Origin of the sequence: Arthrobacter sp. SDTb3-6 (assembly GCF_013376095.1) — a bacterium.
GTDB lineage: Bacteria > Actinomycetota > Actinomycetes > Actinomycetales > Micrococcaceae > Specibacter.
This window is the reverse complement of the sequence record NZ_JAAMFN010000005.1, coordinates 114,055-167,665: the sequence shown is the minus strand read 5'-3', so window position 1 is coordinate 167,665 and position 53,611 is coordinate 114,055. Positions and strand designations below refer to the sequence as shown.

Genomic DNA, 53,611 nt, shown 5'->3' with positions numbered 1-53,611 from the left:
GGTGGGGTCATGGCGATCCCCGGCAGCACACCGTGTCCCGCAGTGCCCCTTCCCGCAGCCGGCGGGCTGTCCTTCCGCCCGCTGGCCGCAACGGACCTCGACGCCTGGCTGGCCCTGACCCTGCGGATCGCCGCGGCCGAGGATGCCCCCTGGCATGACACGCGCTCCGAGCTGGCCACCTGCTTTGAGGACACCGACAACCCCGCCGAAGGGAACACGGCCGGGGGCTTTGACGCCCCGGGAGTGCTGCGGGCCTTTGGCCGGGTCACCAAGCACCCGGGCGGCGCGGCCGGGTACGCGTTTGGCGGGGTCGACCCGCGGTGGCAGCGCCGGGGCATCGGTGCGGCCGTGCTCGCGTGGCAGGAGGACCTCCTGCGGGCCCGCTTTGCCGCGGAGGGGCAGCCGCCGGGCACGGTGCGCGTGTACACGCCGGAGGCCAACCCGGCGCACACGTCCCTGCTGTCCGGGGCCGGGTACTCCACCGTCCGGTACTTTTCCGAAATGCTCCGGACCCTGGCCGGCGCCCCCGCGGTGCCGGTGCCCGCGGGGATCCGCATCGTGGCGTTCGCACCGGGGCTTTCCGAGGCCGTGCGGCTGGCCCACAACGAGGCCTTTGCCGACCACTGGGGGTCCGAGCCCCGCAGCATCCAGCGCTGGGGTTTCCTGCTCGCCAACGAGGATTTCCGGCCCGACTGGTCCGCCGTGGCCTTGGATGCGGCAAGCGGCGAGGTGGCCGGCTACCAGCTTTCCATGTATGACCCCGAACGTTTTCCGAAGGAGGGCCGCGAGGAAGGCTACACGGAGGTGTTGGGCGTGCGGCGGCCCTGGCGGCACCGCGGCATTGCCCAGGCATTGCTGTCCGACGCCATGGCACGGTACAAGGCCGCAGGCATGGACCATGCCTGCCTGGACGTCGACACCGAAAATCCCACCGGCGCCCTGGGGCTCTACGAAAAGATGGGCTACCGGCCCCTGCGGCGTACGCTGGCGTGGGACAAGGCCCTCTAGCCCGGGCGGCGCCGGCCCGGGCAATGTGCCGGCGACGCGGCCGGCCTAGGCGTTGACGTCGTGCAGGTGGTGGATGAGGTCGTGCATGAAGTAGCCGGACAGGGTCAGGACCGTGAATTCCGAGCCGTTGCTGCGCAGCCCGCGGCGGTTCCACTGGCCGGGTGCCACCGCCGCAAACGCCGCTGCGGCATCCTCGCCATTTTGGACCAGCTCGCGCGCCACGTCGTCGGGGTCCAGGGACGCGTAGTTCCCGTCCAGCGCCGCCCGGTCCTGGTCCCAGTTGGGAAAGGTGGGGTCGTCGTTGGCGAGCATCAGCTCCAGGCGGCCGGTGAAGACGTCGAACACGTCCCGCACATGGGCGGCGTATTCCAGCACCGACCAGGTGGAATCGTCCGGACGGACGTCAACCCCGGCGCGCCGCAGGGCCTGCTGCCAGCGGGGCAGCAGCGCCGGAATGGTGGTGGCAGCCGTGGCGGGCGTGACGCTCGCGGCGTTGAATCCGCACTCGGGGCACGGCCGGGACAGCACCCACGTCCAGTCCTTGTCGTCAGGAATGATTGGCATGGGGCCAGTCTATGCCGCCGCCCTCAGTCCGTGGGCAGTTCGAACGCCTCCTGGGTGGACTCCGGGATGGGGGAGGCGTCCCGCGCCGGCGCAGGCAAGGACTCCGGCGCCGGACCTCCCGCGGCGGAATCCTGCATCCCGGGCCCGCCCGCCCCTCCGGATCCGCCGCCGGCCACGCCGTGGGTCCCGTCCAGGCTGGGGCCCACCAGCTCGATGGCGGCCGAAAGCGCCACGCCGGAGCCGTCGCGGTGGCCGTGTTCCACCGGCAGCGCACGCACCACGCCGGAGACGGTGGAGGCCTTGGCAGGCCCGTGCCCGGCCCATGAAACCGTCAGCCGGTCCTCGCCCTTGAGGAAGCGGTGTGCACGGACGCCGCCGGTGGCCCGCCCCTTGGCCGGGTATTCGGACAGTGCCGTGACCTTGGCGCTGCCCGACGCGGTGCCCGGCAGTGCGTCCTGCCCGCCCGCCACGGTGACCACCACGGCGTCGGGATCGGCGGGGGAGGCCACGGAGAAGCTGAGCACGGCGTCGCCGGCACCGAGCTTGATGCCCGCCATGCCGCCGGCTGTGCGGCCCTGCGGGCGGACGTTGGCGGCACTGTACCGAAGCAGCTGGGCGCCCTGCGTGATGAAGACGAGGTCGTCGTCGTCCGTGGCCACGGCGGCCCCGACCACGAAGTCCTTGGGCTTGAGCGAGATGTACTCCCACTCGTCCCGGTTCAGGGGGTAGTCGGGGGTGACGCGCTTGACCACGCCCTGGGCGGTCCCCAGGGCGAAGGTGCCGTTGAGCGGCACAAAGCCCACCAGGACCTCACCCTTGGTCAGCGTGATGAACTCCTTGGCGGCCACGCCGCCGGCCAGGTTGGGCAGTGCGTTGGTGGGCGGCAGGACCGGCATGTCCACCACCTGCAGCCGCAGCATCCGGCCCAGCGAGGTCAGCGCGCCGATTTCGGCACGTGCGGTGGTTTTCAGCACGGAGGTGAAGACGTCGTGCCGGCCCCGTGCACCGGTGTCGGCCAGGGGATCGGCGTTGGAGGTGCGTGCAATCTGCCCCGACGCGCTGAGCAGCACCCAGCAGGGGTCGTCGGCAATTTCCAGGGCCAGCGGGGACGGCTTGCCCTTGCCCGCGGCCCCGGCGGCCAGCGCCTTCGCCACCGAGGGGGCCATGGCCTCGGATTCCAACAACACGGTGCGGCGCGGCGTGGCGTACTTGGCCGCCACCTCGCCAAGTTCGTCGGAAACCAGCTGGTGCAGCAGTTCCCTGGACGCCAGGATCGCCTCGAGGGCCTCGATCTCACGGCGCAGCCCGTCGCGCTCGGCTTCCAGCTCCACCACGGAAAACTTGGTCAGGCGGCGCAGCTGCAGGTCCAGGATGTAGTTGGCCTGGATTTCGGAGAGGTCGTAGATGGCCATGAGGCGTTCGCGGGCCGCCGCCACCTCGTCCGAGCTGCGGATGACCTGGATGACCTCGTCGATGTCCACGATGGCCAGCAGCATGCCCTCCACCAGGTGCAGGCGGTCCTGCTTTTTGCCCAGGCGGAACGTGGTGCGCCGGCGCACCACGTCGATGCGGTGGGCCAGGAACACGCGCAGCAGCTCCACCAGGCCCAGGGTCTGCGGCTGCCCCTCCACGAGGCAGACGTTGTTGATGCCGAAGGAGTCCTCCATGGGCGTGTAGCGGTACAGCTGGGCCATGACGGCGGCCGGGTTGAAGCCGTTCTTGATCTCGATGACCAGCCGCAGCCCGTGCTTGCGGTCGGTGAGGTCCACCAGGTCGGAGATGCCCACCAGCTTTTTGGCGTTGATGGCATCCTTGATCTTTTCAATGACCTTTTCCGGACCCACCAGGTAGGGCAGTTCCGTGACCACCAGGCCCACCCTGCGCGGGGAGAGCTGTTCGACGGCGATCTTGGCGCGCGTCTTGAAGGAGCCCCTGCCCGTGGCGTAGGCGTCGCGGATGCCGGCCAGGCCCACAATGCGCCCGCCCGAGGGCAGGTCGGGGCCGGGCACGTACGCCATCAGGTCCTCCAGCGTGGCGTCCGGGTTGGCGACCAGGTGCCGGGTGGCGGCGATGACCTCGCCCAGGTTGTGCGGGGCCATGTTGGTGGCCATGCCCACCGCAATCCCGCTGGCCCCGTTGACCAAAAGGTTCGGGAAGGCGGCCGGCAGCACCGAGGGCTGCATCATCTCGTTGTCGTAGCTGGGCACAAAGTCCACCACGTCTTCGCCCAGGTTGCCCGTCAGCTCCAGGGCCGGGGCCGCCATCCGGGCCTCCGTGTAGCGCGGGGCGGCGGGGCCGTCGTCGAGCGAGCCGAAGTTGCCGTGCCCGTCAATGAGCGGCAGGCGCAGGGAGAAGTCCTGGGCCATGCGCACCATGGTGTCGTAGATGGCGGTGTCGCCGTGCGGGTGGAGCTTGCCCATGACCTCGCCCACGACGCGGGCGCTCTTGACATGGCCCTTCTCGGGGCGCAGCCCCATCTCGCTCATCATGTACAGGATGCGCCGCTGCACCGGTTTCAGCCCGTCCCGGGCGTCCGGCAGGGCGCGCGAGTAAATCACCGAATAGGCGTACTCCAAGAAGGAGCCTTCCATTTCACTGGAAACGTCTATTTCAACAATGTTCTCGGTGAAGTCAGTGAAGTCATCGGCTGCGGGAGGTTGGCGCTTGGCCATGGTGGCGGGGGTTCCTATCAGTGTGGCGGGTGTTGCAGTCCGGCGGGGCCCTGCGAAGGCAAACGAGTCGGTACAGTGATTCTATGGTGAACCCAGGACAGGCACCCGTTTATCCGGCACATTGGGAGGCCGATGTCGTACTGCGCGACGGGGCCACGGGGCATTTGCGGCCCATGACCGCGGCCGATGCCGACGCCGTCCAGGCCTTCCACATGGCGCAGTCGCAGAACTCCGTCTACCTGCGCTTCTTTACCTACAAGTCCAGGCTGACGCCCAAGGAGCTGCGCCGCTTTACCGAACTGGACTACCGGGACCGTGTGGCGTTCGTCATCACGCACCGGGACCGCATCATCGGCATTGGCCGCTTCGACCGCCTCGACAACCCCGCCGAGGCCGAGGTGGCGTTCAACGTCTCCGACTCCCAGCAGGGCCGGGGCCTGGGGTCGATCCTGTTGGAGCACCTGGCCGCCGCCGCCCGCGAAAACGGGATCGACAAGTTCACGGCGGAGGTCCTGCCGGAAAACCGCAAGATGCTCCAGGTGTTCGCCGACGCCGGCTACGAGGTGCACCGCCGCTTTGACGACGGCGTGGTGTCCCTGGCGTTCGACATTGACCCCACCGAGAAGTCCCGCGCCGTCATGGCCGCACGCGAACACCGCGCCGACGCCCGCAGCGTCGCGGGGCTTGTGGCACCGCGCTCCGTGGCCGTCGTCGGGGCCGGCCGGGCGTGGGGGGGCCTGGGGCGGGTGCTGCTGGAAAATATTGTGGAAGGCGGGTACCGCGGCGGGGTCCACGCGGTCAATCCGGAGGCGCTGGAGGTGTCCGGCATGATGCCGTACGCCACCATCGCCGAGGTGCCCGGCCCCGTGGACCTGGCCGTCATTGCCGTGCCCCAGGGTCAGGTCCCCGCCGTCGTGGACCAGTGCGGGGCCGCCGGCGTCAAGGGCCTGGTCATCGCCACCTCGGGATACGCCGACGACGGCGCGGCCGGCCTCGCGCGCCAGCGCGCCCTGGTGCGCCAGGCCCGGGCGAACGGCATGCGGCTGGTGGGCCCGGCCTCGCTGGGCCTGGCCAACACCGACCCGGCCGTTTCACTCAACGCCTCCCTGGCACCGTCCCTGCCCCTGCGCGGGGGGCTGGGCGTCTTCAGCCAGTCCGCCGCCTTGGGGGCGTCCCTGTACGCGTCGCTGAGCCGGCGGGAGGTGGGCCTGTCCACGGTGCTGTCCGCCGGGAACCGGGCGGACATCTCCGGCAACGACCTCATGCAGTTCTGGGAGGACGACCCCCACACCACCGCCTGCGCGCTGTACCTGGAATCCATTGGCAACCCCCGCAAGTTTTCCCGCATCTCCCGCCGCCTGGCGCGCACCAAGCCGGTGATTGTGGCCAAGTCGGACACCATGGGGCTGCGCCTGCCCCCGGGCCACGCCGTGCGCACCACGCAGGCGCCCACGGGCGCGCTGGACGCCATGCTGCGCCAGTCCGGCGTCATCCGTGTCAACACCATCGAGGAACTGGCCGACGTGGCACAAATCGTCACCGGCCAGGCCCTGCCCGCCGGCCCCGGGCTGGCCATCTTCAGCAATTCCCTGGCGATGGGGTCGGTGGTGGCGGATTCCGCGGAGCAGCACGGCCTGACCGTGGCGGAGGTCTCGGCGGACCTGGTGCTGGACACCGGGCAGTCCAGGGCCCTGCCCCTGCTGCGGCGGGCGGTCGGCGAGGCGCTGGCCCGGCCCGGCACGGACTCGGCCATCGTGACGCTGCTGCCGGTGCCGGGGCTGACGGTGGAGCACATTGCCGCCACACTCCAGGAGTGCGCCGAGGCGGCAGGCAAGCCCGTGGTGGCGGCGTTCACCGGGATTGTCGACACCCGCATCCTGGTGGACCGCCAGCTGGCCGGCGGGCTGCCGTGCTACTCCAGCCCCGGCGCCGCGGTGGCCGCCCTGGCCGCCGTGACGCAGTACGCGCAGTGGCTGACCCTCGATGCCCCCGCCTTCGACCCGCCGTCCGGCGTGGACACCGAAGCGGCGGCGGAACTGCTGGAGGAATGGCTCGACGGCGTCACCGGCGACGGCCTGCTGACCCTGGACGCCGCCCGGACACGCCAACTGCTGGGCCATTACGGCATCCGCGTCCTGGAGTCCGCCGCGTTCAGCACCGACGACGACGCCGTGGCGGCCGCCGACCGGCTCGGCTGGCCCGTGGCCATCAAGACCCTGGACCCGGCTCTGCGGCACCGCCTGGACCTGGGCGGGGTGCGGATCAACATTGAAAACGCCGCGTCACTGCGCCGCAACCTGGGCCAAATGCGCAAGCTGCTTGAACCGTACGGGGCAGGCGGCCTGGAGGTGCAGAGCATGGCCGAGGTGGGCCAGTCCTGCACCCTGCGCGCCATCGAGGACCCGCTGCTGGGCCCTGTGGTCTCCTTCGGCCTCTCCGGCGACGCCGTGAACCTGCTGGGCGACTGGGCGCACCGCGTGCCCCCGCTGTCCGCCCGGGACGCGGCGGAACTAGTCAGGTCCCCCCGCGCCGCCGTGAAGCTGTTTGGCTACGCAGGCCTGCCCGCCGGCAACGTGGCCGCGCTGGAGGACCTGGTGGCCCGGGTGGGCCTGATGAAGGATGAACACCCGGAGATCGCCTGGGTGGAATTCAACCCCGTGCTGGTGGGGCCCACCGAGGTGACGGTGCTCGCCGTCGAGCTGCGGATCGGCAACGCGGCCCAGCGCACCGACAGTGCGCGGCGGGCCATGAACTCCTAGCCGGTTCGCGTTCGGCCGCGCGCGGGTGCGAAAATGGGTCCATGAACACCTTCGGCGCCGGTGCCCCGGCGAACACCACCGGCCGCGACCTTGAATCCGCACTCCAACGGGCCGGCTTTTACCCGCGCCTGGTCCAGGACGTTGTCAACGACGCGCTGGACGGGCAGGAGAGCCTGTCCCACCTGGTCCACCTGGAAACGCATTTTGACCGCACCGAGGTACACCGCCACATCACCGTGCTGGTCCTGACGGAGGAGATGCTGGTCATCACCCACGTGGACGACCAGCAGCTGGATGAAGCCGGCGAACAGGTCGTGGCGCAGGTCTCCACCGAGTCCGTGCCCGTGGCGCAGATCCGCTCCGTGGTGCTCAGCTACACCTACGCCCAGCCGCAGGACTACAAGCCCTCCGACCCCGCCCGCGAGCTCACGGTGGCCATCGCCTGGTCCGGCGGGCAGCGCGTGGACCTGGGCCCGGCGTCGTGCGGGGACCCGAACTGCGACGCCGACCACGGCTACACCGGAACCATCGCCCAGGAAGATATCGCCCTGCGCATCAGCGCCGAGGCCGAGGGGCTGCAGGCCGTGGCCGACGCGAAGTCCTTTGCCCGGGCCCTGCGGGCTGTCAGCACCGCGGCAGCCACCCCCGCCCACGCGCCGGCGCAAGGCCCGAAATTCCCGGTGCTGGGCCAGCGCCTGGGCCGCAACCACTACCGGCGCTGACCGGCGTGGAGCAGACCTCGGAGACTGCGGCGCCCCCGGCCCGGCAGGCCCGCCAGGAGCCGCTGCCCGCGGCACCCGCCTACGGCAGCAACACCATTGCCGACGTTCTCACCAGCGCCGCCGCCGCCATGGGCGACGGGCGGTTCACCAACGCGTTGCGGCTGCCGGCTGCCCGCCGGGTCGTGGTGGTGCTGGTGGACGGCCTGGGAAAGGCGCTGCTGAAGCAAAAGTCCGGGCACGCACCCTTCCTGCGCGGCGTCATGGCCGCGGACAGCGGGGGAGAGCACCCGCACACCCTCCACGCAGCCTTCCCCAGCACCACGGCGACCTCCCTGTCCAGCCTGGGCACCGGCGTCGTGCCCGGGCAGCACGGCATGCTCGGCTACGACGTCCTGGACCCGGACCAGGACAAGGTGGTGAACCTGCTGGGCAACTGGGACCCCGGCGTTGACCCGAGGCGGTGGCAGCCGTTCCCCACGGTGTTTGAACAGCTGGCGGGGCACCACCCGACGGCCACCGTCAGCCTGCCCAAGTTCGAACAGTCGCCCATGACGCTGGCGGCCCTGCGCGGCAGCACGTTCCTGGGGGCCACCTCCCCGCAGGCCCGCGTGGAACTGGCCGCAGGGGCCCTGGCGGCGCACCCGTCCATGCTCCTGTACCTGTACTGGGGCGAACTGGACAAGGCCGGGCACAGGTACGGGGCGGACTCGGCCCAGTGGGAGCACCAGCTGGAGGAGCTCGACGCCGGCATGAAGCGCCTGGCCGCCACCGTCCCCGCGGACACGCTGATCCTTTTGACGGCCGACCACGGCATGGTGGACGTGCCGCGTGCGGCCCGCATCGACTACTCCCGGTACCCGGAACTCGTGGCCGGGGTCCGCCATACGGCGGGGGAGCCGCGCATGGTCCACCTTTACCTGGAGCGCGGCGCCGGCACCGAGGTCCGCGATGCCTTGGTGGCCGCATGGCTGGAGCGCTTCGGGACAAAGGCGTGGGTGCTCACCCGCGACGAAGCCGTGGCGGCGGGGCTTTTTGGCGAGGTGCGTGCCGAAGCAGCCGGGCGGATTGGCGACGTCCTGGTGGCGGCCCGCGAAAGCATCGCGTTTTACGACCTCCGGCGCGTGCGCCCGCAGGCCGTCGAGGTGGTGGGCCAGCATGGCTCCCTCACGAAGGCCGAACGCGAGGTCCCGCTGCTGCGCATTCCCGTGACGCCGCGTGCGCCGAAGGGCAAGCGCCGCCGCTGAGTTCGGTCCGGTCCGGGAATTCGGTGGTGCAGCTTCCGTGGACTGGGAGCGTCCCGGCCCGCATTATCTGCACCGCCGAATGGGCCGGTTTCCGGGGCAGACTCAGGGACAGCCCTCGGTATTCAGGGGGCACGACGGAGCGGTTTTAGTCGCCCTTGGTGCCGAACACGATCTCGTCCCAGCTGGGGACGCTGGAGCGCTTGGGCTTGCCTGCCGCCTTGCGTTCCAGCCTGGCGGCCACCTCACTGTCAGAGGGCCCGTCTTCGGCGTCAGCCGGCTGCCGGGCAGATTCCGGGGCGGGTGCTGCCTGCGCGGCCCCGTCCTGGCCTGAGCCGGTGTCAATGGCGTTGTCGGCGGCGCTGCGGCGCAGGGAAGGCGCCCCCGAAAGCGTGATTTCACGCGTATCGGTGCTGACCTCGCCCACGCCGACGGCGTGATGGTGGTCCTCGTCGCCGTGGAGCCTGGGGGCCAGGGAGAGGAACGGGATGGCACGGAGGCGCTTCTTGCCGTGGCCGCCGGCAGGATGCCCATCCCCGGCCTGCCCGCCGTCCGAACCGGCGCCGGCCAGGCCTGTGTTGTCTAAATCAGGGGCCTCAGTGTCTGTGCCCGCGCCGGCCGCCGGGGCCTCCACGTCCGCAGGGTTGTCCATGGTGTCCGGGGTGTCCGCGCCGTCGGCTGCGGGCGCGGTGGCGGCCTGGTCCTCATGCCCGTCGCGGGGGTGCGCGGCCGGCACGTGGGTGCCCAACATGGCAGCCAGTTCATCGTCGCCGTCCTCGTCGAGGCCCAGGCGCTGGCCGCGGCGGGAACGGAGCATGTCGAGCAGGCCGGAGCCGGCGTCGTCCTCACTGCCCGTGTCCTGGCCCTCGGCCCCGCCCGGACCGGCCGCCGTCAGCGTGTCCGCCGTACCGTCGTCGGGCGCGTCGGTTTCAAAATCAAAGGGGCGGTCCGCAACCGCGCTCAGCCGGCGCTCGGGCACGGGACCGTCCAGCGGTTCCATTTCGCTCAGCTGCTGCGCCCACCGGTTGGCGTTGTTCAGGGACTTGCGGCCGGGATGGAAGGTCCACCGGGCGGGTGCCGGCTCGCCGATGCTCGCTGCAGCCCACTCGCTGCCGGGCTCAAAGTCTGCCGTGACCGTCCAGGCGCCGTCGCGGACGCGCCAGGCATCCCAGCGCACCGTGCGGGGGTCGATGCCAAAGGCGGAGACGCGGTGCATGACCATCTCATCCAGCGTTGCCGGGTTGTCGCCGAAGGCGGAACGGTAGCTGTCATTGCCGGCCGCCGGGCCGGAAACCTCCACCTTGCGCGCCAGCCGGGCCACGTGTTCGCGCTCGGCCAGCACCGGGCCTTCATAGCGGCGGACCTGCTCCAGGGACATGCCGGAGTGTTCGGCCACATCGGCGGCCGTGGCGCCTGCACGGATCTGCGCCTGGATTTCCCGTGGCGACATCTTGGCCGGGCCGGCGTTGCCGGACGGGGCCTTGCGCGGTGCCCGCGTGGTAGCCATGCGCAATGCTTCATCAATGGGCAGCAGGAATATTTCGCCGCCGGTTCCACTGAGTAGCAGGTGCTTGCCATCGTCATGCACACCCACCAAACGTAGATCCGCCATGCTGCCCTCCAAAGTCGACTGCTTTCACTTCGAAACTTTGCCACCCAACGCCGTATTTTCCTACTACCACGGCAGGCGTGGCGTGAATGGTTCACAAAATCACGTGCCTATTTTCAGCTGCGGACGGGCCCCTGCGGTCCGTGGGTGTCCCACCGCTACGCCCACCGCGAACGCGGGCATTTTTGTCGCCGGCTGCAACGTTCCAGTTCTAAGGTGATTGGCAGGATTTGCCGCAGGGAATCCCCTACGGGCCCTGCCGATGCCGGTGCTGTGGCAAGAGATACAAGGAAAATGGTGAAGTAGGCAATGGCAACGGATTATGACGCGCCGCGCAAGAACGACGACGAACGGGACGGCAACGTCCTGGCATCCCTTGCGGTCCGCCCCTCCGGAGCGTCCGGGGCGGTCATCGACCTGGACGAGGCCGATCTGGCCGACAGCTACGAGCTGCCCGGCGGCGACCTGTCGGGGGAGGAGCTGGCGGTGGAGGTCCTCCCGGCCCAGGCGGACGAATTCACCTGTTCATCCTGCTTCCTGGTGCGGCACCGCTCCCAGCTGGCCCGGGAAAAGGACGGGCTGATGTACTGCAAGGACTGCGAAGGCTAGCCGGATCCGGCTGGACAGCGCAGGACACAGGCGCGCAGGAAACAGCAGCACAGGAAACAGCAGCGCAGGCGTCAGCCGCGGCCCTGTCCGAGGGCCGCGGCCAGGCGCTCGGGGTTGCGGGTGGACGTGAGCCAGTACGGCGTTTTGTCATGCGGGTCGGTGATTTCCACCTTGACCACGGGCTTGATCCAGCCGCGGATGCACAGGTAGGCCAGCCCGTTGAGCCGGGTGCCGCGCTGGGCCGTGGCGTCGTCGGCCAGGTAATAGGTGACGTCGCCGATGTATTCACGCTCGATCACGGCCCGGCCCACCTGCAGCGTCCCCGCCGTGACCTCGATCTTGGGCGTCGAGAAGACCAGGACCAGTGTCTGCAGGACCAGCAGCCCCACAAAGGCCAGGTACCCGGCGAGCGGGCTGATGGGGATCAGGATCAGGATGCCGGCCGCGGACAGGCCCAGCACAACCACCCACACACCCAGGCCGGGCCACAGTTTTTCGGTGTACGTGGCTGTTGACAGGGGGGCGGCGCTGGCGGCCGGCACGGAAGACGAAGACATGGGAACAGTTTTTCATCTTTTGTCCGGTAAATCATCTTTGCCCCCGGCCCGGGCAGCCCGCGGCGGTGGGGGGTCGCCGCCGCGGTTCGGGATAGAGTGGGCTGCTGTGACCAACCAGACTTTCAATGTCCCAGCAGATGGCGCGTTCCCGCTGACGGTGCAGCTGCAAATGCTCGACGACGGCATCGCCGCGCCCTCCTACGCCCACCCCGGCGACGCCGGTGCCGACCTCCGTGCCAGGATCGACGTCGTGCTGGCGCCGGGCGAGCGCGCCCTGGTCCCCACCGGCGTGGCCATCGCGCTCCCGTTCGGCTACGTGGCCCTGGTGCACCCGCGCTCGGGCCTGGCCACCAAGCACGGCCTGACGATCGTCAACAGCCCCGGCACCGTGGACGCCGGGTACCGCGGGGAAATCTCCGTCACCCTGCTCAACACCGATGCGCACCACTCCATTGCCCTGTCCCGGGGCGATAGAATTGCACAAATGGTCATCCAGCGCGTCGAGCATGCCGCCTTCGAGGTGGTGGAGCAGCTGCCGGACTCCGCACGCGGCACCGGCGGCTTCGGTTCCACGGGCGGCTTTGGACCGGCCGGCGCCGGTACCGCCGGACACTGACAGACGTTCGGTTCCAACATTTACAAGGAGTTTGCGCCCCATGGCTTTTGGGTTTGGCAAGAAAAAGAAGAATGACGCCGACGGCGCGGTTGCGCCAGAGGGCACTTCCCGGGAGGCCGCCACGGACGGCGGATCCCAAGGCGGGAACGGCCTGCTGGCCCTGCCGCCGGACCCCGCAGACACCGCCTACGACCGTTCCGTCCACGGGCCGCTGGACGCCGACGAAATCGCCAATGCGGACGGCTATGTGGATCTGGGCGCCCTGCTGATCACCCCGCGCGAGGGCCTGGCGCTGCGCCTGGAAGTGGAGGAAAGCACCAACCGGGTCATCGCCGTCACCCTGGACCTCAACGGCTCCAGCCTGCAGCTGCAGGCGTTCGCCGCCCCCCGCTCCGAAGAACTCTGGCGCGACATCCGCGAGCAGATCGGCCTGTCCGTCGGTTCGCAGGGCGGCGAGATTGAGATTCTCGACGGAACGTTCGGCAAGGAAGTGCTGGCCAAGGTGCCCGCCCAGGCCACTGACGGCAGCAGCGGCTTCCGCGTGGCCCGCTTCATCGGCGTCGACGGCCCCCGCTGGTTCCTGCGCGGCGTGCTGGGCGGCGAGGCGGCCGTGAACCCCGACGCAGCCCAGGAACTGGAAGACCTGTTCAGGGGCGTGGTGGTGGTCCGCGGGGAAACCCCGCTTCCGCCCCGCGACCTGCTGGTGCTGCGCCTGCCCCGCGATGCCGCAGCCAGCCCGGACGGCTCGGTCCCCGCCGACCACGCCGCCCCCGCCCAGGGAGGGGAACCGTTCCGCCGCGGCCCGGAAATCACGGCGATCGGCTGACCCCGTGCCTACCAACCAGGGTGACTGGCCCGCGCCGGTCCCCATCGACGCGCTGCCCCTGCGCGGGCGTGCGGTCAGTGCCGGGGTCATCGACGCCGTGACCATCCTGCCGGCGTCGTCCGCCCAGGAGTTCAGCGCCATTGTCACGGACCGGGAATTCCTCCGCGTGCCCACCGACGGCGGCAGCCACCGGCTCCGCCTCGTGTGGCTGGGCAGGCGCCGCGTCCCCGGGATCGAGGTTGGCACGCGGCTGCGCGTTGAGGGCATGGTCTCCCGCCGGGACGGACTGCCCACCATCTTCAACCCACGCTACGAGATCATAGGAATCCAGGAGGGCTAGTTGGCCAGGACCACACCCGAAGACGACGGCGCCCGCCCCGCGGACGCGCTGGCCGGCCTGGAACAGGCGATGGCGGCGCGTTCGGCGCTGGTGCGCAAGGACAACGGCGAGCTCGACCTGCTGGCGGCCGCGGGAGGCGTCCGCGGCATCGCCGAAAGCGTCCTGCCCGGGCTGGTCTTCCTGGTGGTCTTCACCCTGACCGGGAACCTCACCTGGTCGCTGGGCGGCTCCGTGGTCGTTGCGGCCGCCTTCCTGGCCGCCCGGCTCGTGCAGCGTTCCCCGCTCACCATGACCCTTGCCGGGATTGCCGGCGTGGCCCTTTCGACCTTTCTGGCGCTGAAGACGGGCAAGGCGGAGAACTATTATGCCGTCGGGTTCTTCACCAACGCCGGCTACATCGCAGCCATGGTGGTCTCCATTGCCGTGCGCTGGCCGGTGCTGGGCCTGCTGTTTGGCTACGCCCGCAACGAGGGCGTGCAGTGGCGCAAAAAACCGGCCCGCCTGCGTGCCTACCGGGCGGCCACCTGGATCATCGTGGGTGTCATGGCCGCCCGGCTGGCCGTCCAGCTGCCCCTCTACTACGCCGGAGCCATCGACGCCCTGGGCGCCATGCGCCTGCTCATGGGCGTGCCGCTGTACGCCTTCGGCCTCTGGATTGCCTGGCTCGTGAGCCGGCCCGTGAAGGCCGGCTAGCTTTCACCCTCCGGCCGGTCCCCGTCAGCCCCGGCGTCGTTGGACAGCAGCTTCCGCAGCCCGTCCTCGGCGGCGATCGTGGAGATGAAGAACAGCTCGTCGCCGGCTTCAAGGACGTCGTCGTTGCTGGGCGTGATGGGCGCCTCGTCACGCAGGATCGCCACGAGCGTCGCGTCCTGCGGCCAGTCGACGGCCCCCACCATCAGGCCGATGATGTGCGATTGTCCCGGCACGGTGAACTCCACGAGCGACGCCACGCCGGTCTGAAGCGTCAGCAGGCGCACCAGGTCGCCGATTTCCACCGCTTCCTCCACGAGCGCCGTCATGAGCCGCGGGGTGTTGACGGCGACGTCCACGCCCCAGGAATCGTCGAACATCCAATCGTTCTTGGGGTTGTTCACCCGGCCCACGGTGCGGCCCACGCCGAATTCGGTCTTGGCCAGCAGCGAGACGACCAGGTTGACCTTGTCGTCGCCCGTGGCGGACACGACGACGTCGGCCTCCTCCAGCTTCGCCTCCCGCAGGGTGCTGATCTCGCAGGCGTCGCCCACGAGCCAGCGGGCGCCGCGCAGCCCGCTCTTGCCAATCACCTCCGGCTTGGGGTCGATCAGCAGCAGTTCATGGCCGTGGGAGAGCAGTTCGCGGGCAATCGAGCAGCCGACGCTGCCGGCCCCGACGATGACAACAAGCACCTTAGATCTCCTTTTCCGGCGCGGCGGACAGGATGCGGGCCACCTCGGCCGAGTCCGTGCCCTGCACCATCGCATGGACGGTGTCGCCCTGCTGGTAACTGGTGTCCGGCCGCGGCAGCATGCCTTCGCCAAAGCGGGTCAGGTAGGCCACCCGCAGCGGCGCGGCGGCCTCAAGGTCCACCACGTGGTGTCCGATCCAGCCCGGGTTCAGGGCCAGTTCGGTTAGGATGAGCCGGCCGGAAGGCTCCCGGAAGTCGCCCTTGATGGCGGTTTCGGGCAGGATGCGCCGCAGCACCTGGTCGGCGCTCCAGCGCACGGCGGCCACCGTGGGGATGCCCAGGCGCTGGTAGATTTCGGCCCGGCCGGGGTCGTAGATGCGCGCCACGACGTGTTCCACATGGAAGGTTTCGCGCGCCACGCGCGTGGCGAGGATGTTGGAGTTGTCGCCGCTGGAGACGGCCGCAAAGGCGTAGGCGTTTTCAATGTCGGCCTGGCGCAGGGTGTCCTGGTCGAAGCCGATGCCGGTGACCTTGCGGCCCCCGAAGCCGGTCCTCAGCCGCCGGAAGGCGCGCTCGTCCTGGTCAATGATGGCGACGGAATGGCCGGAGTCCTCCAGCGTGTGCGCCAGGGTGGCGCCCACGCGGCCGCAGCCCATGATCACAAAATGTGCCATCGTTGCTCCTCTTGGTGATGACCGGCACTGCAACACAGTGCGGGTACCAATCTGGCCTGTCGGGCGCCCGCCGGTCAAGTCGGCAGGGTTCGCCGGCGCCGGCCGGATACTTGGCACCGCGTGGGCGGAGTCTGCCACGGCCGCGTCCCGTCATGACTTTAGCCCCGCGAGCGACTAGCGTTACCCGCGTGCTGAACTTCTTCAACGCGTTCAAGCGGGTCCTTGTCGGGCGGCCCTTCCGCAACGACAAACTCGCCCACACGCTGCTGCCCAAACGCATCGCGCTGCCGATTTTCGCCTCGGATGCGCTGTCCTCGGTGGCCTACGCGCCGGATGAAATCCTGCTCACCCTGGCCCTGGCCGGTGTTGCCTCCGTGGCCCTTGCCCCCTGGGTGGGCCTGGCCGTCATGGTGGTGTTGCTCACGGTGGTGGCCTCCTACCGGCAAAACGTGCACGCCTACCCGTCCGGCGGCGGCGACTATGAAATTGCCAACGTCAACCTGGGCAAGACCGCAGGGCTGACGGTGGCGTCGGCACTCATGGTTGACTACGTGCTCACAGTGGCCGTGTCCATGTCCTCGGCAGCAAACTACCTGGCCACCGCCGTGCCCGGCTGGCACGGCACCCAGGCCGTCGTCGCTGTCATCGGTGTCATTGTCCTGGCCCTGGTGAACCTGCGCGGCATCCGCGAGGCCGGCAGCGTCTTTGCCGTGCCCACCTACATCTTCATGTTCTGCATCTTCGCCATGACGGCCGTTGGCCTCTTTCAGGCGGCAACAGGCACGCTGGGCCGGGCGCCGTCGGCCGGCTTTGAGATCATCCCCGAAGCCGCCTTCAGCCAGGGGCTGACCGGCCTGGCCGGCGGTTTCCTGCTGCTGCGGGCGTTCTCTTCCGGTGCCGCGGCCCTGACCGGCGTGGAGGCCATCAGCAACGGCGTGCCCAACTTCCGCAAGCCCAAGAGCAAGAACGCGGCCACCACCTTGCTGCTGCTCGGCGCCGTTGCCGCCGGCATGATGGCTGGAATCCTGTTCCTGGCCAACGCCACCGGGGTGCACATTGTGGCGGACCCGGCCACCGAGTTCCTGCAAAACGGGCATCTGCTGCCCGCCGGCTACGTGCAGAACCCCTCGATCAGCCAGATTGCCGGCACCATCTTCGGTGCCGGGTCCATCCCGTTCTTCATCGTCGTCGCAGCCACCGGCGTGATCCTGGTCTTTGCCTCCAACACGGCCTTCAACGGCTTCCCGGTGCTCGCCTCGATCCTGGCCCGGGACGGCTACCTGCCCCGCCAGCTGCGCACCCGCGGGGACCGGCTGGCCTTCAGCAACGGCGTGATCCTGCTGGCCGTTGGCGCGTTGGTGCTGATCATCTCCTTCGACGCGGACGTCACCAAGTTGATCCAGCTCTACATTGTGGGCGTGTTCATCTCCTTCACGGCCAGCCAGCTGGGCATGGTGCGGCACTGGACCCGCGAACTGCGCGTGGTGAAGGACAAGCGCATCCGATTCCGCATGGTGCGCTCCCGGACCATCAACTCGCTGGGTTTCCTGATGACATTGACGGTGCTGCTGATTGTGCTGGTGACCAAGTTTGAACAGGGTGCCTGGATTGCGCTGCTGGCCATGGGTGTTCTGTTTGCCATCATGTGGAGCATCCGCGCCCACTACGACAACGTGGCCAAGGAGCTTGCCGTGGAGACGGACTCGGCCACCCGCGCCCTGCCGGCCCGCATCCACGCGGTGATCCTGGTCTCCCACGTACGCAAGCCGGTCATGCGCGCGGTCGCGTTTGCCCGCGCGTCGCGCCCGTCCTCGCTGGAAGCCATCACGGTGGACCTGGACGCCGCGGAGACCGAACAGACGATCGCCGATTGGGACCGGCTGGACATCCCGGTACCGTTGACCGTGTTGGCAAGTCCCTACCGGGAGACGCTGACGCCGCTGATCAACCACATCAAGACCATGCGCCGGGATTCCCCGCGCGACCTGATTGTGGTGTACATCCCGGAATACGTGGTGGGCAAGTGGTGGGAGCAGCTGGTGCACAACCAGACGGCCCTGCGCATCAAGACGCGGCTGCACTTTGAACCCGGCGTGGTGGTGGCCAGCGTGCCGTGGCAGCTGAAATCCTCCACCGAAGCCCAGAAGTACCAAGACTGATGTACCAAGACTAGGAACCACACGCCCATGAGTGAGCCCCGCACCATCCCGTCCCCGTCCGGCGACGCCGCCCGGTTGACCGTCACCGTGGGGCCGGTGGCGCACGGCGGCCACTGCGTTGCCCGGCACGAGGGCCGTGTGATCTTTGTCCGCCACGCCATTCCCGGGGAGGTCGTGGAGATTGCCCTGACCGGGCACGACGACGGAGCCAGGTTTTGGCGCGCGGATGTCACCCGGGTGCTCGAGGCGTCCCCCGACAGGGTGCCCCACTTTTGGCCCGAGGCCGACGCCCTGAAGGCTGCCGGGCGCGGCACGGCCCCGCTGGGCGGGGCCGAGTTTGGCCACGTGTCCCGCACCCGCCAGCTGGCGCTGAAGACGGATGTTGTCCGCGAACAGCTCGAACGCCTCGGCGGGCTGCCCGCCGGGGAGATCGACGCCCTGTTCGGCGCCGGCGTGGAGGACGTTGACGCCGACGGCACGGCGGAACAGCGGGCCGGGCTGGGCTGGCGGACCCGCGTGGCCTTCGCCGTCACGCCCGCCGGCCGGTTGGGCATGCACCCCCACCGCTCCCACGACATCCTGCCCGTCCAGGGCATGCCCCTGGCCGTCCCCGCCGTGGACGCGCTGCGCCTGTGGGAGCTTGACTTCACCGGCATTGCCCGGGTGGACGTTGCCGCGCCGGCCAACGGCTCGCCGGCCCTGGTGCTGCTGGCACCTGACCCCGGGCGGGGGGAGAAGGCCGCCGGCCTGGCGCTCAAGCGCATTGCCCGCGCACTGCAGGACGTGCCGGCCCCACCCTCCGTGGCCCGCTGGGACCCGGAGACGGGCGGCACCACCGTCCTGCACGGCCGCGGCTGGGTCCGGGAAACCACCGCCGACCACGAATTCCGCGTCACGGGGGACGGCTTCTGGCAGATCCACCGGAAGGCGCCCCAGGTCCTGACCGACACGGCGCTGAACTTCCTCAACGACGGCGGGCACCTCAACGACGGCGCCGCCGTCGCCGACCTTTACGCCGGGGCGGGCCTGTTCACGGCACCGCTGGCCGACGCCGTGGGGCCGGACGGCTCCGTGCTGTCCGTGGAAGGGTCGCCCGGCACCAGCCGCGACGCGCGCAAAAACCTCCACGCCGCCGGCCAGGTGGAAATTGTCCAGGGCCGCGTGGAACACGTGCTGGGAGGCCCGGGCCGGCGCGGCAGCCGGGCCAGGGCACCGCGGCGCCGCTTTGACGCCGTCGTGCTTGACCCGCCGCGGGCCGGCGCCGGAAAGGCCGTGGTGCATGCCCTGGCGGCCGCCGCCCCGCAGGCGGTCGCCTATGTTTCCTGTGACCCGGCAGCGTTTGCGCGGGACGTGAAGTATTTTGCCGGGGCCGGGTGGCGGCTGGAGAAGCTGCGGGCCTTTGACCTCTACCCGCACACCCACCATGTGGAGACCGTGGCCCTGCTGGTGCCCGTGGACGCGCCCGGCAGGGGCGCCGTTGGGCGCTAAACCCGCTGCTGTCCAGCGGCGGGACCTGACGCGCGGCAAGCCCCGCGGCACGGTCCTGGCGGAGCGGCGCGACGGGCACCGGCGTGCCGCCCTGGCTGCGGCCCGGGCCGGGCTGGCGCCGGTGGACCCGGAGGTCCTGGAGCGCGACGGCCTGGACCCGGTCCAGGTGCTCGAACGGCGGGGTGCCGGGCTGGACAACGCCGCACCGGGCGGGAGCAGCCGCAGCATCTGGGCCATCGTCCGGGCCAATGTGTTCACGCTGTTCAACGCCGTGCTCGGCAGCGCCCTGGTCCTGGTGCTGCTCGTCGGGGACCCGCGCGACGCCCTGTTCGGGTTCATCGTGGTCGCCAACGCCGCCATCGGCGTCGTGCAGGAATACCGTGCCAAGCAGACCCTGGACCGGCTGGCCGTACTGCACACGCCCAAGGCCCTGGTGCGCCGCGGCGGGGCCGAGCTGGCGGTGGCCGTGGCGGACGTCCTGCACGACGACGTGCTGCTGCTGCGCACGGGGGACCAGGTCCCGGCCGACGCCGTCATCTTCCAGGCCGAATCCCTGGAAGTGGACGAATCCCTGCTCACGGGCGAGGCCGACCCCGTGGCCAAGGTTCCGGGGGACACCGCACTGTCCGGTTCCGCGGTGGTGGCCGGCCACGGCGCCGCGCGCGTGCACCGCGTGGGCGCGGAGTCCTATGCCAGTGCCCTGACAGCCGAAGCCCGGCGGTTTTCGCTGGTCAATTCCGAAATCCGCAATTCCATCAACCGGATCATCCTGTACATCGCCTGGGCGCTGGTCCCCATCATCGTGGTGGTGGTCAACGGCCAGATGAACGCCAACGGCGGCTGGGCCGAATCCCTCGCCACCGGCCGCTGGCGCACCGCCGTCATCAGCGCCGTGGCCAGCATCGTGGCCATGATTCCCGAGGGCCTGGTGCTGCTGACCAGCATCTCCTTCGGCATGGCCGCCATCAAGCTGGCACGCCGGCAGGTGCTGGTCCAGGAACTGCCGGCCGTGGAAGGCCTGGCCCGCGTGGACATGGTGTGCCTGGACAAGACCGGCACGCTCACCGAGGGCCGGATGGAACTGGCCGGCACCACCGTCTTCGGACCGGTTCCCGGCTGGGAGGCGGTCCTGGCCTGGTGCGCGGCGCACCCCAACGCCAATGCGACGGCGGCCGCACTCGCGACCGGCTTCACCCGGCCGCCGGCGGCGGCGCCCGACGCGGTGGTCCCGTTCAGCAGCGCCCGCAAATACAGTGCAGTCAGCTTCAGTGCCGGGCCTGTTGCCGGGCCCGGCACGGGGGACGGGGCGGCAGCGGGGCAGCCCTGCGGCAGCTGGGTCCTGGGCGCCCCCGACGTCGTGCTGGCGGCCAGCGGGGGAGCGGAGGTGGAGGCGGCGCTGGCGGCGTCCCACGAGGCGGCGGGGCAGGGGCTGCGCGCCGTCGTACTGGCGCACCGCCCGGCGCCGGGCCTTCCCGCACCGGCACCCGGGGCCGGGCAGGCTGCGGACGGCCTCGACCTGGCCGGGCTCCGGCCCGTTGTCCTGTTGGTGTTCCGGGAAATGGTGCGGCCCGACGCCGCCGCCACGTTGGCGTACTTCCGCGACCAGGGGGTGGCACTGAAGGTCATCTCGGGCGACAACCCGCGCACCGTGGCCGCCGTGGCCCGCAGCGTGGGCATGGAGTTCGACGGCGACGGCTACGACGCCCGCGGGCTGCCGGAGGAGACCGGCGAGCTGGCAGCGGTGCTGGCACGCGAAAGCGTGCTGGGCCGGGTGGCGCCGGAACAAAAGAAGGCCATTGTGCTGGCCCTGCAGGGCGCCGGCCACGTGGTGGCCATGACGGGGGACGGCGTCAATGACGCCCTGGCCCTCAAACACGCCGACATGGGCATCGCCATGGGCAGCGGCGCTGCCGCGACCAAGGCCGTCTCGCGCCTGGTGCTGCTGGACGGGCAGTTTTCCCACCTGCCCTCGGTGGTCGCAGAGGGCCGGCGCGTCATCGCCAACGTGGAGCGCGTGGCCAACCTGTTCCTGAGCAAGACCGCCTACGCCGTCATCATTTCCATCGCCATCGGCATCCTGCTGTGGCGGTACCCGTTCCTGCCGCGGCAGCTTTCCATTGTCAGTTCCATGACGATCGGCATCCCCGCCTTTTTCCTGGCGCTGCTGCCCAACGCCCGGCGGTACCAGCCCGGCTTCCTGCGCCGGGCACTGATGTTTTCCATTCCCGCAGGCACGGTCGTGGCGGCGTGCATCATGGCCGTGTATTCCTTTGCCCGGGCTTTCCCGGACCCCGCGCTGGAGCCGGCCCAGGCCGTCACGTCGGCGCAGACGGCGGCGACCATGACGGTGCTCGTCGTGGCGCTGTGGGTGCTCGGCGCCTTGGCCAGGCCCTTCGACTTTTGGCGCTCACTGCTCGTGGCCGCCCTGGTGGCCGGGCTGGCACTGGTCATGGTGGTGCCCTTCGCCCGGAACTTCTTTGCCCTGGACATCCCCTCCGGGCCGTTGTTGGCGGTTACGATTGGCGTAACGGCAGGCGGGTGCCTTGGCATCGAACTGCTGTACCGCTTCCTGAAGAAGCGCGGAACGGTTTCCGAACGTGAGTAAGGTCAGCCTAACTGGCATGCGGTCCCTTGCGTGACCAAGATAAAAGCAGTGGCGAGAGGAGTCCATCCATGACTAATGTGGACAGTTTCGGTGCCAAAGGCGTACTTGATGTAGCCGGCACCGAATACGAGATTTTCCGGCTGAACTCGGTTGAAGGCGCGAAGAGCCTTCCGTTCAGCCTCAAGGTATTGCTGGAGAACCTCCTGCGCACCGAAGATGGTGCAAATATTACGGCCGACCACGTGCGGGCCCTGGCCGGTTGGGACCCCAACGCGGAGCCCGACACCGAAATCCAGTTCACCCCCGCGCGCGTCATCATGCAGGACTTCACCGGCGTACCCTGCATTGTTGACCTGGCGACCATGCGTGAAGCGGTCAAGGAACTGGGCGGGGACCCCACCAGGGTCAACCCCCTGGCCCCCGCCGAGATGGTCATTGACCACTCCGTGCAGATTGACGTTTTCGGCAACTCCGGCGCGATCGAGCGCAACATGGAGATTGAGTACCAGCGCAACGGGGAGCGTTACCAGTTCCTGCGCTGGGGCCAGGGCGCCTTTGAGGACTTCAAGGTCGTCCCCCCGGGAATGGGCATTGTCCACCAGGTCAACATCGAATACCTGGCCCGTACCGTCATGACCCGCGAGGTTGACGGCGTGCTGCGCGCCTACCCGGACACCCTCGTCGGCACCGACTCCCACACCACCATGGTCAACGGCCTGGGCGTGCTGGGCTGGGGCGTGGGCGGCATCGAAGCCGAGGCGGCCATGCTGGGCCAGCCCGTCTCCATGCTGATTCCCCGCGTTGTCGGCTTCAAGCTGACCGGCTCCATCCCGGCCGGCGCCACCGCCACCGACGTGGTGCTGACCATCACCGAGAAGCTGCGCAAACACGGCGTGGTGGGCAAGTTCGTCGAATTCTACGGTGAAGGCGTGGCCGCCGTGCCGCTGGCGAACCGTGCCACGATCGGCAACATGAGCCCCGAGTTCGGCTCCACGGCCGCGATCTTCCCGATCGACGACGTCACGCTGGACTACCTGCGCCTGACCGGCCGCTCGGACGAGCAGCTTGCCCTCGTGGAGGCATACGCCAAGGAGCAGGGCCTGTGGCACGACCCCTCCGTGGAGATCAAGTTCTCCGAGTACCTCGAACTGGACCTCTCCACCGTGGTGCCGTCCATCTCCGGACCGAAGCGCCCGCAGGACCGCATCGAGCTGAGCAACTCCAAGGCCCAGTTCCGCTCGGACCTGAAGAACTACGTCTCCGAGGACGGCTTTGCCGAAGGGAACTCCGTCGACGAGTCGCTGGAAGAGTCCTTCCCGGCCTCCGACGCCCCGTCCTTCACGCACCCGGACACGCACCAGCACGACATCATCCGCCAGGTGGTCTCCGCCGCAGCCGGTGCGGACGGCCGCCCGTCCGCACCGATCCACGTGAAGAACGAATCCGGCGTCGAGTTTGAGCTTGACCACGGTGCCGTCTCGATCGCCTCGATCACCTCCTGCACCAACACGTCCAACCCGTCCGTGATGCTGGCCGCCGCCGTACTGGCCCGCAACGCGGTCAACAAGGGCCTGGTCTCCAAGCCCTGGGTCAAGACCTCCGTGGCCCCCGGCTCCAAGGTTGTCACCGACTACTACGAGAAGTCCGGCCTCGTGCCCTACCTGGAGAAGCTCGGCTTCTACACCGTGGGCTACGGCTGCGCCACCTGCATCGGCAACTCCGGCCCGCTGGATTCCGAGATCTCCCAGGCGATCGCGGACAACGACCTCTCGGTCACGGCCGTTCTCTCGGGCAACCGCAACTTCGAGGGCCGCATCAACCCGGACGTGAAGATGAATTACCTGGCCTCCCCGCCGCTGGTCATCGCCTATGCACTGGCCGGTTCCATGGACTTCGACTTTGTCGCCGACGCCCTGGGCAAGGACGCCGACGGCAACGACGTGTTCCTCAAGGACATCTGGCCGAACCCGGTGGAGGTCCAGGAAGTCATGGACGCCTCGATCGACCGCGAGATGTTCACGAACTCCTACGCCACCATCTTCGACGGCGACGACCGCTGGAAGTCGCTGGAAACCCCCGAGGGCAACATCTTCGAATGGGACCCGAAGTCGACCTACGTGCGCAAGCCCCCGTACTTTGACGGCATGAAGGCGGAAGCCGAGCCGGTCAAGGACATCGCCGGTGCGCGCGTGCTGCTCAAGCTGGGCGACTCCGTCACCACCGACCACATCAGCCCCGCAGGGTCCTTCAAGTCGGACACCCCGGCCGGACAGTACCTGCTGGCCAACGGCGTGGAGCGCAAGGACTTCAACTCCTACGGCTCGCGCCGCGGCAACCACGAGGTCATGATCCGCGGCACGTTCGCGAACATCCGCATCCGCAACCAGCTGCTGGACAACGTCGAAGGCGGCTTCACCCGCGACTTCACCGTTGAGGGCGGCCCGCAGGCCTACGTCTACGACGCTTCCGTCAACTACCAGGCGGCCGGCACGCCGCTGGTGGTCCTGGCCGGCAAGGAGTACGGTTCGGGTTCATCCCGCGACTGGGCCGCCAAGGGCACCGCACTGCTGGGCGTCCAGGCCGTCATCGCCGAAAGCTACGAGCGCATCCACCGCTCCAACCTCATCGGCATGGGCGTGCTCCCGCTGCAGTACCCGGCGGGCCAGAACGCCGAGTCGCTGGGCCTGACCGGCACCGAGACGTTCTCCGTGGAGGGTGTGACCGGGCTGAACAACGGCACCACGCCCAAGACGCTGAAGGTCACGGCCACGGCCGGGGACGGCAAGTCCGTCAGCTTCGACGCCGTGCTGCGCATCGACACGCCAGGCGAGGCGGACTACTACCGCAACGGCGGCATCCTGCAGTACGTGCTGCGCCAGATCTCCGCGAACTAGCGCACCGTTCGTCCCACGCAGGGGCGGGCACCCGGACCCCGGGCGCCCGCCCCTGCGGCGTTAAGGCCGCCCGTGTCGGGCCGGGCGTTCATGACGCGATATTGTTAGACGTTGAGAGTTGACCCAGGGAGGTACCAGTGGGACTTTTGGAAACCATCACGCATCCGCGGGATCTGAGCAAGCTCAGCGACACCCAAATGGTGGCGCTGGCACAGGAAATCAGGGATTTCTTGATCAGCAACGTTTCCCAGACCGGCGGACACCTGGGCCCCAACCTGGGCGTGGTGGAACTCACCCTGGCCGTGCACCGCGTCTTTGACTCGCCCCGGGACTCCATCGTCTTTGACACCGGCCACCAGTCCTATGTGCACAAGCTGGTCACCGGACGGCAGGACTTTTCCACGCTCCGCCAGCAGGGCGGCATGTCCGGCTACCCCTCCCGCGCCGAGTCCGGGCACGACATCGTCGAATCCTCCCACGCCTCATCCTCCCTGTCCTGGGCCGACGGGATTTCCCGTGCCCGCAAGCTCAACGGCGAAGGCGACAGGTACGTCGTCGCTGTGGTCGGTGACGGCGCCCTGACCGGTGGCATGACTTGGGAGGCGCTGAACAACATCGCCGCGGACAAGGACCGCCGCGTCGTGATCGTGGTCAACGACAACGGCCGCTCCTATGCACCCACGGTGGGCGGGCTGGCCGACTACCTGGCCTCGCTGCGCCCCGCCATCGACCATGTGCGCACGCACCGCAAGTACGAGGCCGCCATGGACTGGGGCAAGCAGCGGCTGCAGGACGGCAATGCGGCCGGCAAGTTCCTGTACAAGGGGCTGCACGCCGCCAAGAAGGGCCTGAAGGACTGGTGGGCGCCGCAGGGCCTCTTTGACGACCTGGGGCTTAAATATGTGGGTCCCGTGGACGGCCACGATGAAAAGGCCATGGAGGCGGCCCTCACGGCGGCGAAGAACTACGGCGGGCCCGTCATCGTCCACGCGTTCACCGAAAAGGGCCGCGGCTATGCGCCCGCACGCGCCCACGAGGCAGACCAGTTCCATGCCGTGGGTGTCATCGACCCCCAGACCGGCGTGTCCGTGGGGACGCCGGCCGGAAAGTCGTGGACGGGCGTCTTTGGCGACGAGATTGCCGCCATCGCCGATGAACGGGAGGACATCGTCGCCATCACGGGCGCCATGCTGATTCCCGTCGGCCTGGCACAGATGGCGGACAAGCATCCGGCCCGCGTGATTGACGTCGGCATTGCCGAACAGCACGCCCTCACCATGGCGGCGGGCATGGCCTTTGGCGGGCTGCACCCCGTGGTTGCCATGTACGCCACGTTCCTCAACCGCGGCTTTGACCAGCTGCTCATGGACGTGGCGCTGCACAAGGCCGGCGTCACCGTGGTCCTGGACCGGGCCGGCGTGACCGGGCCCGACGGCGCCAGCCACCACGGCATGTGGGACCTGTCCATGCTGCAGATTGTGCCGGGCCTGCACCTGGCCGCGCCGCGGGATGCCGAGCGCCTGCGCGAGGAACTGCGGGAGGCCGTCGCCATCGTGGATGCCCCCACGGTGCTGCGCTATTCCAAGGGCAAGGTGGGTCCCGGGGTCAAGGCGGTTGAACGCCTCTCCGACGGCGTCGACGTGCTGTCCCGGACGGACCACGCCATGCCCGGCAGCGGGGACGACGACGACGACACGGACGTGCTCATTGTCAGCGTCGGCGCCATGAGTGAACTGGCCCTGGACGTTGCCGCCCGCATCAGCGCCCAGGGCATCACCTCCACCGTGGTGGACCCGCGCTGGGTATTGCCGGTCCCGCGCTCCATCCTCAGCCTGGCCTCGCGCCACCGCATCGTCATTGTCATTGAGGACGGCGTGCGCGCCGGCGGCGTGGGCTCGCGCATCCGCCAGGAACTCCGGGCAGCCGGTGTGGACACCGCCCTGAACGAGGTGGGCCTGCCCGTCGAGTTCCTGGACCACGGCACGCGCGCGGAGGTCCTGGAACGCATCGGCCTCACCGCCCAGCGCGTGGCCCAGGACGTTGTTGAGCAGGTGTTGGGCACCAAGGTGCCCTTCGCCCGCCCGCTGCCGGGCCAGCCGGCACCACGCACCGGACAGCTGCCCATCCTGTGACGGCCCTGCAGCCCGGCCCGCAGGCGGACATGCGCCCTGCCGCGGCACCGGCCCCGGGGGACCTCGTGGTGGCCCGCAACCGCAAATACGACGGCACCGCCCACTGGGTGGTGCCCGGGCGCTACCTGGGCAGCGACGTCCACGGCCACTGGATCTTCCAGGGCACGGGGGAGTTCATCTCCCGCCCCGGCGCCGCGCTCTACACGGGCTCCGACGCCGTCCTCCTCGTCCCGCACACGGGGGACTGGGTGGCGACGTTTTACGACGGCGCGCACCCCGACGGCGTCGAACTCTACATCGACCTGGCCTTCGACCTGTCCTGGGAGCGGATCCGGCCCGCCGTGGTGGAATTCCACATGGTGGACATGGACCTGGACGTGGTCCGCACCAGGGACCGCGGGCTGTTCCTGGACGACGAAGACGAATTCGCCGCACACCGCCTTGAGATGCATTACCCGGCCGAACTGTGCACCCGCATGGAATCGGCCGCGGCGGCCCTGATGGACGCCGTTGCGTCCCGCCGGGCGCCCTTCGACGGCCGCGACGCGGCCTGGTTCACCCTGGGAAGGACATTGCCATGAGCAGCACCGAGGACTTTGTGGAGGCTGCCGCCGACCCCAACATTGTGCGCCTGTACCGGAAGGACGACGGCGGCGCACTCGTTTTCCGTGAAGCCTGGGTTGACGAGGGGGTGACAGGGGAGGACGGTGCCTGGTTCGTCCTCAACCACGGCACCGTGGGGCACCAGAGCGCCACCAGGGAATCCGAAACGGCCACCGCGGAAGAGGCCTTCGGCATGCTTGCCGCGTTCAAGGAACAGTGCCTGGCCGACGGCTACGCGGAATTGGGCCGCGGGGAACAGTTCCTGGTGGTGGCCCAGTTTGCCCTCAAGAACGACCGCGTCACCGACCGGGACAGGTACCTGGAGGAAAAGGCCCGGGAGGCGCTCACCGCGCACCTGGCCTGGCGCGGCAGCGGCATCGTGGAAAAGACCGAGTTCACGGCCGGTCCGCACGGCACCGGCAAGCTGAACATCCACATCCTGGCCCCGGACGCCGCCCGCGCCGTGGCGAACATCAAGGTGTGCATCCGCGAGGAAAAGCTCGACTTCACCAAGCTGTCGATCGGCACGGCCCCCGCCAACGACCCCGGCGCCCTCAAGGCCAGGCATTCCCCGTCCGGCGGCACCGCGTTCACGCTCTGAGTCCATGGGCCGCCGCAGCATTCGCTAGGGTGGATCCATGACTGACTTCCGCCAAGTGGGCGCCTCCGGACTGACCGTTTCCACCGTGGGGCTCGGGTGCAACAACCTGGGCCGCAGCGGCACCGTGACCGAAACGCAGGAGGGGAGCAACGCCGTCGTCCATGCCGCACTGGACGCCGGCATCACCTTTTTTGACGTGGCGGACACCTATGGGAAGGTGCCCGGGCTGAGTGAGACGATCCTCGGCAAGGCGCTGGGCGCCGAACGGGAAAATGTCATCGTGGCCACGAAGTTCGGCATGGATGCCGCCGGGGCGAACGGCGTGGACTGGGGCCGGCGCGGCTCCAGGAAGTACATCATTGCCGCCGTGGAGGCGTCGCTGCGCCGGCTCGGCACCGACTTCATCGACCTGTACCAGTTCCACACCCCGGACCCGCACACGCCGATTGCGGAGACCCTCAGTGCCCTGGACCGGCTCGTCCAGGACGGGAAGGTGCGCTACATCGGCCACTCCAACATGGCCGGCTGGCAGGTGTCCGAGGCCGAGTTCACGGCCCGCCAGCTGGGCGGGAGCCGTTTCATCTCCAGCCAGAACCACTACAACCTGCTGGACCGCCGCGCCGAACTGGAGGTGGTCCCTGCCGCCGGGGCCTATGGGCTGGGCGTGCTGCCGTACTTCCCGCTGGCCAACGGACTGCTGACGGGCAAGTACAGCTCCGGGAAGGTGCCCGAGGGCAGCCGGCTCTCGCACACGCGCCAAAACATGGTGGCCGACGCCGACTACGGCCAGCTGAAGGCCTTTGGCGCGTTTGCCGCCGGGCGCGGGCTGACCGAGCTCGAGGTGGCCTTTTCCTGGCTGGCGGCGCAGCCTTCCGTGGCCAGTGTCATCGCGGGCGCCACGAAGCCGGAGCAAATCCGCCAAAACGCCGCGGCCGCCGCCTGGCGGCCCACGGCGGCCGACCTGGCTGAACTCGATGAAATCTTCCCGCGGACTCCGAAAGTCGCCCTGTTCTAGGCGGTGTCCCCCTCGGGGGCCGTGCGGCGCATGAGTGCTGCCAGGACGACGGCGCCCAAGGCCATGAGCGTGGCGGCCAGGAACGCCGCCCGCATCCCCGCGACGAGGTCGCCGTGGGCCGACACCAGCGCGTAGATGGAGACCAGCAGGGCGGTCCCGGCGGCACCGGCCACCTGCTGCAGCGTGCTCATGATGGCCGAGCCGTGTGAATACAGGGCCGGCGGCAGCGGGTTGAGCCCCGTTGTGAACGCCGGTGTGAACATGAGCGCCAGGCCCAGGTTGAGTGCCGTCTGGACCGTGATGATCCACCAGAGCGCCGTGTGGTTGTCCAGCTGCGAATACTGCCACAGGCACAGCACCATGAGCACGGCGCCGGATACCGTCAGGGGCAGGGGCCCGATTTTGTCGAACAAGCGCCCGATGAACGGTCCCGAAAGCCCCATGACAAGCCCGCCCGGCAGCAGGATCAGGCCGGTTGTCTGGGCATCGACGTGCAACACGGACTGCAGGTAGATGGGCAGGAGGAGGACACCGCCAAAGAGTGCCATCATCGCCACCACCATGAGCAGCGTGGAAATGGTGAACATGCGGAAGCGGAACGCGCGCAGGTCCAGCAGCGGTGCGCCGGAGCGCTGCAGGCGCAGCTGGCGTGCCACGAACAGGGCCAGGGCGGCCACACCGGCGGCGAGGGCGGCGATGGCCGGGACGTTGGGCCCGCTCCCCGGGGCGGCCGCCCCAATCTCGCTCAGGCCGTATACCAGGCCGCCGAAGGCGGGGACGCTCAGGGCGACCGATCCGGCGTCGAGCCGCTGGCGCCCGGTTTCGCCCACGTTGGTCAGGAACCTGGCACCGACGGCCATGGCAACCAGCGCCACCGGCAGCACAAAGATGAACATGAAGCGCCAGGAAAAATGCTCCAGGATGAAACCGGAGACCGTGGGACCCAGTGCGGGGGCCACCGAAATGGCGATGGTGACGTTGCCCATGACCATCCCGCGGCGGGCCACGGGCACCAGCGTCAGGATGGTGGTCATCAGCAGCGGGAGCATGATGGCGGTGCCGCAGGCCTGGATGACCCGGGCCAGCAGCAGGACGGGGAAGCCGGGGGCCGCCGCTGCCAGGGCCGTGCCGGCGCTGAAAAAGCCGATCGCCGTCAGGAAGGCCTGCCGGGTGGTGAGCCGTTCGAGGATGAAGCCAGTGGTGGGAATGACCACGGCCATGGTCAGCATGAAGCCGGTGGCCAGCCACTGGACCGTGCTCGAGCTGACGCCCAGGTCCGTCATGAGGCGCGGCAGGGCCACGTTCATGATGGTTTCGTTCAGGATGACGACGAACGTGGCGGCCAGCAGCGTGACGATGACGGTGACGGACTGGCGTGGCAGGCGGTCCGTGGGAGGGGCCACGGCACCGTTGAGTGTTTTGGGGGTGTCCCGGGACATGGCGGGCCTTCGACAACAGGAGTGGGGAGCGGGCAGGGTTCACATCCTAGTGCGTGGCGGTGCCGGCTGTCGAGGCCACGGCTCAGTCGTGCAGCAGCTTCTGGAACAAGGTGTGGTCCTGCCAGGAGCCGTCGATCATTATGTACTGTGGCGCCAGCCCAATTTCCTCGAAGCCGTTGCGCGCCAGGACCTTTTGCGAGCCGGCATTGTGCACCAGCGTCCCGGCCTGCAGCCGGTGCAGCCCCAGGCGGGTGGCAAAGCCAACGACAAACCCCACGGCGGCCGTCGCCAGGCCGCGCCCCTGGAAATCCTGGGCAATCCAATAGCCCACATGCCCGTTCTGGAACGCGCCGTGGACAATGTCGGTGAGGGAAATGCACCCCACCACCTCGGCGCCGTCGAACAGGGCCCAGAAAAAGTTCAGCCCGGCAGCCTGCCCGGCCATCGAGGCGGCCAGGCGCTCCCGCTGGCCCTCCGCCGTGTAAAAGGCGTCAGGCCGGCGGGGCTCCCACGGGTGCAGGTAGGCCCGGTTGCGGGTGTAGGCCCGTGCCAGCGCGGCGGCGTGCGACACCGCCAGGGGGCGGATGGAAACGGAACCTGCCAGCACATCGCTCATGCCTTCCAGCGTACGGGAGCCCGGCGCCCCGGCCCACCGCTATCCGCGCGTGGGCCGCTTCGGCAGCGTGAACGGCTCCGTGACCTGGTGGTAGTAGGGCGCAGCCGCCACCGTCATCCCGCCGTCGACCACCAGGGTCTGCCCGGTCATGTACGCGGACTTGTCGGAGAGCAGGAACTCCACGGCATTGGCCATGTCCGCAACCGTGCCCGGCCGGCCCAGCGGAATGGTCTCCAGCACCCGCTCCATGGGTGCCATGCCGGGCATGCCGTAAAAGAAGTCCAGGGAGTCGGACTGGATGAGTCCGCCGTTGACGCCGTTGACGTTGATGCCGTAGCCGGCAAACTCCACCGCCATGTACCGGATGAAGGACTCCACCGCCGCCTTGTACGGGCCCAGCGCGGCGTAGCTGGCGAAGCCGTGCGTGCTGCCGTAGCTGGTGATGGCCACGATCCGCCCGCCGTTGTCCATGAGTTTCACGGCTTCCTGGGCACCCAGCACAAAGGGGCGCAGGTTCATGGCGTAGGAGCGGTCCAGGTGGTGGAGCTTCAGGTCCACGATCTTCTTGAAGGCCGCGGCGGCGGCGTTGTTGACAAAGAAGTCCAGCCGGCCGTATTCGGCCGCCACGGCGGTGAACAGCTCCGCGATGCCCTGCGGGTCCTCAACGTCGGCCTTGACCGAGATGGCCCGGCCGCCCAGGCGCCTGGCCTCGGCCACGACGTCGTCGGCCAGGTCGGCGTTCTGGCGGTAGTTGACGACGACGGCCGCCCCCTCCGCGGCGAGCGTCAGCGCCAGGTGTCGGCCGATCCCGCGTGAGGAGCCGGTGATCACGGCAATCTTGCCGTCGTATTTTCCGTTCATGAACCAACCTCTTCCCTTGCTGCCGCCCGGTCAAGGAGGTCCTTCGCAATGACCGTCTTCTGGATCTCGTTGGTGCCTTCCTCGAAGCGCTGCGCCCGCGCATCCCGGTAGACCCGTTCAATGGGCTCGGACTTCCAATAGCCGAGCCCGCCGTGCACCTGCAGGGCCTTGTCCGTGACGCGGGTGAGCATGTCCACCGCGGTCAGCTTGGCCATCGAGGACAGGGCCGGGGCGTCGCCGGCGCCGGCTTCCCACTGGGCTGCGGCGTGCATGACCAGCGCCCTGGCGGCCTGGATGTCGGCCGCGTTTTCGGCCAGCATGAAGGCTATGGCCTGCCGGGAGGCTATGGGCTTGCCGAACGTGACGCGGCGCCGGGCATACGCCACGGCCAGTTCCTGTGCACGCTCGGCGAGCCCCACGCAGCTCATGGCCACGGAAATGCGGCTCGGGGTCAGGAAGCCGCCCAGCGCAATGGCCAGCCCGTCGCCTTCGCGCCCCAGCCGGTTGGCCACGGGCACGGGTGTGTCATGGAAGGACAGCCGGGCGTGGTCGGTGCCGCGCACGCCCATCGTGTTCGAGGTGTCCTCCACGACGGCGCCGGGGGAGTCCCGCGGCACCAGCAGCCCCACGGTCCCGTCCTTGCCGCTGCTGCCTTCCAGCCGGGCGAACAGCAGCCAGTAGTCGCAGTCCACCCCGAAGGTGATCAGGTGCTTGGCGCCGTTGAGCAGGTAGGTGTCCCCCTCCCGGCGCACGGTGGAGGTGATGTCCGCGCCGGTGCCGTTGCCCGGCTCGGTGAGCGTGAACGCCACCGTGATGTCACCTGCCACCGACGGCACCACGAAGCGCCGCCGCTGTTCCTCCGTGGCGTGCGGGTTCATGGAGCGCCACGTGCCGTTGACCACGTGGACAATCATCCGGATCGAGGCGTGCGAGCGTGAAAACACCTCCATCAGCCCCATCCACTGTGTGAAGGAAAGCCCCGCCCCGCCCAGTTCGCGGGGGGCTGCCAGCCCCAGGAAGCCGCGTTCCCGCAGCTCCGTGCGCAGTGTTGCCGGCACGGTGCCGGTGGACTCGATCACGCCGGCCCATTTCTCCCCGGGCCCCTCCACCCAGGCCGTCACCTGTGCGAGCAGCTGGGCGTAGCGTGCGGGGTCGACGGCGGTGCCCCGTCCGTCCAGGCCCTCCAACTGGTCAACGCTCATTGCTGTCCTTTCCTCGTCCTTCTCCATCGTGCGCCGCTGCCCCGCCGGACGGCGTGTGGGGCACGAGCCGGGCGGCACGTTCGCGCAGCATGAATTTTTGCACCTTGCCCACAACGTTGCGCGGGATGGCGTCCACGATCTCCAGCCGTTCGGGCCAGTAGTGCTTGCTGACGCCGTGGGCGTCCAGGAACTCCTGCATCCCGGCGAAGTCAAGGTCCGCGCCGGGGACCAGCGTGGCAAAGAGGCAGGCGCGCTCGCCCAGCCGGGGGTCGGGCATCGCCACGATGGCGGCCTCCCCGATGGCCGGGTGGGTGTGCAGCAACTGCTCGATCTCGTAGACCGGCAGCTTTTCCCCGCCGCGGTTGATGACATCCTTGACGCGCCCGGTGATGCGCAGGTAGCCGTCGTCGTCCAGGGTGGCGACGTCGCCGGTGCGGTACCAGTGGTCCGCGGTGAACGTTTCGGCGGCCAGCTCGGGCCGGTTCAGGTACCCGTCAAAAACGGTGTTGCCAAAGATTTCCAGGTTGCCGTCGGCCCCGGGAGGCAGCGGGCGGCCGTCGTCGTCGATGATGCGCAGCCGCACGCCGGGCAGGGCCCGGCCGTCGGTGCCCCACGCCTTGGCCGGCGGATCGTAGGGGGCCGACAGCGTGGCCAGGCCCGTCTCGGTGGTGCCGAACGCGCCGCAGACCGCCGCACCGAGGACCCGGGTGGCGCGCTCTGCGAGCGCACGGGGGACCGCGGCACCGGTCACCACGAAGGTGTGGAGCCGGGCGGGGGCGGGCGCCCCCTCTTCCACCGCCCGCACCAGGTCGGTCAGGAACGGGGTGGCCGCCTGGACGAAGCTGCCCTCCCAGTCGCGCAGGACGGCCAGGGCCCGTTCCGGATCCCACACGCTTTGGACAATTTGCGGGGCGCCGAGCACAAAGCCCAGCCACATCCCGTACAGGAATCCCGTCTGGTGGGCCAGCGGCGAGGGGATGAACACGGTGTCGGAACCGTCCAGCCCCAGCTGTGCCGCCTGCAGCGCGGCAGCACGGGAGAGCCTGCGGTGGGTGTGGAGCACGCCCTTGGGCGGTCCGGAGGTGCCGGAGGTCAGCAGCAGCTGGGCGTCGTCGTCGGGCCCGGGCGCCCGGGCGTCGATGGCCGCCCGGTCCACGGCCACGGAGGCCCGGGCCTGGTGCCAGGCCCGCCACTGCACCGGGCCGGGGCCGTCGGTGCCGGGCGGCATTTGCCGTGCCGTGCCCGGGGTGCCGTGGACGACGAACACGTGCTCGACCCTGATCCCCTCCAGGGCCGGATCGCGCCCGGCGGCCACCTCGTCCAGGAGGGCGGCGGTTTCATCCGAGTGCTGGCGCCCGCGGAAGTTGTCGGCCACGATCAGGACCCTGGCCTGGGACTGGCGCAGGGCGTACGCCATTTCGCGTTGGCGGAAGATCGGCATGATGGGGCAGACCACGGCGCCAATCCGCATGGCGGCGGCGGCAATGACCACAAACTGGCGCCAGTTGGGCAGCTGGACGGCAATCCGTTCCCCGTGCCCCACGCCGAGGGAGAGGAACACGGCTGCGGCACGGTCGACGTCGTCGTCCAGGGCCTGCCAGCTCAGGTGCGGGGTCGTGTCCCAGCGGGCGTCGACCACGGCCAGCGCGTGCGGCTTCTCCGCGGCCCACTTGCGGATCCAGTCGGAGGCCGTGAGCGTTCCGGCATCTTCGGCCCGGGCCAGCGAGTCGCTGACGGCGGCCTGCTCGGCCAGGGCGGCGGTGCGGCTTTCGCGCGCCGGCCCCGGTTCCACCTCCATGTCCAGCCCCAGGGTCTGCATGGCATCGAGGAACATGGGGTAGGAGATCCGGTAGGCGTTCGGGTAGGTCAGGAGGGAGCGGCCCTCCGCTGCGGTGGCGGCAATGGCCAGGGACATCAGCACCCGGTGGTCGTTGAAGGAGGACAGGTGGGCGCTGGCCAGCCGCGGCACCCCGCGCACCCGCAGGTCGGTGCCGTCAAAGGTGAGGTCCGCGCCCATGGAGTTCAGCTGCAGCATGGCCACCACCCGGTCGGATTCCTTCAGGCGCACATGCTCCACATGGTGGAACACGCTTTCACCGTCGGCCAGGGCGGCCATCACCGACAGGATGGGCAGCATGTCCGGCACGGTGCGGCAGTCCACCTCCACGGGCTTGAGCCGCACGCCGTTGTGGCGCACCCGCACACAGTCCTCCGCCGCGTCGTAGGCCATGGGCAGGCCCATGGCGGAGACGATGTCCAGGAGCTCGGATTCGGGGTGGTCGGTGCCGGAGGAGCTGGTCTGGCGCAGGCCCTTGAGCAGGATGTCGGCAGGGTGCAGGCCCGCCACGGCCAAACCGAAGGCGGCGGAGCCGATGTCCGGAGGCAGGACCAGGTCCACGGGGCGGGCCTGCTGGTTGGGCGGGATGCGGAAGCGCTGCCAGTCGGGGGCGACGTCCACCTGCAGGCCGAACTGGCGCATCATGCGCACGGTCAGCTCCACATAGGTGCGCTCGTTCAGGGGCCCGTCCACCACCACCGTGGTCTCGTCGACGGCGAACGGGGCGGCCAGGACCAGCCCCGAAACCCACTGGGAAAGCGTGCCGGCAATGTGCACCACGCCGCCGGTGGGCCGGCGGGCCTTGATGTGCAGCGGGGGGCAGTCCGTGGGCGAATGGGCCTCCACGCCCATCTGGCGCAGCCCGGCCAGGAGAGGGCCGACGGGCCGGTGGGCAAAGTATTTTTGGCCCGTGACCGTCACGTCGCGGTCGGCCAGGGCCGCCAGGCCGGCCAGGAAGTACAGGGTGGTGCCGGAGCTGCCGGCCGAGACCGTCCCGGTCCGGGCACGGTACGGCCCGCCGTGGACGATGAAGGTGTCCCCCTCCACCTCGATGCGCGTGCCCAGGGAGCGCAGGGCGGAGACGGTGTACTGCACGTGGCGGGCGTCGCTCAGGCCCTGGATCCGGCTGGTGCCGGGAGCCAGGGACGCGAGGATCAGCGCGCGGTGGGCGTGGTATTTCGAGTTGGGAACAAGCACTGTTCCCCGGACAAGGTCGGTAGTTCCAACGACTGATAAATGCACCATTCGCACCCGATTCCATTGACAAGGTCTCTGTGTCCGCCCTCACAGGGGCTTTGATGCCAGCCTACGCGATGACTGTGGGATTGGGCAGGAATCGGGTGCGGGTGTGCCGTCAGACGCTGACGGTCACCCAGTCGCCATCGATCGCGGCCGCGTAACGGGGCAGCGGTGCCTTGGCCGGGCCGGAAACCACCGTGCCGTCGGCGCCGTTGAACACGGAGCTGTGGCAGGGGCACTTGAAGTCCGTGCCGTCCGGTGCCACGGCGCAGCCGGCATGCGTGCAGACGTCGCTGTAGGCCAGCACCGTGGTGGCGTCAGGCCGGAAAAGGACCACGTTGACGCCGTTGGCCGTCCCCGCGGCCGTAGTGCCGACGGCGAGTTGCGAAAGCTGGCCCACGCGCACCGGCTTGCCCGTCTTGGGGATGGGCAGCGGCACCTTGCCCGCGGACGGGCCGGACGGTGCGGCGGGCACGCACCCAGCCAGGGCCAGGGCACAGGCCCCGCCGGTGACGGCCGTCGTGGCGCGCAGGACGTTGCGGCGGGTCGGTGAAACGGGCGAACCCGCAACGGGTGCGGGTTCGGCAGGTGCGGTTTCCACGGGGAGGGTCTGAAAGGTCATGGACCCATTGTCCCAGCCCGGCCCGGGCGTTTCCCCCACGGGGCCTGCCAGCAGGCTGGGTGCGGCCCCGCGCCCGACGCCGGCCGCGCATTCGGGTGCGCGGCCGGCGTCGTGCTGGCGGTGTTGGGTGCCGGGGTGGTTCAGGCGGCGTGGAAGGGCCGGCCGTTGACGCGTTGGGAGGCGCCGGTCCGGTCCAGGTACGGGGTGATGCCGCCCAGGTGCATGGGCCAGCCGGCGCCGAGGACCATGCACAGGTCGATGTCCTCCGGCCCGGCCACGACGCCTTCGGCGAGCATGAGCCCGATCTCCTCCGCCAGCGCGTCCTGGGTCCTGCGCAGCACCTCCTCCCCGGTGGAGGGCGTGTTGCCGAACGTGAGCAGCGCGAGGGTGTCGGCCGGGACGGACCGCGAGCCGTCCGCGGCCGTCTCCCACAGCCCCTTTTTGCCGGCGTCGATCAAAGCCTGCAGGTTGGCCGAGACGGCAATGCGGTCGCCAAACGCGGCGTGCATGGATTCGGTCACGTGCTGGGCCACCGGCAGCCCCACCATGGCGAGCAGCGTGAACGGTGTCATGGGAAGGCCCATCGGGCGCAGCGCGGTGTCGGCGGTGTGGGCCTCGGTGCCTTCGTCAAAGGCCCTGGAGACCTCGCCCATGAGCCGCAGCAGGACCCGGTTGACCACAAACGCGGGTGCGTCCTTGACCAGCACGGCCGTCTTGCGCAGCGCCTTGGCGGTGGCGAACGCGGTGGCGAGGACGGCGTCGTCGGTCTTGGGGGCGCGCACAATCTCCAGCAGCGGCATGAGCGCCACGGGGTTGAAGAAGTGGAAGCCCACCAGCCGTTCGGGGTGCTTCAAATCCGCGGCCATGGCGGTCACGGACAGCGAGGAGGTATTCGTGGCCAGGATGCACTCCGGGGAGACCACGGCCTCCACCTCGGCGAAGACCTGCTTTTTGATGTCCAGCTCTTCAAACACGGCCTCGATCACAAAGTCGGCGTCGGCGAAGGCATCCTTGGACACGGACCCGGTGACCAGTGCCTTGGTGCGGTTGGCGGCGTCCGGGCTGATCCTGCCCTTGGCGAGCAGCTTGTCCACCTCGCCGTGGACGTGGGCCACGCCGCGGTCCACGCGCTCCCGGTCGATGTCCGTCAGGACCACCGGGACCTTGAGCTGGCGGGCAAAGAGCAGGGCGAACTGGCCGGCCATGAGGCCCGCGCCCACCACGCCCACCTTGGTGACGGGCCGTGCCAGCGTGGCGTCGGGGGCTCCGGCGGGCCGCTTGCCGCGTTTTTGCACCAGGTCCAGGAACGCGTAGACGGTGTCCCTGAACTGGGGCGTGGTGATCAGCTCCGCCAGGGCGTCGTCCTCCGCGGCGAAGGATTCGGCCTTGGTGAAGTGCTTGCCCTTCTCGAGCAGTTCGATGACGCGGGCCGGGGCCGGTGCGGCGTTGGAGGTCCGTGCCTCCACCACCTCCCGGGCATGGGCGACGGCGGCATCCCAGGCCGCGCTGTCCTCCGCGCTGAGCGGTGCGGCGACGGCGTTGGGCCGGCTGACCGCCTCCGCGCCGGCCAGGACGCGGGCGGCCCAGTCCACCGACTGCTCCACGAAGTCGGCCGGTTCAAAGAGGGCATCGGCGAGGCCGAGCCGGAACGCTGCCGGTCCGCTGACGGTGCGGTTGTTGGCGAGGGGGTTCTCGATCATGACCTTCACCGCATTGGCGGGGCCGATCAGGCGGGGAAGCAGGTACACGCCGCCCCAGCCGGGCACCAGGCCCAGGAACGCCTCGGGCAGGCCCAGGGCGCCGGCGCCGGAGGACACCGTGCGGTAGGTGGCGTTCAGCGCGAGTTCCAGGCCGCCGCCCAGGGCCATGCCGTTGATGAACACAAAGCTGGGCACGCCCAGGTTGTTCAGCGTGGAATAGACGTCGTGGCCCAGCCGGGCCATGAGGCGGCCGGCGTCCCTGTCCTTGAGGCCCTTGACGGCGGAGAGGTCCGCGCCGGCGGCCAGGAAGAACGGCTTGCCCGTGACGGCGACGCCCGTTATTTCCCCGCGGGCGGCGCGGTCCCGCTGGGCCTCCAGCACGGTGCCCAGCTCCACGAGCGTGTTGGGCCCGAGCGTGGTGGGCCGGCGGTGGTCCAGGCCGTTGTCCAGGGTGATGAGGGCCAGCGTGCCGGCGCCGGGGGCCCCTCCCACGCCGGGCAGCGCGATGTCCTGGACGTAGGAGTGGGTGACCACCTCGTCGGGGAACAGTTCCGTGAGTTGCGTGAAGTCCCGGGCGCTCATGCGGCGCTCCCTTCGGTATTGGGGGCCACGGCCGCAGGGGTCCCCGGGCGGGCTTGCGAGGTTGGGGGGCGGTTGGGGGTGAAGTGCGGGTTTTCCCAAATCACGGTGGCGCCCATGCCCAGGCCGATGCACATGGTGGTCATGCCAAAGCGCACGGACGGGTCCTCGGCGAACTGGCGCGCCAGCTGGGTCATGAGCCTGACGCCGGAGGAGGCCAGGGGGTGGCCGACGGCGATGGCGCCGCCGTAGCGGTTGACGCGCGGGTCGTCGTCGGCGATCCCGAAGTGGTCCAGGAAGGAGAGCACCTGGACGGCGAAGGCCTCGTTGATTTCAATGAGGCCGATGTCATCGATCGTGAGCCCGGCCAGCTTCAACGCCTTTTCGGTGGCGGGGACGGGGCCGATCCCCATGACCGAGGGTTCGACGCCGGCGAAGGCGTACTGCACCAGGCGCATTTTGACCGGCAGGCCAAGCTCCTCCGCGGCCCCGGCAGAGGCCAGCAGTGCCACGGTGGCGCCGTCGTTCAGGCCGGCCGCATTGCCGGCCGTGACCCGGCCGTGGGCGCGGAAGGGGGTGCGCAGGGACGCAAGGTCCGCCAGGGTGGTGCCGGGGCGGGGCGGCTCGTCCACGGTGTTGACGGTCCAGCCGGCACCGGGCCGCAGGGTGGCGACGGGCACCAGGTCCGGCAGGATCCGGCCCCCGGCGCTGGCGGCAGCGAACTTTGCCTGGCTCGCCACGGCGTAGGCGTCCGCGCGGTCCTTCGTGATGGCGGGGAAGCGGTCCTGCAGGTTCTCGGCGGTGTTGCCCATGTTCAGCGCCGCCGGGTCCACGATCCGCTCGCTCAGGAAGCGCGGGTTGGGATCGGCTCCGGCCCCCATGGGGTGGTGGCCCATGTGCTCGACGCCGCCGGCCAGGACCACGTCATAGGAGCCGAAGCCGATGCCGGAGGCCGTGGTGGTGACGGCGGTCATGGCGCCGGCACACATCCGGTCGATGGCGAAGCCGGGGACGGAGTTGGGCAGGCCGGCCAGCAGGGCCGCGGTGCGCCCGATCGTCAGGCCCTGGTCGCCGGTCTGGGTGGTGGCGGCGATGGCCACCTCGTCGATGCGTTCCGGGGGAAGCTGCGGGTTGCGCCGCAGGAGGGCGCGGATGCACTTGACCACGAGGTCGTCGGCCCGCGTCCCGGCGTAAATGCCCTTGTCCCCGGCCCGTCCGAACGGGGTGCGGACGCCGTCGACGAAGACAACGTCCCTGACCTGCCGATTTTGGCTCACCTGTTACTCCTCAGTGCGAAAGACATGCCTGTGCCGCACCCTGCCGAAGGAAGGGCGCGGCTGTGTCACACATCATGTTACTCGTCGGTAACTTAGAGTTCAACACGGTTCGCCGGGGAGAGGGCCGAGGCGGGCGGTGGTTAGTGGTCATCCTTGTTGGCATGCCTGGGGTGCCTGGGCGCCAGCGGCTCCGGGTGGGCCATGGCCTCGGCGAGCAGCGGCGCGGTCTTTTCAATCTGCCACTGCCGGGCGCCGAGTTCGGCCAGGCCGGCCGCCACCGATTCTTCGGTGATGTCCTGCGGCGGACGCCAGCAGATGCGGCGCAGGTGGTCCGGGGTGAGGAGGTTCTCGGCGGGGATGTCCAGCAGTTCGGCCAACGCGGCCAGCCGGGGCCGGACGGTGGCAAGGCGTGCGGCGGCGGCGGCATCGCGTTCGGCCCATACTCGCGGCGGCGGCGGCGCATTGGTGGCAAGCTGCAGGGGCGGCAGGTCCGTGCTGGCCTTGGCGGTCTGCAACGCGTGCAGCCACTTGGGGGCGTCGCGCTTGGCCGTGCGGCCGTGGAACCCGGCCAGGGCCAGCAGTGCCGGCACGGTGGTGGGCATGGCCTTGGCCGCGGCGATGATGGCGGAGTCGGGGATCAGCCGGCCGGGGGCTATGTCGCGGTGCTCGGCCAGCTTGTCCCGCGTGTACCAGAGCTCACGGACGGCCGCGAGCTGGACCCGGTTGCGGATGGTGTGCGAGCCCGAGGTGCGCCGCCACGGATCCACGCGCGCGGCCGGGACACCGGCGTCGATGAGGTGCTGGAACTCCTGGGCCGCATAGTCCAGCTTGCCGTCGGCTTCCAGGAGGGCCACCAGTTCCTCCTCCAGCTCGGCCAGGACCTCCACATCCAGGGCCGCATAGCGCAGCCATGGTTCGGGGAGGGGGCGGCGGGACCAATCCGCGGCGGAATGTTCCTTCGCAAGGTGGTAGCCCAGCAGCGATTCGACCACGGCGCCCAGGCCCACGCGGGGCAGCCCGGCCAGGCGGGCGGCGAGTTCCGTGTCAAACAGCTTGTCCGGCCACATGCCCACCTCCGCCAGGCACGGCAGGTCCTGGGCCGCCGCATGCAGGATCCACTCCGTGCCGCGCAGTGCGTCGTTGATGATTTGCAGCCCGTCGAAGGCCTCCGGGTCGATCAGCCAGGTCCCGGCGCCGTCGCGGCGGATCTGGACCAGGAAGGCGCGTTGCCCGTAGCGGAATCCGGAGGCCCGCTCGGTGTCCACTGCCGCCGGGCCGTGGCCGGCGGCCAGGGCGGCCGCGCAGCGCTCGAGCGCCGGTTGGGAGGAGATGACCTCGGGCACGCCCTCGCGCGGCATGTCCAGCTCCACCAGGGCGGGCAGGTCCCCGAGCTCCACGCGCACGCCGTCGATCACCACGGAGGTCAGCGGGGCGGGTGAGGATTCGCCGGGGGCTGGCACCGTGCCGGCTGCAGCTGCCCGGTTGGTGTGGCCCGGGGTGCCTGTTCCGGTGGACTTTTTGATCCGGACGCGGCTGTGTGCTGTGGTGGCAGGTTCACTCATGATGCCTCCAGTCTAACGAACCGCCCCGGCAGCGGCCGGCGGTGGCCCGGCGGCCGCCCTTCAGCCCCGGCGCCGCCGCGGCAGGAGGGTCACGCCGTCGGGCATGGGCGGCAGGCCCGCGAAGGTGCACACCATGGTGGACCAGGCCTCCAGGTGGCCCCCTACGGCTGCACTGGTGGGGGTCCAGGAGGCACGCAGTTCCAGGTCCACCGCGTCCGGGCGTCCGGCCAGGGTGCCGTAGCTTTCGGAGAGGATGCGGGTGGCAGTGCCCCCGGCGGCACGGTGCCCGGCGCCGTGCTCGTCCAAGGCCTCGGCCAGCCAGGCCCAGGCCACGTTCCCCAGCAGGGCGTCGTTGCCGATGTCCGGTTCCAGTTCGGCCCGGATGTAGGTGACAACGCGGAAGGTGCCCTCCCACAGGGACGAGCCGCTGGGGTCGTACAGCAGGATGAAGCGCCCGGTGGCGATTTCCTCGCCGCCGGACATGACCTCGGCGCCGAGGGCCACCCCATAGGGGGCCAGCCGGGAAGGGGCGGGTATTTCCGCAAGCTTAAGCTCGGGACGGGTGCCTGCGGCACGCAACGACGCCAGGGCGGCCTGGAAGTCGGCGGGAAGCTGCGGTTCTGCGCTCACGTACGCAGGTTATGGCGTCCCTGCCCCGATTTGCCGGAGGCGCGCCGCACGGCAGCTAGGCGCCAACCTCGCTGCGGATGGCCGCCACGAAGGCGTCGATGTCCTCGGCCGTGGTGTCGAAGGAGCACATCCACCGCACCTCCCGGGCGGCCTCGTTCCAGTCGTAAAAACGGAAACGGGTGCGCAGGCGGTCCGCCACGCCTTCGGGCAGCACGGCGAAGATGCCATTGGACTCGGTGGCCTGGGTCGGCCGGACGCCGGGGATGGCGTCAACGGCGGCACGCAGCCTGGCAGCCATGGCATTGGCGTGCGCGGCGGACTTCAGCCACAGGCCGTCCTCCAGCAGGGCCAGCAGCTGGGCCGAGATGAAGCGCATCTTGGAGGCCAGCTGCATGTTCATCTTGCGCAGGAAGACCAGCCCGTCCGCGGCCTCCGGGTTGAGCGCCACCACGGCCTCGCCGAACATGATGCCGTTCTTGGTGCCGCCAAAGGAGAGGATGTCCACGCCGGCGTCGGAGGTGAACTCGCGCACCGGCACGTCAAGGAAGGCGGCGGCGTTCGCCAGCCGGGCGCCGTCCATGTGGACCTTCATGCCCAGGGAATGGGCGTGGTGGCAGATGGCCCTGACCTCGGCGGGCGTGTAGCAGGTGCCCAGCTCCGTGGTCTGGGTGATGGAGACGGCCAGTGGCTGGGCACGGTGTTCGTCGCCAAAGCCCCACGCCTCCTTGTCGATCAGCTCCGGGGTCAGCTTGCCGTCCGGGGCGGGCACGGCCAGCAGCTTCATGCCGCCCACCCGCTCCGGGGCCCCGTTTTCATCGCAGTTGATGTGGGCGGTGGCGGCGCAGACCACGGCCCCCCACCGCGGCAGCAGGGACTGCAGGGCCGTGACGTTGGCTCCCGTGCCGTTGAACACCGGGAACACCTCCACGGCCGTGCCGAACAATTCCGACATCCGCTCCTGCAGCCGTGCCGTGTACACGTCCTCGCCGTAGGAGACCTGGTGCCCCCCGTTGGCGGCGGCCAGGGCGGCCAGCACCTCCGGGTGGACCCCGGAATAGTTGTCCGAGGCAAAGCTGCGCACGGCCGGGTCGTGGAGGCGGGCCGGGGTGGAAACGGTGTCAGTGGTCACTGGAAGCCTTCTGGTTGAGTACGATGCGGGCGCCGTTGAGCTGCGCCGCAGGGGTGGAAAAGAGTTCCGACACGGCCTGGCCCAGGTCGGTGACGTCGGTGAAGCCGGGGAATTTGCGGTTGGGGGCGGCGGCACGCATGGCGTCGTCCACCAGGGCCTTGACCACCAGCACGACGGCGGCCGGCCCGGCGTCAGGGTCCAGCCCCGCAGCCAGCGCGCGGACCCAGGTTTCGGCCGCGGCCTTGATGGTGGCGTAGTTCGCGTCGCCGGGGGTGGGCGCCGTGACCGCGGTGGAGGAGACGATCGCGATGCGGCCGGCGGGGGAGGCGGCCACGTCGTCATAAAAGGCGCGCGTGGTGTTGCGCAGGGTGGTGAGCACGGAGCGGTGCAGGAAGTCCCAGTCGGCGTCGGTCTGCGCGGCCAGGTCCCTGCCGCCGCGCCAGCCGCCCACCAGGTGGATGAGCCCGCTGACGGCGCCGTGGTCGCGGTGCACCGTCTCCGCCAGGGCGGAGGCGGCCGCGGGGTCGGCGAGGTCGCAGACGAGGGGGACGGCACCGCCGGTGCGGGCGGCCGCCGCCCCGATCCGTCCGGCGTCGGAACCCACGGTGACGACCCGGAGGCCGGCGGAGACGAGGGCTGCGGCAACGGCGGTGCCGGCGGCGCTGCTGCCGCCGGCGACGAGGGCCAGGGGGGCGGTGTTGGTAGTCATGCCTCCTACAGTACCCACCTAGGCCTTGCTGGCGCCGGTGATGCCGGAGGTGGATTCGATGGTGGCGCGCATCTTCTTGGAGAGGGCCTCGTAGAACATGGAGAGCGGGAATTCGTCGTCCATGACCTGGTCGGTGACCTCGCGCAGCGGCGCCGTCAGCGGCAGGGCATCCGGTCCCTTGGCCCAGGTGGAGGCCGGGTTCGGCGTCAGCGTGCCGGAGACCAGCTCGTAGGCGGCCAGCCAATGGGCCAGCTTGGGCCGGTCAATCGAGCGCCAGTACAGCTCCTCGATCTCGTGTCCCAGGGCGATCACCGTGTCCGGGACCTCGGCCCAGTCGATGGAAAGCTTCGTGTCGGTCCAGTGCAGCACGTGGTGCTGGTGCAGCCAGGCGAACAACAGCTGCCCGCCCAGCCCGTCGTAGTTGCGCACGCGGGTGCCGGTGATCGCGAAGCGGAAGATCCGGTCAAAGATCACCGCGTACTGGACCAGCCGGGCATGCCGGCGCGCCTCGGGGGAGGCCTGGTCGTTGCGCTCCACAGCCACGGACTCGCGGTAGGCGGTCAGGTCGCAGCGCAGTTCCTCCAGCGAATACAGGAAGTACGGCATGCGCTGCTTGATCATGAACGGGTCAAACGGCAGGTCCCCGCGCATGTGCGTGCGGTCGTGGATCAAGTCCCACATCACGAACGTTTCCTGCGTGAGCGCCTGGCTGTCCAAAAGTTCGACGGCGTCCGCCGGGACCTCCAGCCGGGTCACCGCGGCTGCCTCCCGGACCACGCGGCGGAAGCGCGCGGCCTCGCGGTCCTGGAAGATGGCGCCCCAGGTGAAGGTGGGGGTTTCGCGGACGGCCACGCTTTCCGGGAACAGCACGGCCGAGTTGCTGTCGTAGCCGGGGGTGAAGTCGATGAAGCGCAGTGGCACGAACAGCTTGTTGGAGTAGCTGCCCGCTTCCAGCTCGCCGATGAACTCCGGCCAGATGACCTCCACCAGGACGGCCTCGACGAAGCGGGAGGTGGAGCCGTTTTGCGTGTACATGGGGAACACCACCAAGTGGCCCAGGCCGTCGACGCGGTGCTCCTGCGGCTGGAAGGCCAGCAGGGAGTCCAGGAAGTCGGGCACGCCGAGGCCGGCGGCCACCCACTTGTTGAAGTCCTCCACGGCAAGGCGCAGGTACCCGGCGTCGTGCGGGAAGTACGGGGCAAGTGCCTGGATGGAGCCGGTGACGGCGGCGATGAGGTCCCTGGCCCGGGCGTGGTCCTCCGGGTTGGGCACGGAGCCGTCCTTGGCCTGGAGTTCCTGCAGGGAGGTCGCGGCGTGCTTGAGCGCCAGCCACGCGGGATCGGTGGCGGGTGCCTGGGGGTTGGTTCCGGGGGCGGTGCCCCGTGCTTCCGCGGTGATGCTCATGTCCGAACATCCTTTCCTGATCGTGTGGCGTGCCGTCCTGGACGGTTTTTGAAGCCTACCAATGGAACAGAAAAACTTATGTTGGATATTCCTCAGCGACAGCAATAGTAACGCTTAGCGGCACAAAAAAGCGGCGCGGGCCAAGCGTTGGAAATGCTTGGCCCGCGCCGCCGCGGTGGCCCGTGCTACGCCCTCGCCGGCTTCAGCGTCAACGAGACCGAATTGATGCAGAAGCGCTCGTCGGTGGGGGTGTCATAGCCTTCGCCCTTGAACAGGTGGCCCAGGTGCGAATCGCAGGCGGCGCAGCGGACCTCGATCCGTTCCATGCCCAGGGAGTTGTCATGCAGGTACCGCACGGTCCCGTCGGCCAGGGGGGCAAAGAAGGACGGCCAGCCGCAGTGTGAGGAAAACTTTTCACGGGACGTGAACAGTTCCGCGCCGCAAGCCCGGCAGGCATACACCCCTTCCTGGGTGGAGTCCCAGTACTCGCCGGTGAACGGCCGCTCCGTGCCGGCCCGGCGCAGCACGGCAAACTCTTCCGGCGTCAGCTCCTGCTGCCACTGCTCGTCGGACTTGACCACTGTAGGTGCCACAAAATCATTCATACTGTGCTCAACGTTCACGAGTCGCCAATAAATCCCGAACCGGCATACAGATGCAGCACGGGCAGCCCCAGCTTGCGCTGTGCCTGGTGTGCCCAGTCCTGCCGGAAGGTGTCGGCCACGGCGTGCGGGCGGGTCACCACCACGGCCTGGCGGGCGCCGGACTCGGTGACCTGGGCAACCAGGGAGGCCACGGCGTCGCCCTCGGCAACACGCCCGGTGGCCTTGGCGCCGGCGGCCAGCAGCACGGCCAGCGACGTCTGGAGCGTCTCCTCGGCGGTGGCGCGCACGGCCTGTGCATCCGGCTTTTCCCTGAACTCCCGCAACGCGGCCGGCAGGTCCAGCATGGTCAGCTGGTCAATGACGTCCACCAGCAGGTGCCGCTTGGTGTCGGCCGGAACCAGCAGCACCAGTTCCACGTCGTCCCCGGGACTGTACAGGTCGGTGATGTTTACGGCATCGCCGGGGCCCAGTGGCTCTTCCGTCAGGATAATGATCGCGTCGCTCATGGCACCAGCTTAGGCGGGTGCCGGGGCAAAACCGCGTCCGTGGCCAAAATGTTGCCCGGGAAAGGTCGGCAGGGCCGGTGCGCCGCTCGACGGGCCCGCCGCGGCATGGGCAGAATGGGTTCATGGCATCTTCAACGCAGCAGTCCGGTCCAATGCAGCAGTCCCGGCATTGGGCGAAGTGGGGCATGCTCGCGGCCGGGGCCGCAGGGGCGGCAGGCTTCTCCGTGGTCACCGCCACCTCGGCGCTGGCGGCCTATTTTGCCCGCCGCGTGGTCACGCCGGAAAAGGCCCGGGCGGACGACGTGTCCATCCTGGCCGTGATCGCCAACGGCCCCGAGCAGCAGGTGGTCCTGGGGGCCACCGTGGACACCATCATCGAGGGCCGCTACGCGATTTACTTCGACGGCGGCCGGGCCCATGCCGTGGTGGGCCGGATCATCTCCTATGTGCCACGCGAAGGCAGCGTGACCCGCGAAGTGCTCGAGGTCGTGGGGGGCGACCTGCGCACCGCCACCCGGGGCTGGTGGTCCGGGAGCATTTATGCCCACCCGCAGGAGATGGGGCTGGACAGCGAGGACGTCATGATCGAGCTGCCGGACGGGCCCGCCCCCGCGTGGCTGGTCCGGGCACCCAACGCGTTGCCGACCTGGGCCGTCATGGTCCACGGCCGCGGTGCCACCCGCAGCCAGGGCCTGCCGTCGGTGCCGGCCGCCCACCGGCTGGGCATGAATGCCCTCCTCATCTCCTACCGGAACGACGGCGACGCCCCCTACGCGGCGGACCGGCGGTACGGCCTGGGCGTCACCGAGTGGCGTGACGTCGAGGCGGCCATCGACTACGCCGTGCAGCACGGCGCCAAGGACGTTGTCCTGTTCGGCTATTCCATGGGGGGTGCCATCTGCCTGCAGGCTGCCGATCTGGCGCGCAACCGCCGGCACATCCTGGCCATGGTCCTGGACGGGCCGGTCATCAACTGGGTCAATGTCCTGGCGCACCAGGCACAGCTCAACCGGATCCCCGACTATGTGGGACGCTATGGCCAGCTCATGCTCAGCCACCCCGTGGGCCGGCGCATTACCGGCCTGGCCGCCCCGGTGGACCTCAAGAGCATGGACTGGGTGGCCCGCGCCGTCGAACTGCGCACCCCCGTGCTGGTCCTGCACAGCGTTGACGACGACTTTGTCCCGTATGAGCCCACGGCCGAACTGGCCCGGCGCAACCCCGAAATGGTCACCTTCGAGCCGTTCAGCAAGGCCCGGCACACGAAGGAATGGAACATGGACCCGGAGCGGTGGGAGAACGCCGTCGAAACCTGGCTGCGCCCCCGTCTGGGCCGGTACACGCTGCCCCGGGGCTGAGCCCGGGTGGCTGGCCGGCGGGCTACGCCGGGTGGCCGATCGGGGCGGTCATTGCCTGGGTCAGGGCGATGAGGTCCGCCGGGGCAAGCTCGACGTCGAAGCCGCGGCGGCCGCCGGAGACGTAAATGGTCTCGAAGTGGAGGGCGGAGACGTCCACGACAGTGGGGGAGTGTTGGCGCTGGCCCAGGGGCGAGATGCCGCCCAGGACGTACCCGGTGCGGCGCTGGGCACGGGCCGGGTCCGCCATGGCTGCCCGCTTCAGGCCCAGGGCATGCGCCAGGGCCTTCAGGTCCAGGGTGCCGTTGACCGGCACCACTGCCACCGTGAGGGAGCCGTCGACGTCGGCCATCAGGGTCTTGAACACCCGCGCCGGCGGCACGCCCAGCACGGCGGCGGCTTCCAGCCCATAGCTGGCTGCGGTGGGATCGTGCGTGTAGGCGTGCGCGGTGAAGGGCACCCCTGCCGCAGCCAGGGCGGCTGTGGCAGGGGTGCCTGTGCTTCCGGCACTTTTCTTCCTGGCCATGCCGGTGGCGTCCGGTGCGGCCGTCAGGCTGCCGGGCGCAGTCCGCCGGCAATCTTGCGCTTGACCCGGCCCAGCATGGCGGACATGCCGCGCATGCGCAGCGGCGAAATGGCGCGCGTGAGGCCCAGCTGTTCGGGCATGTCGTCCGGCACGGCCAGGATTTCCTCCGCCGTCAGCCCGTCCAGCCCTTCGAAAAGGACGGAGGCGAAACCACGCGTGGTGGGAGCCTCCGGAGGGGCCTGGAAGAACAGCCGCACCACGTCGCCGTGGTCGGTCTTTTCTGCCTCGACGGTCAGGAACAGCGGCGACTGGCATTCCACCACCTGTTCGAGCAGTTCGGGGTGGGACGTTAGGCGTTCCGGCAGGGCCGGCAGGGACCGGGAGAATTCCAGGAGGAGCGTCAGGCGGTCGCTTTCCTCAAGTTCCTGGAAGTCGTTCACGATCTCGGCCAGCGCCTGCGGGAGGGCTTGTGAAGTAGTCATCAACTAAAGCGTACGTTTCTTTCCGCTGGAAGGGACAACCGGGACGCAGGCTAGTTCGCCGAGGGCAGTTCGCCGCGCTCGGTGCCCTTGGTGATCGGGACACGGACGCTGTTGCCCCACTCGGTCCAGGAGCCGTCGTAGTTGCGGACGGTCTCGAAGCCCAGCAGGTACTTCAGCGCGAACCAGGTGTGGCTGGAACGCTCGCCGATGCGGCAGTAGGCCACCACGTCGTCGCCGGCCTTCAGGCCCGCTTCGCCCAGGTACAGGGCCTCAAGCTCCTCGCGGCTGCGGTAGGTGCCGTCGGTGTCCGCGGCGCGGCCCCAGGGGATGGAGGCGGCGGTGGGGATGTGCCCGCCGCGCAGGGTGCCTTCCTGGGGGTAGGCGGCCATGTGGGTGCGCTCGCCCGAGTACTCCTCGGGGGAGCGGACGTCGATCAGCGGCTTGCCCAGGTGTGCTAGCACGTCTTCCTTGTAGGCACGGATGGGGGCGTCATTGCGCTCCACGACGGGGTAGCCGGCGGCCGGGGTGACGGCCGTGCGCTCGGTGGTCAATTCGCGGCCCTCGGCAATCCACTTGTCACGGCCGCCGTCGAGGAGGCGGACGTCCTGGTGGCCGAACAGGGTGAAGACCCACAGTGCGTAGGCGGCCCACCAGTTGGACTTGTCGCCGTACACCACCACGGTGGTGTCGCGGGAGATGCCCTTGGCCGCGGCCAGCCTGGCAAACGCCGCGCCGTCGATGTAGTCGCGGGCCACGTCGTCGTTCAGGTCGGTGTGCCAGTCGACCTTGACCGAGCCGGGGATGTGGCCGGTCTCGTACAGGAGCACGTCTTCATCGGATTCGACGACGACCAGGCTGCCGTCCTTCGTGGCGCCGTCGGCCAGGGCCTTGGCCAGCCATTCGGTGGAAACCAGGCGCTCCGGGTGGGCGTAGCTGGCAAACTTCTCATTTTTTTCAACTGCAACGGGCATGGTGCCCCTTCCCTAGACGGCCCGCACCGGGCGGTACCGGGAATTTCCGGTGCCATCCATGGGGCGGGGCGGTATTTACCGGCTGCAGCTTCCAAAAAAGCGGCCGGACTTCCTTTTTACAGTAACCACGGGGATCCGGGGATTAGTCCCTGAAGTTAACGTGGCGCAATATCGGAGTGGGTATTCTTGAAGGGGCCCCCGCCGGGGCCCTGAAGCATGCATAGAATTCCTGCGATGAACGGATCAACCCTTGGTACACGTTGAGCAACTTTCCACCCGCCGGCCGGCCGTGTCGGTGGAGGAACTGCTGAAGGGATTTGTTCCCTCGCCACGCTTTGGCGAAGTTTCCTTCGCCAGCTACCGCCCGGATCCGTCGCAGCCCTCACAGGCCGAGGCGGTGCGCGTGCTGGAGGGCTTCGGCTCCCAGGTGGCCGCCAAGCCGGCCGGCGGGCTCCGCAGGCTCTTCGGCGGCAAGTCCAGGAAGGCCGAGTCGCGCGCCGGAATCTACCTCGACGGCGGTTTTGGCGTCGGCAAGACGCACCTGCTCTCCTCCTTGTGGCACCAGGTGGACGGCCCCAAGGCCATCGGCACCTTCGTGGAGTACACCAACCTGGTCGGTGCCCTGTCCTTCCGCAAGACAGTGGAGGCGCTGAGCAGCTACAAGCTGGTGTGCATCGACGAATTTGAACTGGACGATCCCGGTGACACCGTGCTGATGTCCCGGCTTATGCGTGAACTGGCCGACGCCGGTGTCAAGCTGACGGCCACGTCCAACACCCTGCCCGGTTCCCTGGGTGACGGCCGTTTCGCTGCGGTTGACTTCCAGCGCGAGATCCAGGTGCTGGCGGACCAGTTCGAGATCCTGCACATTGACGGTGAGGACTTCCGCCACCGCGGCCTGCCCACCCCGCCGGAGCCGCTGCCCAACAGCGACCTTGACACCACCATGCGCCGGGAGTTTGCCGGCAAGACCGTGGCCGTGGATGACTTCGGCACGCTCGTGGAGCACCTGGCCGGCGTCCACCCGTCCCGTTACCGGCAGCTGATCGACGGGATCGACGCCGTCGTCTGGCGCAATGTGCACACCATTACCGAGCAGTCGGTGGCCCTGCGCTTCGTGGTCCTCGCCGACCGCCTGTATGACAAGGACGTGCCGATCCTGGGCAGCGGAGCACCCCTGGACACCCTGTTCACGCCGGAAATGATGGCCGGCGGCTACCAGAAAAAGTACTTCCGGGCCGTGTCCAGGCTGACCGCCCTTGCCCGCGAGGCCCAGGAGGCGCCGGCTGCCGGCGATGCCGGTACGGCCGGCGCTGCCGACAGCGAATCCGGGGCTGTGCCGCAGCCGGCACGCCAGGGCGCATAGGAGCGGGCGCCCAACGCAGCGGCTCCACGCGCCAGCGAGCAGCCCGCGGCCAAAAAAGCGAAAGGCGCCGGTGCCGTCTCTCGACGGGACCGGCGCCTCCTTTGACGCCAATTCAGGGGCGAAGGGTCGGTGTTACTGACCGTTTTGGGCTTGCCCGTCCACGTAGTCCGAACCCGCCTGCTGCAGGCCGTCAACCTGGTCCTGGAACCTGCCATCGGTCTTTTCGTCGACGAAGTCGCCGGCCTTCTCGATGCCGTCCTTGACCTGGTCGCCATGGCTGCCGATCAGTTCTTCTGCCTTGCCCTTGATGTTGTCAAATACAGACACAAGGCACCTCCCTTCACTCACGGGGCCATTGCCGCCCCAACTTCCTCAAGACTAATGCCGCCGGCCGTGGTGTCAAACACTTTTGCCGTGGCGTTTCCCGGCGGCCCCCGGCCACCAAATACGGGCGCCAAGGTCATAGGAGAGTGCGGGGACCAGCAGCGAACGGACAAGGGTGGTGTCCAGCAGCACGCCAAAGGCGACGATGAAGGCCAGCTGGGCCAGGAACAGCAGCGGAATGACGCCCAGCGCGGCGAAGGTGGCGGCCAGCACCACGCCGGCCGAGGTGATTACGCCGCCGGTCTTGCCGAGCCCGCGCAACACGCCGGCACGGGTTCCGAGGAGCTGGGCCTCCTCCCGGACCCGCGTCATGAGGAAGATGTTGTAGTCAACGCCCAGGGCCACCAGGAACACAAAGCCAAACAGCGGGACGGTGGCGTCGGCCCCGGGAAAACCAAAGATGTGGTTGAAGACCACGGCGGATACGCCCATGGTCGCGGTGTAGGACAGGACCACCGAGCCGATCAGCACCAGCGGGGCCAGGATGGAGCGCAGCAGCACCATGAGGACCACCAGGATGACGGCCAGGACCAGGGGAATGATCGTGGCCAGGTCGTGTTGTGCCGTGACGTTGGTGTCCAGGGCAATGGCGGACACCCCGCCCACCAGCACGCCTGCGTCGACGGCGGGCAGGTCCCGCCGCAGGGCCACCACCACACGTTCGGCGGCATCGGAGTCCGCCTGGTCCTTCAGCGTGGCGTTGACCATCACCCGGCCGTCCCTGGCCACCGGGACGGAATCCGGACCGGGACGCGAATTTCCCGTGTAGACCGCGGCGTCGGCAATGCCCCCCGAGCTTTCGACGGCGGAAACCACCTGGGCCGCCTTGGCCTGGTCCGCAATGACCACCACGGGGCTTCCGCTGCCGGCGTTGAAGTGCTGCGCCAGTGCGGCCTGCCCGTCCACCGCGTTGCTCGGGCCCAGGATGACCTGGGTCTGCGACACACCGTGGGCCTGCAGCTGGAGGATGCCGCCGCTGGCAACCACCAGCAGGGCAAGCGAAAGAACCCACGTCAGGCGGGGCCGGCGTGCAATGACGAGGCTGATGCGCCGCCACAGCCCGGTGACTCCGTCAAGGCCCCGGCCCGCAGTGGCGTCGCCCGGACCGGGGACGCCGGGGATGCCCGGCGCAATGCTGTGGGCGGTCGCCGTGTCCAGCCTGGGCCGGAACGGCCAAAAGGCGGCCCGGCCAAAGACGGCCAGCAGGGCGGGCAGGCAGGTCAGGGCGGCCACAAGGGAGAAGAAGATGCCGATCGCGGCGATGGGGCCCAGGCTGCGGTTGGAATTCAGCTCGGAAAACAACAGGCAGAGCAGGGCGAGGATCACGGTGGTGGCGGAGGCGGTGATCGGCTCCCACGCCCCGCGGAGGGCACGGCCCAGGGCGGCCCGGGCCGACTCCACGTGGTGCAGGGCTTCCCGAAAGCGGGCCACCAGCAGCAGCGAATAATCCGTGGCTGCCCCGATGACGAGGATGGACAGGATACCCTGGCTCTGCCCGCTGAGCTTGATCCAACCCCAGCGGGCCATGTAAT

The 53,611-nt window shown here is 69.4% G+C and carries 45 protein-coding genes (1 of these 45 cut by a window edge); 19 read left to right on the top strand and 26 right to left on the bottom strand.

The features are described 5' to 3' along the window. A partial coding sequence (locus G6035_RS04345; RefSeq protein WP_371130837.1) for a GNAT family N-acetyltransferase occupies window positions 1-1,008 on the top strand: 1,008 nt, incomplete at its 5' end. 45 nt (window positions 1,009-1,053) lie between these two features. Here G6035_RS04345 and G6035_RS04340 read toward each other — a convergent pair. Both G6035_RS04340 and G6035_RS04335 read right to left on the bottom strand, forming a co-directional pair. Beyond that, window positions 1,054-1,572, bottom strand: a complete 519-nt coding sequence (locus G6035_RS04340; RefSeq protein WP_176615837.1) for a DinB family protein — start codon at window positions 1,570-1,572, stop codon at window positions 1,054-1,056. Window positions 1,573-1,595: 23 nt separating this feature from the next. Next, complete coding sequence (locus tag G6035_RS04335; protein WP_176615836.1) at window positions 1,596-4,244, bottom strand: DNA topoisomerase (ATP-hydrolyzing) subunit A; 2,649 nt, start codon at window positions 4,242-4,244, stop codon at window positions 1,596-1,598. An 83-nt stretch (window positions 4,245-4,327) separates the two neighbouring features. Here G6035_RS04335 and G6035_RS04330 point away from each other — a divergent pair, with 83 nt between their 5' ends. The 3 genes from G6035_RS04330 to G6035_RS04320 are packed head-to-tail and all read left to right on the top strand — an operon-like array spanning window position 4,328 to window position 8,969. Next, window positions 4,328-7,003 (top strand): GNAT family N-acetyltransferase, encoded by a 2,676-nt coding sequence (locus tag G6035_RS04330; RefSeq protein ID WP_176615835.1) that lies wholly within the window; start codon window positions 4,328-4,330, stop codon window positions 7,001-7,003. A 41-nt stretch (window positions 7,004-7,044) separates the two neighbouring features. Then, the gene (locus G6035_RS04325; protein WP_176615834.1) at window positions 7,045-7,725 is read left to right on the top strand and encodes a DUF5998 family protein; all 681 of its coding nucleotides are present in this window, start codon (window positions 7,045-7,047) and stop codon (window positions 7,723-7,725) included. Between the two features lie 5 nt (window positions 7,726-7,730). Further along, window positions 7,731-8,969: an alkaline phosphatase family protein gene (locus G6035_RS04320; RefSeq protein WP_371130836.1), complete on the top strand. Its 1,239-nt coding sequence runs from the start codon at window positions 7,731-7,733 to the stop codon at window positions 8,967-8,969. Between the two features lie 145 nt (window positions 8,970-9,114). Here the strand turns inward: G6035_RS04320 and sepH are convergent, their stop codons facing one another. Then, on the bottom strand, window positions 9,115-10,578 hold the full coding sequence (sepH, locus tag G6035_RS04315; protein ID WP_176615833.1) for a septation protein SepH: 1,464 nt from the start codon (window positions 10,576-10,578) through the stop codon (window positions 9,115-9,117). A 306-nt stretch (window positions 10,579-10,884) separates the two neighbouring features. Between sepH and G6035_RS04310 the strand changes: the two genes are divergently transcribed. Continuing rightward, the gene (locus tag G6035_RS04310; protein ID WP_176615832.1) at window positions 10,885-11,184 is read left to right on the top strand and encodes a DUF4193 domain-containing protein; all 300 of its coding nucleotides are present in this window, start codon (window positions 10,885-10,887) and stop codon (window positions 11,182-11,184) included. Window positions 11,185-11,255: 71 nt separating this feature from the next. On the opposite strand, the gene G6035_RS04305 is transcribed toward G6035_RS04310, so the two are convergent. After that, window positions 11,256-11,741 carry a DUF3093 domain-containing protein gene (locus G6035_RS04305; protein ID WP_176615831.1) on the bottom strand — a complete coding sequence of 162 codons (486 nt, stop codon included), beginning with the start codon at window positions 11,739-11,741 and terminating at the stop codon, window positions 11,256-11,258. Between the two features lie 106 nt (window positions 11,742-11,847). On the opposite strand from G6035_RS04305, the gene dut reads away from it, so the two are divergent. Genes dut through G6035_RS04285 form a run of 4 tightly spaced genes read left to right on the top strand, consistent with a single transcriptional unit; the run spans window position 11,848 to window position 14,216 of the window. Then, entirely contained in the window at window positions 11,848-12,357 is a 510-nt protein-coding gene (dut, locus tag G6035_RS04300; protein WP_256883236.1) for a dUTP diphosphatase, read from the top strand. Window positions 12,358-12,397: 40 nt separating this feature from the next. Continuing rightward, window positions 12,398-13,183: a DUF3710 domain-containing protein gene (locus G6035_RS04295; protein WP_176615829.1), complete on the top strand. Its 786-nt coding sequence runs from the start codon at window positions 12,398-12,400 to the stop codon at window positions 13,181-13,183. A gap of 4 nt (window positions 13,184-13,187) precedes the next feature. Further along, window positions 13,188-13,523 (top strand): hypothetical protein, encoded by a 336-nt coding sequence (locus G6035_RS04290; RefSeq protein ID WP_256883235.1) that lies wholly within the window; start codon window positions 13,188-13,190, stop codon window positions 13,521-13,523. Then, on the top strand, window positions 13,524-14,216 hold the full coding sequence (locus G6035_RS04285; RefSeq protein ID WP_256127725.1) for a DUF3159 domain-containing protein: 693 nt from the start codon (window positions 13,524-13,526) through the stop codon (window positions 14,214-14,216). Here the strand turns inward: G6035_RS04285 and G6035_RS04280 are convergent. Both G6035_RS04280 and G6035_RS04275 read right to left on the bottom strand, forming a co-directional pair. Further along, window positions 14,213-14,908 (bottom strand): TrkA family potassium uptake protein, encoded by a 696-nt coding sequence (locus G6035_RS04280; protein ID WP_176615828.1) that lies wholly within the window; start codon window positions 14,906-14,908, stop codon window positions 14,213-14,215. The genes G6035_RS04285 and G6035_RS04280 overlap by 4 nt on opposite strands. 1 nt (window position 14,909) lies before the next feature. Continuing rightward, entirely contained in the window at window positions 14,910-15,581 is a 672-nt protein-coding gene (locus tag G6035_RS04275) for a TrkA family potassium uptake protein (RefSeq protein WP_176615827.1), read from the bottom strand. Window positions 15,582-15,733: 152 nt separating this feature from the next. On the opposite strand from G6035_RS04275, the gene G6035_RS04270 reads away from it, so the two are divergent. The 8 genes from G6035_RS04270 to G6035_RS04235 all read left to right on the top strand — a co-directional run bounded on the left by G6035_RS04270 (window position 15,734) and on the right by G6035_RS04235 (window position 29,078). After that, entirely contained in the window at window positions 15,734-17,740 is a 2,007-nt protein-coding gene (locus G6035_RS04270; protein WP_176615826.1) for an APC family permease, read from the top strand. A gap of 27 nt (window positions 17,741-17,767) precedes the next feature. Further along, window positions 17,768-19,228 carry a class I SAM-dependent RNA methyltransferase gene (locus tag G6035_RS04265; protein ID WP_176615825.1) on the top strand — a complete coding sequence of 487 codons (1,461 nt, stop codon included), beginning with the start codon at window positions 17,768-17,770 and terminating at the stop codon, window positions 19,226-19,228. Then, the gene (locus tag G6035_RS04260) at window positions 19,218-21,833 is read left to right on the top strand and encodes an HAD-IC family P-type ATPase (protein WP_256127724.1); all 2,616 of its coding nucleotides are present in this window, start codon (window positions 19,218-19,220) and stop codon (window positions 21,831-21,833) included. The genes G6035_RS04265 and G6035_RS04260 overlap by 11 nt, the downstream gene beginning before the upstream one ends. A gap of 68 nt (window positions 21,834-21,901) precedes the next feature. Continuing rightward, window positions 21,902-24,727, top strand: a complete 2,826-nt coding sequence (locus G6035_RS04255; protein ID WP_176615823.1) for an aconitate hydratase — start codon at window positions 21,902-21,904, stop codon at window positions 24,725-24,727. Between the two features lie 137 nt (window positions 24,728-24,864). Continuing rightward, entirely contained in the window at window positions 24,865-26,859 is a 1,995-nt protein-coding gene (dxs, locus tag G6035_RS04250; RefSeq protein WP_176615822.1) for a 1-deoxy-D-xylulose-5-phosphate synthase, read from the top strand. Between the two features lie 29 nt (window positions 26,860-26,888). Then, a complete protein-coding gene (locus G6035_RS04245; RefSeq protein ID WP_176615851.1) occupies window positions 26,889-27,440 on the top strand; it encodes a DUF402 domain-containing protein in 552 nt (183 codons plus the stop codon). Continuing rightward, the gene (locus G6035_RS04240; RefSeq protein ID WP_176615821.1) at window positions 27,437-28,063 is read left to right on the top strand and encodes a hypothetical protein; all 627 of its coding nucleotides are present in this window, start codon (window positions 27,437-27,439) and stop codon (window positions 28,061-28,063) included. The genes G6035_RS04245 and G6035_RS04240 overlap by 4 nt, the downstream gene beginning before the upstream one ends. A 37-nt stretch (window positions 28,064-28,100) precedes the next feature. Further along, entirely contained in the window at window positions 28,101-29,078 is a 978-nt protein-coding gene (locus G6035_RS04235) for an aldo/keto reductase (RefSeq protein ID WP_176615820.1), read from the top strand. Here G6035_RS04235 and G6035_RS04230 read toward each other — a convergent pair. The 15 genes from G6035_RS04230 to G6035_RS04160 form a co-directional block, all read right to left on the bottom strand. Further along, window positions 29,075-30,517, bottom strand: a complete 1,443-nt coding sequence (locus tag G6035_RS04230) for an MDR family MFS transporter (protein WP_176615819.1) — start codon at window positions 30,515-30,517, stop codon at window positions 29,075-29,077. The two genes, G6035_RS04235 and G6035_RS04230, sit on opposite strands and share 4 nt — an antisense overlap. Window positions 30,518-30,599: 82 nt before the next feature. After that, window positions 30,600-31,133 carry a GNAT family N-acetyltransferase gene (locus G6035_RS04225; protein WP_176615818.1) on the bottom strand — a complete coding sequence of 178 codons (534 nt, stop codon included), beginning with the start codon at window positions 31,131-31,133 and terminating at the stop codon, window positions 30,600-30,602. Between the two features lie 39 nt (window positions 31,134-31,172). Next, window positions 31,173-31,994, bottom strand: a complete 822-nt coding sequence (locus G6035_RS04220; protein WP_176615817.1) for an SDR family oxidoreductase — start codon at window positions 31,992-31,994, stop codon at window positions 31,173-31,175. Then, window positions 31,991-33,196, bottom strand: a complete 1,206-nt coding sequence (locus tag G6035_RS04215; protein ID WP_176615816.1) for an acyl-CoA dehydrogenase family protein — start codon at window positions 33,194-33,196, stop codon at window positions 31,991-31,993. The genes G6035_RS04220 and G6035_RS04215 overlap by 4 nt, the downstream gene beginning before the upstream one ends. Next, complete coding sequence (gene aroA, locus G6035_RS04210; RefSeq protein WP_176615815.1) at window positions 33,186-36,278, bottom strand: 3-phosphoshikimate 1-carboxyvinyltransferase; 3,093 nt, start codon at window positions 36,276-36,278, stop codon at window positions 33,186-33,188. The genes G6035_RS04215 and aroA overlap by 11 nt, the downstream gene beginning before the upstream one ends. 109 nt (window positions 36,279-36,387) lie before the next feature. Continuing rightward, complete coding sequence (locus G6035_RS04205; RefSeq protein ID WP_176615814.1) at window positions 36,388-36,894, bottom strand: Rieske (2Fe-2S) protein; 507 nt, start codon at window positions 36,892-36,894, stop codon at window positions 36,388-36,390. A 140-nt stretch (window positions 36,895-37,034) separates the two neighbouring features. Next, on the bottom strand, window positions 37,035-39,176 hold the full coding sequence (locus tag G6035_RS04200; protein WP_176615813.1) for a 3-hydroxyacyl-CoA dehydrogenase NAD-binding domain-containing protein: 2,142 nt from the start codon (window positions 39,174-39,176) through the stop codon (window positions 37,035-37,037). After that, window positions 39,173-40,450, bottom strand: coding sequence for a thiolase family protein (locus G6035_RS04195; RefSeq protein WP_176615812.1), 1,278 nt, complete (start codon window positions 40,448-40,450; stop codon window positions 39,173-39,175). The genes G6035_RS04200 and G6035_RS04195 overlap by 4 nt, the downstream gene beginning before the upstream one ends. Before the next feature lie 140 nt (window positions 40,451-40,590). Next, window positions 40,591-42,012, bottom strand: a complete 1,422-nt coding sequence (locus G6035_RS04190; protein WP_176615811.1) for an HRDC domain-containing protein — start codon at window positions 42,010-42,012, stop codon at window positions 40,591-40,593. Between the two features lie 60 nt (window positions 42,013-42,072). Beyond that, window positions 42,073-42,642: a DUF3000 domain-containing protein gene (locus G6035_RS04185; RefSeq protein ID WP_176615810.1), complete on the bottom strand. Its 570-nt coding sequence runs from the start codon at window positions 42,640-42,642 to the stop codon at window positions 42,073-42,075. Between the two features lie 55 nt (window positions 42,643-42,697). Beyond that, a complete protein-coding gene (locus G6035_RS04180) occupies window positions 42,698-43,771 on the bottom strand; it encodes a low specificity L-threonine aldolase (protein ID WP_176615809.1) in 1,074 nt (357 codons plus the stop codon). Further along, window positions 43,761-44,480 carry an SDR family oxidoreductase gene (locus tag G6035_RS04175; protein ID WP_176615808.1) on the bottom strand — a complete coding sequence of 240 codons (720 nt, stop codon included), beginning with the start codon at window positions 44,478-44,480 and terminating at the stop codon, window positions 43,761-43,763. Before G6035_RS04175 ends, G6035_RS04180 begins: the two co-directional genes overlap by 11 nt. Window positions 44,481-44,498: 18 nt before the next feature. Then, complete coding sequence (locus tag G6035_RS04170) at window positions 44,499-45,884, bottom strand: DUF6421 family protein (RefSeq protein WP_256127722.1); 1,386 nt, start codon at window positions 45,882-45,884, stop codon at window positions 44,499-44,501. A gap of 185 nt (window positions 45,885-46,069) precedes the next feature. Then, window positions 46,070-46,489 carry a peptide-methionine (R)-S-oxide reductase MsrB gene (msrB, locus tag G6035_RS04165; RefSeq protein ID WP_176615807.1) on the bottom strand — a complete coding sequence of 140 codons (420 nt, stop codon included), beginning with the start codon at window positions 46,487-46,489 and terminating at the stop codon, window positions 46,070-46,072. Window positions 46,490-46,503: 14 nt separating this feature from the next. Further along, on the bottom strand, window positions 46,504-46,995 hold the full coding sequence (locus G6035_RS04160; RefSeq protein WP_176615806.1) for a hypothetical protein: 492 nt from the start codon (window positions 46,993-46,995) through the stop codon (window positions 46,504-46,506). 122 nt (window positions 46,996-47,117) lie between these two features. Here G6035_RS04160 and G6035_RS04155 point away from each other — a divergent pair, with 122 nt between their 5' ends. Beyond that, on the top strand, window positions 47,118-48,353 hold the full coding sequence (locus G6035_RS04155) for a S9 family peptidase (protein ID WP_176615805.1): 1,236 nt from the start codon (window positions 47,118-47,120) through the stop codon (window positions 48,351-48,353). A 22-nt stretch (window positions 48,354-48,375) separates the two neighbouring features. Here G6035_RS04155 and ybaK read toward each other — a convergent pair whose 3' ends face one another. From ybaK to G6035_RS04140, 3 genes are read right to left on the bottom strand one after another with little or no spacing between them, the layout of a single operon-like run. After that, window positions 48,376-48,876, bottom strand: coding sequence for a Cys-tRNA(Pro) deacylase (ybaK, locus tag G6035_RS04150; RefSeq protein ID WP_176615804.1), 501 nt, complete (start codon window positions 48,874-48,876; stop codon window positions 48,376-48,378). Between the two features lie 23 nt (window positions 48,877-48,899). Continuing rightward, complete coding sequence (locus tag G6035_RS04145) at window positions 48,900-49,358, bottom strand: SufE family protein (RefSeq protein WP_176615803.1); 459 nt, start codon at window positions 49,356-49,358, stop codon at window positions 48,900-48,902. A gap of 50 nt (window positions 49,359-49,408) precedes the next feature. Further along, complete coding sequence (locus tag G6035_RS04140; protein ID WP_176615802.1) at window positions 49,409-50,329, bottom strand: sulfurtransferase; 921 nt, start codon at window positions 50,327-50,329, stop codon at window positions 49,409-49,411. A gap of 250 nt (window positions 50,330-50,579) precedes the next feature. Here G6035_RS04140 and zapE point away from each other — a divergent pair, with 250 nt between their 5' ends. Beyond that, on the top strand, window positions 50,580-51,695 hold the full coding sequence (gene zapE / locus G6035_RS04135) for a cell division protein ZapE (protein ID WP_176615801.1): 1,116 nt from the start codon (window positions 50,580-50,582) through the stop codon (window positions 51,693-51,695). Between the two features lie 132 nt (window positions 51,696-51,827). Here the strand turns inward: zapE and G6035_RS04130 are convergent, their stop codons facing one another. After that, a complete protein-coding gene (locus G6035_RS04130) occupies window positions 51,828-52,022 on the bottom strand; it encodes an antitoxin (RefSeq protein ID WP_176615800.1) in 195 nt (64 codons plus the stop codon). 72 nt (window positions 52,023-52,094) lie between these two features. Next, on the bottom strand, window positions 52,095-53,611 hold the 3' portion of the coding sequence (locus G6035_RS04125; RefSeq protein ID WP_256127721.1) for an MMPL family transporter. It continues 673 nt past the right edge of the window; 1,517 of the gene's 2,190 nt are visible here — the last part of the coding sequence; the start codon falls outside the window, past its right edge; the stop codon is at window positions 52,095-52,097.

Bases quoted from the DNA above. Each gene is read 5' to 3' on its own strand.
- G6035_RS04340 (WP_176615837.1), bottom strand. From the start codon at position 1,572: ATGCCAATCATTCCTGACGACAAGGACTGGACGTGGGTGCTGTCCCGG.
- G6035_RS04335 (WP_176615836.1), bottom strand. From the start codon at position 4,244: ATGGCCAAGCGCCAACCTCCCGCAGCCGATGACTTCACTGACTTCACC.
- G6035_RS04330 (WP_176615835.1), top strand. From the start codon at position 4,328: ATGGTGAACCCAGGACAGGCACCCGTTTATCCGGCACATTGGGAGGCC.
- G6035_RS04325 (WP_176615834.1), top strand. From the start codon at position 7,045: ATGAACACCTTCGGCGCCGGTGCCCCGGCGAACACCACCGGCCGCGAC.
- sepH (WP_176615833.1), bottom strand. From the start codon at position 10,578: ATGGCGGATCTACGTTTGGTGGGTGTGCATGACGATGGCAAGCACCTG.
- G6035_RS04310 (WP_176615832.1), top strand. From the start codon at position 10,885: ATGGCAACGGATTATGACGCGCCGCGCAAGAACGACGACGAACGGGAC.
- G6035_RS04305 (WP_176615831.1), bottom strand. From the start codon at position 11,741: ATGTCTTCGTCTTCCGTGCCGGCCGCCAGCGCCGCCCCCCTGTCAACA.
- G6035_RS04295 (WP_176615829.1), top strand. From the start codon at position 12,398: ATGGCTTTTGGGTTTGGCAAGAAAAAGAAGAATGACGCCGACGGCGCG.
- G6035_RS04275 (WP_176615827.1), bottom strand. From the start codon at position 15,581: ATGGCACATTTTGTGATCATGGGCTGCGGCCGCGTGGGCGCCACCCTG.
- G6035_RS04270 (WP_176615826.1), top strand. From the start codon at position 15,734: ATGACTTTAGCCCCGCGAGCGACTAGCGTTACCCGCGTGCTGAACTTC.
- G6035_RS04265 (WP_176615825.1), top strand. From the start codon at position 17,768: ATGAGTGAGCCCCGCACCATCCCGTCCCCGTCCGGCGACGCCGCCCGG.
- G6035_RS04255 (WP_176615823.1), top strand. From the start codon at position 21,902: ATGACTAATGTGGACAGTTTCGGTGCCAAAGGCGTACTTGATGTAGCC.
- G6035_RS04245 (WP_176615851.1), top strand. From the start codon at position 26,889: ATGCGCCCTGCCGCGGCACCGGCCCCGGGGGACCTCGTGGTGGCCCGC.
- G6035_RS04240 (WP_176615821.1), top strand. From the start codon at position 27,437: ATGAGCAGCACCGAGGACTTTGTGGAGGCTGCCGCCGACCCCAACATT.
- G6035_RS04235 (WP_176615820.1), top strand. From the start codon at position 28,101: ATGACTGACTTCCGCCAAGTGGGCGCCTCCGGACTGACCGTTTCCACC.
- G6035_RS04230 (WP_176615819.1), bottom strand. From the start codon at position 30,517: ATGTCCCGGGACACCCCCAAAACACTCAACGGTGCCGTGGCCCCTCCC.
- G6035_RS04225 (WP_176615818.1), bottom strand. From the start codon at position 31,133: ATGAGCGATGTGCTGGCAGGTTCCGTTTCCATCCGCCCCCTGGCGGTG.
- G6035_RS04220 (WP_176615817.1), bottom strand. From the start codon at position 31,994: ATGAACGGAAAATACGACGGCAAGATTGCCGTGATCACCGGCTCCTCA.
- G6035_RS04215 (WP_176615816.1), bottom strand. From the start codon at position 33,196: ATGAGCGTTGACCAGTTGGAGGGCCTGGACGGACGGGGCACCGCCGTC.
- aroA (WP_176615815.1), bottom strand. From the start codon at position 36,278: ATGGTGCATTTATCAGTCGTTGGAACTACCGACCTTGTCCGGGGAACA.
- G6035_RS04205 (WP_176615814.1), bottom strand. From the start codon at position 36,894: ATGACCTTTCAGACCCTCCCCGTGGAAACCGCACCTGCCGAACCCGCA.
- G6035_RS04200 (WP_176615813.1), bottom strand. From the start codon at position 39,176: ATGAGCGCCCGGGACTTCACGCAACTCACGGAACTGTTCCCCGACGAG.
- G6035_RS04190 (WP_176615811.1), bottom strand. From the start codon at position 42,012: ATGAGTGAACCTGCCACCACAGCACACAGCCGCGTCCGGATCAAAAAG.
- G6035_RS04175 (WP_176615808.1), bottom strand. From the start codon at position 44,480: ATGACTACCAACACCGCCCCCCTGGCCCTCGTCGCCGGCGGCAGCAGC.
- G6035_RS04170 (WP_256127722.1), bottom strand. From the start codon at position 45,884: ATGAGCATCACCGCGGAAGCACGGGGCACCGCCCCCGGAACCAACCCC.
- msrB (WP_176615807.1), bottom strand. From the start codon at position 46,489: ATGAATGATTTTGTGGCACCTACAGTGGTCAAGTCCGACGAGCAGTGG.
- G6035_RS04160 (WP_176615806.1), bottom strand. From the start codon at position 46,995: ATGAGCGACGCGATCATTATCCTGACGGAAGAGCCACTGGGCCCCGGC.
- G6035_RS04155 (WP_176615805.1), top strand. From the start codon at position 47,118: ATGGCATCTTCAACGCAGCAGTCCGGTCCAATGCAGCAGTCCCGGCAT.
- ybaK (WP_176615804.1), bottom strand. From the start codon at position 48,876: ATGGCCAGGAAGAAAAGTGCCGGAAGCACAGGCACCCCTGCCACAGCC.
- G6035_RS04145 (WP_176615803.1), bottom strand. From the start codon at position 49,358: ATGACTACTTCACAAGCCCTCCCGCAGGCGCTGGCCGAGATCGTGAAC.
- G6035_RS04140 (WP_176615802.1), bottom strand. From the start codon at position 50,329: ATGCCCGTTGCAGTTGAAAAAAATGAGAAGTTTGCCAGCTACGCCCAC.